Genomic DNA, 57,671 nt, shown 5'->3' with positions numbered 1-57,671 from the left:
TTCAGCTACCATTAATGCAAACGGAACAAAAAAGGTTATTCCTGAAAAAATGTACCAAGGAATAGCTGCATAACCCATCTTGTAAAATGATCTTGGAATATTGTTAAATCCATAAACAGATGTAAAAATCATTAATATCAAAGGTACCAAGGTTAATTTTTTTGTTGATTTTACGCTTGACTTCATTTTTTTCCTCCTTATTTTAAATTTGTTAAATATTTTCTTTCATATTTTCTAAACTGTTGTTTTATTTCAATTACAACAACAATACTTTTTCCATATTACATTATTTTTATGTATCAACTCTAATAACTAAATTGCACCACATAGAATTCATATAACTAAGAAGAAAAATCTCTCAATATTATTATATAATGTAAATACATTATTTTTTATTGACTTATTTATAATTTTACGCCATAATTATGTATGAATTAAAAAGTAAATAACTTAGATAGAGGCGCGAAATTTAATAGTAGTATTATGGAGGTAAGCTCAATGAAGTAATACGAAAGGAACTTTCGCCGAAGTAAATAGTTGATTGCTTTCATGCTATTTACTGGTCTTATGTAAAATATATATAAGACTGTCACAAATTATTTTGTGGAGAGCTATTTTCAATGGAAATTTACGATATTGTAATATTTATTTAAATATACAACTTTCGTATTTATGTCATGAGTATATGCTCATGGCATTTTTTATTGTTTAAAGCACATAAAAAAATCGCCAAGGCCACTGTGGAAACGTCGATTTTTTAGCCATGCACCCTTTCCAAACGCAGTGCAGGAATAATGGTGCGGCATTGGTCTATTATTTTTTCATGTGCCTAAATCTTTATATTATCTTAGTTACTTACTTATGGAAATTTAAACCATAAGGAGGATAAAAAAATGAGTGAAGAAAAAAATGAATTAAAAAGAAGTTTAAAAGCAAGACACTTAAACATGATAGCAATAGGTGGTTCTATTGGTACTGGTATATTTCTTGCAATGGGTGATACCTTACATGTAGCTGGACCCGGCGGTGCATTGGTAGCTTATGGATTAGTTGGCATCATGGTATACTTTTTAATAACTAGCTTGGGAGAAATGGCAACTTATATGCCAATTGCTGGCTCTTTTAGTTCCTATGCTAATAAATTTATTGATCCAGCACTTGGATTTGCCCTTGGATGGAACTATTGGTACAACTGGGCTATAACAATAGCAGCAGAAATGGTTGCCGGTTCTTTAATTATGAAGTATTGGTTTCCAAATGTAAATGCATTATTCTGGAGTATATTATTTTTAACAATAATAGTAGGTTTAAACATTTTATCATCAAAAGCATATGGTGAATCAGAATTTTGGTTTGCTGGAGTTAAAGTAGTTACAGTTCTTATATTTTTAGTAATAGGTGTTTTAATGATTTTAGGTATAATGGGTGGAAATGAAATAGGATTTCATAACTATACTATAGCTGATGGTCCATTTCATGGAGGTATTAAGTCTATATTTTCTATATTCTTAATTGCAGGTTTTTCTTTTCAAGGAACTGAACTTATAGGAGTTGCTGCTGGTGAAAGTGAAAATCCTGAAAAAACTATACCCAAAGCTATACATTCAATATTTTGGAGAATATTAATATTTTACTTAGGAACAATAATTGTCTTAGGTGCTATAATACCATTTACTAGTGCAGGACTTGATACAAGTCCCTTTACAATGGTATTTGAAAGAGCTGGTATAGCAGGAGCAGCTTCCTTAATGAATGCAGTTATATTAACTTCTGTATTATCTGCTGGTAACTCTGGCATGTATGCATCAAGTAGAATGCTTTTTTCCATGGCTAAAGAGGGTATGGCCCCTAAAATATTTGCTAAAACCAATAAAAAAGGAGTACCTGTAAATGCTGTACTTTTAACTACATTAATTGCTTCAGCTTGTTTTTTAACTGGTATATTTGCTGAAAGTACCGTTTATGTTTGGCTTGTTGCTGCATCTGGTCTTGCTGGATTTATAGCTTGGGTAGGTATAGCCATATGTCACTATAGATTTAGAAAAGCATTTATTCACCAAGGTAAGGATTTAAAAAGTTTAAAATACAAAGCTATATTATATCCATTTGGACCTATATTAGCTTTAATAATGTGTACAATCATAATGTTGGGACAAGGCTACTCATGTATAAAACCCGATGGAATTGATTGGCAAGGTTTAATTGCATCTTATATAGGAATTCCCCTATTTCTTGCATTGTATATAGGTTATAAAATTAAACATAAAACTAAAGTTATTTCTTTAGATGATGTTAATTTAAATTTCTCTGAAAATAATAATGATTTAGAGGAAGTTAAATTCAAAACATCAGAATCAGTATAATTGACATAATAAAATTTAAATGTAAAAACCCACGGCTAAGTTTAATGAACTGCACCCTTTATAAAAACAGTTTTATTATTTTAACTGTCTACTATAAAGGAAGCATATCATAATTAATCGTGGGTTTCTTGTTTGATGCCATCATGACCTTTAAAATCCATCACCAAATAAATCAATTGTATCTAATTCTATAAAATATCTGTTGAACTTTAATGAGTATGCACTCCTGTAAATCCATCTTCATGTATATGATCTATTCCAAGTCCTTTAATATGTTCATGTGTGTGCATAAATGATACTTGTAATTTTTTATTTACAGGGTTAACTCCCACATATGCGTTTACACCAAACACGTCTTTTAACATTTCAGAATTTATCACTTCTTCTACTGTTCCAAAATTCTTTATCCTTCCATCTTTCATTACAATTAAATAATCACAATACATAGATGCTAGATTCATATCATGTATAGCTGCTAACGTAGTTATATTAAGACTTTTAACTAAGTCCATAATTTGTATCTGATATCCTATATCTAAATGATTTGTTGGTTCATCTAATATTAAAAATTTAGTATTTTGAACTAAAGCCCTTGCTATTAATGTTCTTTGTTTCTCTCCACCTGATAAATGAGAAAAACTCCTCTTACTATAGCTTTCTAAGCCTACCTTTTTTAGCATTTCTCGAACCATCTGTAAATCATCTTTAGAGTAATCTTCAAAAACAGATTTATATGGATATCTTCCCATCTTTACTATTTGCTCAACAGTAAAATCAAAGTGAGTATTACTTTCTTGAGCTAAAACTGCAATTTCTTTTGCACAATCTTTATGTTTCATCTTATCTAATTCTTTATTATCTAATAATACACTTCCACTTGATGGTTTATAGAGTCTGTATATATTTTTAAGTACTGTAGATTTTCCTGAACCATTAGGACCTATAATTCCTACAAATGAACCTTTTTTAATCTCAAAAGATATGTCTTTTAATATTTCTTTTTTCTCTATATTAAACCTTAAATTTCTAACCTGTACTTTAAACATTACTCTTTTCCTCCAAACGAATAGTTTTTCTTAGAAATTAAGTATAAGAAAAATGGACCTCCAACTAATGAAGTTATTATTCCTATAGGTATTTCTATTGGTGGGAAAAGCCCTCTAGCTATAATATCTACTGTTATTAAAAATATAGCACCTATTAATGATGAAAGTATTATAAGTTTTTTATGATCACTTCCTACTATAGTTCTACATATATGCGGCACTACAAGTCCTATAAATCCTATTGCTCCAGTTATAGAAACTAATGATGATGTAAGCAGTGTCGCTAATATTAAAATTATAGATTTTATAAGCTTTATATTTATTCCAAGTATTATTGCACTGTCATCACCAAGAAGTAATATATCTAGTGATTTAGATATCATTAACGCTATTATCATAACTACAACTAAAATAATAAATGGGAATAATAACACATCCCACTTCGCTCCCCCTAAGCTACCAACAGTCCAAAATAAAGCACTCTTTGCTTGATTTGAATTTTCTGCTGAATATATAATTAAGTTAGTAAGTGCCGAGAAAATTGTTGATATTGCCATCCCTGATAATACTAATCTTGTTGTAGATGTTGCTTTTCCCATTTGAGTGCCTATAGCAAAAACTAACATTCCTGATATAAGAGAACCTAAAAAGGCTCCTGCTCTAATACTATTTATTCCAAGTAATGACATACCACCTAAAACTATAACAAAAACAGCACCACAAGATGCCCCTGATGATATACCCAATATATATGGTTCAGCTATTGGATTTTTAGTGACACATTGCATAAGAACTCCACAAATTGCAAGTCCTGCTCCACATATAGCTCCAAGTAATACTCTAGGGAATCTTATTTCCCATATTATATTTTGTGTCATTATAGTTCCAATATCACTATAAACTATACCATTTGTTAATTTACTAAGCAGTACTTTATATACTTCTCCAGGTTCTATATATGTACTACCTATTGCTATTGCTCCAACTGCTGCACCTGCTAATATTGCAGTTAAAGCTATAACCCAAAATAAAAAACCTTTCTTTTTAGAAAGGCTTTTTTTATCTTCTAAAGCTACCTGCATTACTTATTTTGTCCAAAAAAATATCTGTACATTTGCTCGATAAGCTTCGGATTTCTAATACCTGGAGATAAATCAGCTAATCCTACAACATATATTTTATTATTTTTTATAGCAGGTACATCTTTAAGCGCAGGATGAGCTTTTAAGAAATCTATTTTCTCTTGTACTGGGTTTCCTGCCATGAAATCAGTTACTAATATAACTTCTGGATTCTCTGCAACTATGCTTTCCCACGAAACATTTATATAAGGCTTAGTCGCATTTTTAGAAAATACATTATTTCCACCTGCAAGTTCTATTAAGTTGTTAGCAAGACCTGATCCAACTACCATTGCATCATTTTCGCCAGAATCATATACCATCATTTTTACTCTATCTTCTTGTTTTATATCTCCTACTTTATCAGTTACAGCTTTTATATCACTTTTCATTTTAGCTATTACTTCTTTAGCTTTGTCTTGTACTCCAAATATTTTCCCCAATAGCTCAAAATCTTCATAAACAGTTTCTACTGTAGAATCTGCTCTATAAGACTTAGCCATAAATGGAGTTATATCTTTTGATATAAGTTCATCTGGTGATCCTGTAGTTTGTTCACTTATAGATGAATCCCATCCACTTACAAAGTCTGCACCTGTAGCCATAAATCCTTCTTTAGATACAGAATGACCTTCTCCAATTTTAAGTACTGGTATTTTATTATAGGCTTCTTCAAATTCAGGTAATATAGGATTATCTAAAAGTGCTGTCCCTATCATTTTATCCTCTAAACCTAATACTAATAACATTTCTGTCATAAATTGAGATAATGTAACTGCCTTTTGTCTTGGTGATTTTACTGTTACATCATAATCCTTAGCACCATCTGAATATACAAATTTTACTGCTTCAAAATCACTTGTATGAGCTTCAGTATTTGATTTTTCCACTTTATCTATTTGATTACTAGAGCACCCTATTCCACCTACTGCTAATGCAGATATAGTTAATGCAGCTATAATTCTTTTTAACTTCTTGTTCATTCCTATTTTCTCCATTTCTTTGTTTTATAAATAATTCCATAAATGTTAAGATGGTAAAGCAGTTTTAACAAGCGATGATTTCCTTAATCATAAACTCTTTTCCGCATAATAATTCCCAGTGTTTATCTCCACAGTTTGAGCATTCACCATTATTTTGAATAATATTAAAAACTGTATTACACTTTTTACACATACCATTACCTGGTAATATCTCAATTCTTAATTTTGTATTTTGTAATAAGGTACCATCAACTGCTGCTGGATAACAAGCTTCAATATATTTTGGAATCATAGATGAAAGTTCACCAATTTGAAGCACTACTGTTTCTATTTTGGTCAATCTATTTTTTTCTGCGAAATTTTTAACAGTCTTAACAACTTCAAACACCACTCCTAATTCATGCAACTAAAACCACCTCTACTTCCCTATATTAAAAATCTAAATGGAATTTTGTGTTCCCCACTGTATTTTTTTGTACAATGTTTTGCTATTCCACCTTACTTTTTTCTAATTAAGAATTTCTTTTGAGACTCTTTTTAATTCTTCTAGCTTTAATTACTAATTTACGCTTAATTACATTTTTAATAACTTTAGGTTTAAGCTCTTTAAGTGTTACGCTTTGTGCATCATATTTTCTGTAAAGTGTAATAGCATCAAATTTACATCTAGTTGTACATGCACCACAACCTATACATTGATATTCATCTACAGTTGTAGCTCCACAACCAAGACAACGTTCTGTTTCCTTCTTCACTTGCTCTTCTGTAAATGTAGGACGTAAATCTCTAAATGTTTCTTTTGATTTAGCACCTTCTATATGATCTATTTTTTGTCTCTTAATATGATCATAACCTTCTAAAGTTAAGTTTTCTTTATCCAATGCATGATACACTCTTCTATCACGTCCATAAACTAAGCTTTGTCCAGGATGAACATAACGGTGAATTGATATTGCACCTTCTTTACCTAAAGCAATAGCATCTATAGCAAATTTAGGGCCAGTCAAAGCATCTCCACCTGCAAATACATCTGGTTCTTTTGTTTGTAAAGTAAATGAATCTGCTTTAATTGTCCTGTTTGGATTTAATTCTACTTTACTATTTTCTAGCAAATTGCCCCAATCTATTCCTTGACCTACTGAAATCAGAACATGATTTGTGTTAACAATCTTTGTTTCATTTTCATCAAATACAGGACTAAATTTTCCACTCTTATCGAAAACTGAAAGACATTTTTTGAATTCTATTCCTATAACTTTTCCATTTTCTTTAATAATTCTTTTTGGACCCCAAGAATTGTTAACCTCGATATCTTCTTCCATTGCTTCTTCAATTTCTTCATCAAGTGCCGGCATTTCTTTTCTACTTTCTAGACAGAACATATTAACTTTTGAAGCACCAACTCTTGTAGCTGTCCTTGCAACGTCAATTGCAACATTTCCACCACCAATTACAACTACATTTCCTTCAAGTTTTACTTCATTGCCTAGATTTACATTACGTAAAAAATCAACACCTGTAATAACACCTTCTGAATCTTCGCCCTCAACACCAAGTTTTCTACCTGTCTGAGCACCGATTGCAAGATAGAATGCCTCGTATCCTTGGTCTCTTAAATATTTAAGACTTACATCTTTACCAACTTCAACACCAACTTTAAATTCCACTCCCAATTCTCTCAAAATTTCAATTTCTGCATTTATAACATCTTTTTCTAATCTATAAGATGGAATTCCAAGTGTCAACATACCACCAAGCGCTTTTTGCTTTTCAAATACAGTTACCTTGTAACCATCAAGTGCTAAGTAAAAAGCACAAGATAGACCCGACGGACCAGCGCCAACAATAGCAATTTTATTACCATATTCATGTCTTAATTTTGGCACATAACGATTTTCCATATTTAAATCTTGTTCAGCAATAAATTTCTTAATTTCATCAATAGCAACTGGCTCATCAATATCTCCTCTAGTACAATCAGATTCACATTTTCTTGGGCAAATACGTCCACATACTGCTGGAAATGGATTTTCATGTTTTATAAGTTCAAGTGCTTCTTTATATCTACCTTGAGACGCTAACTTAATATAACCTTGAACAGAAATATGAGCTGGACAATTTGTTTTACATGGACTTGTACCAGTCTCAACAACATTTTCTCTATTGATACGATAATCAACATTCCATTTGTCATCACCCCACTCTGTATTGTGAGCAAAATCTTCTCTCTTCTTCTCAACAATCGGTGTTTTAGTACATAATTTTTGACCCAATTTCAATGCATTAACTGGGCAAACTTGAACGCATTCTCCACAAGCAACACATTTATCTTTATCTATTCTCGAAACATAATTTGAACGCACCATATCATTATTTTGGAACATTCCAGCAATTCTTGTAGCGTAACATGAACATCCACAACAGTTACATATAGCATGAGTATGCCCTGGGCCATCTGCATTTGGTATTTGATGCATTAAACCGTTTTCTTCAGCTCTTTTAATAATCTCAAAAGCTTCTTCACGAGTAATTTTTCTACCTCTTCCTGTGCGTATATAATATTCCGCAGCATGTCCAAGTTGAATACACATATCTTCCTTTAAATGACCGCATCCTTCTCCCATAGCTTCTCTTGATGTACGACAAGAACAATCTGAAACAGAGAAAACAGTGTTTTCATTAAGATATTTAGAAATTTCTTCATATGATGCTCTTCTAGTCTCACCTTGAATAGCTGTTTCTATAGGAATAACACGCATAGGACCTGTTCCTACTGAAAAAACACCTGCTGTTATATAAGCTTTTTTTCTTCCATACCCTTCAAAAGCCTCTGCAATTTGCTTATAATTTTCAATACTTTCCCTACTAGGGTGGTTAACTATCATTTCCATTTGCCCTGGAACCCAAAGATCAAACCAAAATTTATCAACCCCATCTATTTCATTTACAAAGCAAGCACCTGCAAAAGCTAAATCTAATAATAGCTTTGCTGTTTCTTCTACAGATTTACCACACAAAGCAGCCACTTCTTCAGCACTCTTCTTTTTACGTAATTCAAGACAAAGTCCTACTTCTGCCATTTCATCCGTAACAACTGGTTCTAAAATTTTATATTCTGGGTCTTCTGGTGTAATTGCAGCTTTTGAACCTCTTTTTTTCATACTTATATGATTAGCAAAATCCAATACTTTTTGTTTTACCATATCTATTCCCCCATTTAAAATTTGCTATGCTTTAAGCGCCTGTTGATATTTTAGTATTCTTAAAGTAAATTCCTCTGTCCATGAGCTTTATACTACAATATCAACATGGTTTTAAAATATAGCTTAAAATTTATATCACATTATTTTTCGTTCCAAGTCTTAACTCCAGTACGTATCCATTCAGTCCATGTATCAATTCCTTCTCCAGTTTTAGCAGAAATAGGAATTATCTTAATATTTGGGTTCAATCTTGTAGCATACTCTTTAACTGCTTCTAAATTAAAATCAAAATAATCTATTGCATCTATCTTATTTATTAATAAAACATCAACAATAGAAAACATTAAAGGATATTTTAGAGGCTTATCATCCCCCTCTGGTACACTTAAAATCATTGCATTTTTTGATGCACCAGTATCAAATTCTGCTGGGCATACCAAATTTCCTACATTTTCTAATATTGCAAAATCAATTTCTTCTGTTCCTAGTCCATATAGACCTTGTTTTGTCATATCTGCATCCAAATGGCACATACCACCTGTATGCAATTGTATTACTTTAGTACCAGTTTTAGACACAGTACTTGCATCTACATCTGAATCAATATCTGCTTCTAAAATTCCTATTCTCATTTCATCTTTCAAAGCTTCAATAGTTCTTAAAACAGTTGTTGTTTTGCCAGAACCTGGTGAGGACATTAAATTTAATAAAAAAGTTTTACTTTTTTTTAATTCTTCTCTAAGCAAATCTGCTTGTCTATCATTATCTTCAAAAACACTTTTCTTAATATCAATGACTTTATACTTATCCATATAATTCTCGACCCCCATTTTTGTTAAATTCCATCCTTTTATTTTTTTATATTTGGCTATGTTTTAGCAAAGTGGGCTGAGTAAAATGCCACTTTACCTATTACATATATCAACACGCATTTAAAACAGAGCCTTACATTTAAATAATAAAAAGCATTACCTTTAGGAAAATTATATCATATAATCCATAATAAGGATTGATATTTTTCACATAATTTTCTTATTCTTATAACTGTATTCATAAATTGCTTTGATTTTTTCATACTATACTTGAACAAAATATAAAATCACTGTGTTTTTATATTAAATATAATATGAAACTATTAATATATGTTATGATATAATTTTTGACTTAAACTTAATACTTGCTAATTACAAAGATTAATACAAAAATCCACAATACTAATTTATTGTGGATTTTATGGTAGAGACGAGATATCTATATGCTCCATTAGCTCTTTCTCGCTATCGTTATAATTTTTTATTTATATTCTATTATTTATTAATGCTTATTACGTCTGTCTCATCTTTTGGTAAAATTAAATTTAAGGCTATAGCTACTAATGTAGTTACAACTATTGAAGATTTCCCAAAAATTGATATAAACCAAGCTGGGAATAAAGCTAATGCATCTGGAACTTGAACTATTCCTACACCTAAAGCAATTGATAAGCCTACAATAGCAGTATTTCTAGCTGTAAGTTTAATTGATGAAATCATCTTAATTCCAGTCATTGTAATAGTTGCAAATACTGATAGTGTAGCTCCTCCAAGTACACACTGTGGAATACTTGTTAATATTGATGCAAATTTAGGTACTATTCCTGATATTATAATAACTATTGAAGCAAATACAAATACGCTTCTATTTATAACTTTGTTCATGGTTACTATGCCAACATTTTGACTAAATGTTGCAGTAGGCATACCGCCAAAAAATGCACCAACAATGCTACTAATACCATTACCAATTATTCCACCTGAAAGCTCTTTGTCTGTAGGAACTCTATTCATTCCTCCCCCAGTAGTAGCTGAAAAATCACCTATTGCTTGAACAGAATTTACAATATGCATTATAACCATAGATATAATTGCTGTAGCATTAAAGCTCATTCCAAAATGCATAAATTTAGGTATTTGCATCCACCCTGCTGTTTGAACATCTGTAAAAGAAACCATTCCAAAACATAAAGCAACAATATAACCTACAATAATTCCTACTAATATAGATGCAAGCTTTAATGATCCTTTAGTAAAATAATTTAAAAATATTACTACACATAAAGTTATAAGTGCAATCCCCCAGTTTTTAGGTGAACCAAAAGTTGAACTTCCAGATCCACCAGCTATATATCTAATAGCAACTGAATATAATGATAAACCTATTGAGAATATAACAGTTCCTGTTACTATTAATGGAAATAATTTAATTAACTTTTTAACAAATATTCCAAAAATAACAGCTACTATTCCTCCAATTACTTGTGCTCCCAAAATTGTTGCAATATTAAATTCATCAGCTATGGCTATTAATGTTGGTACATAAGCAAAACTTGTTCCTACAATTATAGGCAATTTAGAACCAATTACTCTAAATATAGGGAAAAGTTGAATTAAAGTTGCTATCCCTGCAAAAAATAATGATGATTGAACAAGTAGAATTTTATCTTCTGGGCTTAATCCACATACACCTGCTACTATTATAGCTGGAGTAACGCACCCAATAATCATAGCTACAACATGTTGTAATCCTAACGGAACTATTTCTTTTAAATTTGGTCTACCTTCAAATTGAAAAAGTAAAGACTTCTCATTTAATCCCATAAAAAAACTCCCCCTTGTACTAAAGCCTTGTTATACGTTTACAATGATTTTTATAAATATTATTACGCAATACTTATGCCAATTAAATTTACTATTTTTACCCATTACTTAAGCTTATAATAATTAAATTCATTTTATATACAAAAAAAAATTAAATAATTATCACTTTGATAACTTTTTTCTCATTTTGATAACTTTTTTCTTTCTTAGTCCCCTGATTTCCACTTATTATACGTTATTTAATTTATCATTTTAATAAATTAAATTGGAAAGTGCTAATATTTGTTAAAAACTCAATACATAATTTATTATAAATTGACAACAAATATAAAATCATTAAAGATTGTTTTTAGACATTATCAACTTATGCTATATTATTTTTTCTAATCCTCACTAAGATCTCTCCGAAATCACAAATATAACTATTGGCATTCTAAATACAATAATAGGTAGATTTATGTAAAATAAATCTACCTATTATTAATTTAATTAGTTCTATATTTTTTCTAAAAGATATTTATATATATGATAACTTATATATTAAAAATCTATCTCTACTATCATTTTTAAAATTATCTAATCTTATTTCTTTCTTTATCATAAAAAATGCATATTGTTCTAAGAAAAATATATAATCATTTGAAGGATAAAAAAGTATAATTTCTATATTTCTTTTATTTTTATATACTGAACCTATAATATTATCTATTACCTTCATAAAAATTTCTATTGAAAAGGGATTAAAAAAATAAAACTTATTATCTTCTGGTTGAATCTGATATTTTTCTGCTAATGTACAAACAAATTTAATCTTACCTTCGTCACCGTTATGCTTTTCTAAATAACATTTTTTATTATTTAAAGCTTGTTTATAAAAATATTTACTCATTTCAATTCCAGTAACTTCACATTTGAATAAATAATTTAAGTAAAAATTAAGCCTGCCTTTTCCACATCCGAAATCAACTACTGAATCCGTATTATTTAATTTATATTCTTCACATAATTTATTTAAAGCTTCATAGGCTGTTGGTTCATATCTATTATAATGTATAGTTGCCTCTTCTAAATCTTGTTTTCCAGCTGTTTTAATATTTAATATATTTTCATAATATTGTTCTTCCATATAATATCCTCTTATTAAATGACTAATGTCCCTTATGTTTTTCTTTGCGTTTATCTTTCTTCATTTTATACTGTTTTCTTTCTTCTGCTTCCTTTTTTTCTTTGCTTCTCTTCCTACCTTCTATCTTATTAGCTTCATGTTGCTTTTTTAAGGCTATTTGTGCTTTCGTTCCAATCCCCTTGTTTTCTAACTGTTTTTTTATTAGTCGTTGTTCCCTCTTAGGATTCACACGCTTTATTAAAAACTTTTTCTCTTCAAATTCCTGTTTAATAAAACTCAATTTGTAATAATTGTTTAATACAAATTCAAAAACTTCTGCATCCTTTGGTTCTGCACCAAAAATTATTTTACTAACTTTGTAGTATTCCCCTTCTTGAATTTCAAAAATTCCTATCCAAAAAGGTTCGTTGAAAAAAACTGTTAGTTTAACTGATGTTAACATAAATTTCTCCTCCTGAAAATAAAAAATTCTCAAGAGAATGGACAACCCAGGAGGGCAGGTTACTGCTATATATTTATATAGGTTCTGACTACCAACAGAACTGTGTTTTTATCTCTCATTTAATATTATACCTAATTTATATAAAATGATAAACATTTTATATAATAAATAACTTTGACTAAAGACACTTTTTTATAAGTATATATTCTATATGTACCAATTTATTTCTACTTGATTCTTTTATAACAATTTTTCTATTGTGGTATTAAAATATATCTTAAAACAAATAGTGCTGCTAAGATATACATAAGAGGATGAACCTCTTTTCTTTTACCTGCAACCAACTTAACTATTGGATAAGTAATTATACCCCAAGCTATTCCATTAGCTATTGAGTAACTAAAAGGCATCATAACTATAGTAAAGAAAGCTGGTATAGCTTCATCTAGTGTTGAAAAATCAACCTTTGTTATTGTTTGAATCATTAAAATACCTATAAGAATTAAAACTGGTGCAGTAGCTTGTGCAGGTATTATCCCAACTAAACCAGAAAAGAATAAAGTTAAAGCTGTAAATATACTTACCACTACAGCTGTTAAACCTGACCTCCCTCCCTCTGCAATTCCAGCAGTTGATTCAATATACACTGAGATAGTAGGAAGTCCAAAACATGCACTAAGAGTGGTTGAAAAGGAATCTACTATAAGAGCTTTATTCATATTTTTAGGTGTTCCATTTTCATCTATCATATTTGCCTTCTGCGAAGTACCTACCAAAGTTCCTATAGTATCAAACATATCCACTAATGAAAATGTTAAAATAACCATTACCACAGCTGTTATTGCTCCTACAGCCCCAGCCCCATTATGAGATACAAGACCACTAAAGTCCATCTTCATAAATGTTGGTGCCAAAGATGGAGGAAGTGAGAATATTTTTACATTAGCTAAATTTGTTATACCCATAGGAATTCCAATAAGGGTAGTTGCAGCTATGCCTATAATCATATACCCCTTAATATTTTTTACCATTAAAATTACCATTATGAAAATTCCTATAATAGTAAGTAAAATTCCCTTTTGAGTAAAGTCTCCAAATTGCATTAAAGTTCCTGGATTTGCTATTACTATTCCCCCATTTTTAAGTCCTATTAAAGCTATGAATAGTCCTATACCGGAAGTCATTGCGATTTTTAAATTTTGAGGCAAGGAATTTACTATTAACTGTCTTAAAGATGTTACTGTACATATTATGAATACAATACCTGATATAAATACAGCTGCCACCGCTTGTTGCCAGGTAAATCCCATGGTTAAACATACTCCATAAGTGAAGAACGCTACAAGTCCCATACCTGGTCCTAGCACATATGGAAGGTTAGAATATAACCCCATAAATAATGTAGTTATTGTGAAAATAACACAAGTAGCTGTAAATATAGCACCTACTACAGGGTCATTTATTATACTTAAATTATTAGCTGCATCTCCTAAGGCTCCTTGAGAATTCATACCAGCTTCCTTAAGAATATTTGGAATAACTAATATGGCGTAGGCTATAGTTATAAAACTTGTTATTCCAGCTAAAATTTCTGTTTTAGTTGTTGTGCCATTTTCCTTTAACTTAAATAATTTTTCGAGAATTCCTTTATTATTCATACTCTCCTCCTAAAAATAAATATAAAAAAGCTACCATTGGATATAGGTAAATCCAATGGTAGCTACAGCTTCTAATTTTATATAGAATATTGTATAGCAAAAACGGATTAACCCATAGCTAAGAAGTTTACGGCTTCTTGTAGAAACTCTTTGCCCAATTGCAAAAATTATATGGATATCATTAAATTATAAATTTATTATAACAGAGAATTTTCTAAATGCAACGGTATTATTTCCCACGATTCAACAAATTTAGATTTCATTTTAAATGAAAAACCACCATTGAATATAGATAAATTCACTGGTGGCTACAATTCTACTTTATTTGTTTATACTACTGGTCTATTACATGATATTCACTAATCCTATTAAATAATTATTTTCTATCTTTATAATTTTCTTTAATATAAATCCGCTGTAGGTTTTTCCTTAACTTCACCAGTTTTCTTATTTCCTTCTATAAATACATTTATATCTTCCATATTACATTCTGATAGTTCTTCATCTCTAACCTTATTTATTTTTGATATAGTCTTTTCTAAATCAGTAGATTCCCCTACCAAATCTCCGATTTCCTTTATATATCTTATGAAAACCTTAAACTCTTCATTGGTATATTTAGAATGATGAGATGGTATATAATATTTCGATCCATAAGAAATAAGCTTATCTAAAAGTGGATATAGCTTTTCTCTTGAATAACTCCATGGCCCATTATACATATCTAAATACATCGCATCTCCCATAAATGTTACCTTTTCTTCTACTACATTTACTAAGCAGCAATCTTTTGAATGGTCAGCATTTATATATTCTACCATTACTGTTACTCCCCCTAAATCTATCCCTATGTTTCCATCAAATATAATATCTGCATTTGCTACTTCTATATTTCTATCATTATTTGGATGCTCTATTTTTATATGTTGTTCACAAAATTCTATTTCTTGTCCATTTTCTACTCTCTCCCTAATAGCCTTATCAGTCCATTCTAATCCTTTCATCCATTCTAATTTTTCATTAGACTTTTTATGTACTATATTAATTAAATTCATAGTTTTCATTCCCAAAACATGATCCCAATGCCAGTGAGTTAAAACTAAATATTTAACCTTTGGTATATCTAATTCCTGTACATAATTCAAAAACTTTTCTGCATGATCTTTTGAGTTACCACCATCAATCACTAATGAATACGAATCTCCTACTACTAATCCTAAAACTGGTCTATCCCCTTCTTGTTCAAAATCCATATAATAAACTCTATCTGTTAATTTATTAAACATCTTATTTCCTCCTTCTATATCCTTGTCTTTTTTACATTACTATCATAATTACATATATATGATAAGCTCAATTACAAAATCGTTTATAGCATTGTTTAAAAGGAACTAATGAAGATCATAGCATTAAATAGAGTTAAAAAAAAGCAATATTAGTATTAGTTATTTCAACGATAATAATATCCATAGAAAATAGATTTTTTCAATTTTCTTAAATAGTAATATTAAATCCTTTGATATTACTATTTAAGTTGACTAATCCATATAAGTTATTTTATACTTTTATTGGAATAATAAGTATCTGTAAATATATTATTGAAATTGTAACTAAATACAAAAGGAGATTATTTAATGGGTTTTATACGCAACTTATTCAAAGGAAAAAAAGACAAAAATCATATGGATTCAAATAATTTTTATAATACTCAAGAAAATGAAAATGCTTTAAATAATTCTGATTTAACAAATGAAGAAAAAGTACTTAATATACTGATTAATTCTGTTGAAAATAGTGTACTAGAATCTAATTCATTATTTATAACAGATATAAAGTTAAAAATAGAAGTACATGTTCCTCAAGCTACTGAAAATATGGCACAAGTTATATTTGTGTTAAAACATAATTTATTTAATGAAGAGTTTGTTGAATCATCAGCAGGTGTTGGAAATACTACAGATATAGCATTACAACAGGCAACTGCCAGCTTCTGTTTTTCTGCTTTATGTGGTATAACACATGCTTTAAAGGATGAATATGGACAAGACTTTGAAAGTAAATTTAACAAAAAGATAAGTAAATTCAAACTATATAAAAGCTGCATATCATCTCAAGGTAAAAAGAAAGTTCAACAAAATCCTATAGATTATTGGGAAGTTATTAATAATGAAATAAAAAATAGATTAGGCATCAAACCAGTATACTGGGTAAAAATATATCTTAGCAAAACTGCTAATTCAGTTAACTGTGAATGTCGAATAAATGGAATAGTAAGTAACAACATTACTAAAATATTAAATAAAATTGCAGAAGAATGGGATGTAGAAACTACTTTATATTCAGAAAAGCAATTCTTTGTTTTGATACAAGCTAAGGAAACCTACACTCAATACAAATTCAGCAAAGAACAAGTCATTCACAATACACTAAAAGCATTAGATTTGTTTAAATTATGTGATACAAACGAAAAATATGAAAATTTATATTATCAGTTCATAAAAATGTGTAATGATCCATCTTTAGCATGTGACTTATTTAACTTTATTCCAGAGATATTCTGTAAATTTATCTTTCCTGAAGTACAATATGCTGAGAATATGACACTATGTAGTAGCATCGAAAATGTTACTTTATTTAAAGATCAGCTTACTTCTTATAACTGGATATATCAAACTATTGATAATCAAATAAGAAGAGGTTGTTTTAATAATGATGAATTTAGAAATATTGTAACCTGCAGTGCTTCATTTAACGCTATAAACAAAGCTCTTAATGATGGAAGTAAAATAGAAGATTTACTTATGTGTCCTTTATCTTTTAATATTTGTGAAGATTACATTATTTCATAACTTATTTATTGTAAATTCCTGTACAACCTCAAACAGCAGATAGTTTCATGTCAAATCAAAACTATCTGCTGCTTTTATTTAATTACCTTAATATATATAACTTGCTTACAAGAAATTAAAATGTTCCAACATAAAATTATTTTTTATCTATCCTTATCTCTTCACCCTTTAATGCTTTTTCAAGTAATTCTGGAAGAAAATTGGGTGAACATGCAAAACTCGGTACTCCAAACTTAGCAAACTTATTTGCAAGATCCTTATTGTAATATGGTTCTCCATTATCACTTATTGCAAGAAGACACACAACAGTTACTCCACTTTCTTTAAGATATTTTATCTTATTTATTAGTGCACCCTGATTACCCCACTCTTCAAGATCTGATATGAGAAATAAAAGTGTTTTCTTTGGATCTCTTATAAACTGCTCACAATAAACTACTGATTTATGTATATCAGTACCTCCACCAAGCTGTATTCCAAAAAGCATATCAACAGGATCATCATATTTTTCAGTAAGGTCAACAATACTTGTATCAAATGCAACAACCCTTGTACTTACAGATGACATTTTTGCAAGAATACATCCCATTACTGTTGAATATAAAATTGATTCTCCCATTGATCCACTCTGATCAATATCAAGTATTATATTCCATCCATTTGCTTTATTCATATGCTCAAAAAAATACATTTTTTCAGGTATTATTTTATTTAAATCTTTATTGAAATTTTTTAAATTCCTTCTTATTGTATAGTTAAAATCAAGACTTGATGCTGTTCCTCTTGAAACATGATTCTTTTTGTTTAGTGCTGCAAGAACTGCTTTCTGCACATCATTATTTATTCTTTTATTTATATCCTCTACAATATTTTGTATATACTGACGTACACTTTCTTTTGAACGTTCTGGAACCTGGTTTTTGAGTGTTAATAATGTGCAAGCAAGATTTATATCTGGTGCCATTCCATTTAATACTTCTGGTTCAAGCAAAAGTTGTTTCATTCCTTTTCTTTCTATTGCATCATTTTGAATTACCTTAACTATATCCTTGTCAAATATTTTTCTTATGTCTCCAAGCCATTTTGAAATCTTAGGAGCAGAAAACCCGTTACCTGCACCGCCATATTTCTCAAGTTCATGATTGCTGTTGTCATAAATGGCATCTAATGCATTAGCCATTAGGAGTTCTTCTTTATCAAGTGCTATAATTCCTTTATCTCCAACTATGCTTTTAAATGATTCCTCACTTTCTTTTCCAAGAACCATTCTCCACTTTTTTATATTTTCAGTTTTCTCCAAACATTCTACCCCCTAAAAATCATCAAAATTGAAATTATCAAGATCTTCTAATATTTTTTCTTCATCTTCTGATAATTCTTCATTTAAATATTCACTTAAATCATCTGCACTTATTCCCCATAAGTTTGCAAGATTTTCTGCTACCATATATTTTTCTTTTCCATTAAAGGTACTGAATGTTCTGTGAAGAAATACTACTGCACTTTTGAATTCTTCCTTATCAAGATTCATAATATATTCATCAAGCTTTTCCCATATAGTGAGATTTCCTAAAATAACATATCTGTTTCTACATGCCAGCCCTTCAAACCATCCTGCTCCTATATCTGGTGGAATTCCTGGAAGAAGTCTTCTTCCAATTTCACTGCTAAGCATTTCCTTATCAATAAGTCCTCTTTCTATAAGAATTGAACATGCTATTCCTGAAAGTTTTGAATTTCTGTCATCTCTGTTTGAAAGCTCTATGAGTTCTCTTATATAAATTTCAGTATTAACTACATCCTCATGGTATTGTGCTATTACATCAAGCTGTTCAATTGATTTGCTTAATAATTTTGCTGCAGCATCATCACAGTTTGAACATTCAACCATTATAAGCGCTGCCCTTAAAAACAGTTCTGATAAAATTGGCTTTAATATTTCTGTGTCTATCTTTCTTATTGTTCCAAATCTAATTATATATGATAAATTAAATGCAACTTCTGAAATTTCATCTAAAGCATTTATATCCACTGCAAGTTTCTGAAGTATATTAATTGAATATGATGCCATTTTATCCATACCACACTCATAACATTTTGAAATCATCTCTGAAACTTCTTTTATCTTACTTGCTTTATCAAGCCTATCTTTCAGTACATACGCTGCTGCTATCTCTATTGTATCCCCCATTAGTGATGCTTCAACTATTTCAATTTCAGTTTCAGGCCTCCATGCTAATGTCCATGCTTCCTTCCAGTTATTATCTCCATTTAATCTTCTCTGAATTTTACCAAAAGAAATATTTAATACCTCAAGCTGATGTAAAAATGATGAACGATTTAAATCCATAAAAGCTGATTTCTCACTTTTTACTCTTCGGTTTTCCCTCAAATCCAAAGTTACATCAGTAGCAACTAAAGTTTTATATGAAGTAAGCTTTAAATCCTTTATCATAAAATTAAAATTATTTTGCAAAGATGTATTACACATTCCTTCTGGAAGATGCCCTATTTTAGTACCTATTTCAACTTCAGCAGCTGCTGTCACAATTTTACTGAACGTTCCTTCTCCAAGACATGTTTTTGCCCCGTCCCTTAAGTCCTGAAGAATAGGAATATTCCCTCCATGCATATTTGAAAGTGCTTTTGCAAGTCTTACGGCTTCTATAACTTCTGCTGATGACTTTATATGACCTTCTTTTCTCATACTTCTTACTATTACAGTAAGATATCTTTGTGGAAGTTCATCAAGTTTATTTTCATTTAATAATTTCCACATCATTTCAAAATAATTTGGTGCCTTATTTCCTGCCCCATAGCCACTTCTATCACTTAACCTGTAATATGAATAAGGCATAAGAGTAAGCTTTGAAGATTTTCTAGGAAGTTTTTTTATTTCTTCTTCACTAAGTGGTAAAGTCTTTTCACTCATAAGGCTTAATGTATGATATGCACCAGTGACTATTACCATTTTATTTTCTCTGTAACCGTCTTTTACAGCCCTTTCAATTTCACTTTTCATAAAAGCTTCTCTTAAAATATTTCTCGCATCATCTTTTTGTCTGCTTTCCTGTATCTGCCTTAAATTGCTTCCAAATTCCATCATGGCCTGTCTATAATAATTATAGTCAAGATGTTCAAAGTTCCTTTCCCAGAATGCATCATAGTCAAATTCATCACATGATCTATATAATGTTTCATATATATCTGTATAAATTTCATCTTCATTACTGATCTGTTTATCATTAAGTTCCAGATCCTTTTTTATATTGGAATCATCAGATCTTTCTGTATTTTCTTCGTCTTCACAAAGCATATTTTCCATTGCCAAAAACACATCTGATGGCAAATCAATAAAACGTACTTCCTTGTTATTAGATTTTGCCCATTTTATTGCAACATACTCTGGTGAATATGATGCAAGAGGATAAAGAATTGTTTTAACAGGCATTTCATCCGTATAAGCCAATATTGCAATTGGAGGCACAACATGTCTATTTACTATATTATCAAGTTCATTATTGGCATCACTTGGCCCTTCTACAAGTACAATATCGGGATTTATCTTATCTAAGTATTTTTTTAAAGCATATGCTCCATTAGGGGAAAGATGTCTTACAGGGAAGAAGCTGGCTGCATAATTTTTTTCATGGATATTTACTTCTTTATTGCTTCCACTCATACTTTTTTCTCACTTTCCTTAAAACTTTTTTCAATTAATAGTCTAAGAATTCATCTCATTGCATGCTGTATAAAGCTCACGCCACTCTTGTCCTCTTTTTTTCAATATATTGTTTAGATATTCCTTCCATGCCAGAACATCTTTTTCATCATCTTTTATAACTGCCCCCTGAAGTGAAGAAGCAAGATCATAATCGCTTATATCACCATTTCCAAATCCGGCTGCAAGTGCCATACTATTTGCAAGAAGTGAAATAGCTTCTGCTGTAGATAATACACCTGAAACAGGCTTTATTTTTTGTTTTCCATCAATTGTTACACCATTTCTTAATTCTCTAAATATAGTAACTACCTTTTCTATGATTTTTTCTGATGGAAGTGGTGAATTAAGTTGAAGATTTTCTGAAAGTTGTGAAACCCTTTTTGTTACAATATTAACTTCTGTCTGCATATCATCAGGAGCTGGAAGAACAACTATATTAAATCTTCTTTTAAGTGCTGCTGACATTTCATTTACACCTTTATCTCTTGTATTAGCTGTAGCAATAATAGAGAAACCTCTTGTTGCTGGAACTTCTTCTCCAAGTTCAGGAACTGAAATCCTCTTTTCTGAAAGAAGTGATATAAGTGCATCCTGAACTTCAGATGGACATCTCGAAATTTCTTCAATACGCGCTATTCCCCCTTCTTCCATTGCACTATAAACTGGACTTTTTATAAGAGCTTCTGAAGTTGGACCATTAGCAAGAAGCATTGCATAATTCCATGAATAACGAATCTGTTCTTCTGTTGTACCTGCTGTGCCTTGTACAACTTTTGTGGAATTTCCATAAATAGCAGCAGTCAAATGTTCTGAAAGCCATGATTTTGCAGTTCCTGGTTCACCAACTAATAAAAGTGCTCTATCTGTAAGAAGTGTTGCAATACATATTTCAACAAGCCTCTTGTTTCCTATATATTTAGGAGTTATTTTCTTGCCATCAACTTCACCGCCTATAATATATGTAAGAACTGCTTTAGGAGACATTTGCCATCCTGATGGTATTGAATTTTTATCACTTTTCTTTAAAATATCAATTTCTTTTTTATAAAGAACTTCTGCTGGATGTCTTAATATATCTTTTTTCTTTTTCATTCTACATTTATCCTTCCCGCTTCTAATTTTTATCATTTAATTTTTCAAATGTTATTTATAATTCCACTAAAACAAATATGTTTATCTACCTAAAGCTAAAATGTCTATAAGATAATCAATTCTCTTTAATACAGCATCATCATAAAGTACATATTCTGATACTTCATTTTTAAGATTTTCTAAAAATGTAATATCATCAGCATTCATATATACTTGATAAGCAGGTGTTAAATATCTGAAATATTTTGAAAAATATAAAACATTATTCATGGCTTCTTCTTTGGCTCCAATTTTAAATAATATTGTCATTATACTTCTTATTCTGTTTCCATCACATATATTTTTACTATGGTTTGTGTCAAGATAATATACTTTCTTGCCTTTTGATTCAGGTTCATTTTTCATATTTTCAATATAATTTAAACAGAACTTTTTTACCCTGCTTTTTTCTTGATCATTTAGATCTTTGCTTACAAATTCATATGCATAATCAATAAGGTTTTTATCATTCATTGCAGTATATACCCATCTTTCGTCCCACGACTTAAAATTTATTATATTTACAGGTATACGATCAGATGCTCCTACAACATAACCTGACATATAATAATAATTAAACATAATTTTTATTGAATTTGAAAGAGTTGATTCATTTGGTGAAAACTTCTTATTTATAATTTTTGAAAATTCTTCAAATATCTCTTCTTTTGAATATATCTTTTGTGCAGCTGCAAAACTTATTCCAATATAAAATTCACTCTTTTTCTTAAGATCAAAAAGATATTTATATACCGCCTCATCGTCCTGATAAAAAAGGTTTACTGCTGCATTTCTCTTATAATCTCCTAAATTAAATTCAAAATCAACAGCCTTCTTTAAGACTTCTATAATCCTTTTGGATTTAAAATTCTTTGATGCATCAAGCATTTCATAAAAAAACTCATAGTCCTTAGTATTTTTTTCTCCAAATTCCTTTGTCATGCTTTCTTCAATAAGTTCAATAATTTCATCTTCTTTAATAAATAGTCTTTCATTTAAAACTTCATTTAAAAATTTTATATTTTTTAAGCAATATTTTTTAACTTCTTCATCTGCCTTTTCAGTATCCATACATGCTAGCGCTAATATTCTTGCTTCTTTTAATGCTTTCTTTTTTAATTTTAAATCCAAAAGAAATTGTTCATTATTTCTATCATCTTTTAATGCTTTGATTGCTACAGCTATTACATTATCAGCATCCTCTTCAAGAACACACTTTTTATAAAAATTATTATATTTTTCTTTTCCAACATTAGATATTATTTTTACAATATTGCATTTTGCAACTTTATCACTTTTTTCAAATTTCTCCATTAATATATGTACAATATCCTCATTATATTGTGAAAGAATAGTTACAATACTAAAATCATACTCATATACATATGAATTAGATAATTCGCCTAATAAATCATTTAATAGCCTGTAATCAAAAAGTTTATTTTCCTTAAATGCTTTTTTTAATGAAGCCCATTTTGTAGTAGTTCCACCTTTTAAAATTTCTTTTATATTTCTTATTTCTGAATATCTTAAGACTGAAGTTCCTTTTATATTTTCATCAATTTCAAATTTTTCTTCTTTTTCAATGCTTTGGGAATTTCCCTGTGTATATAAAACTGCATTAATTAAATTCACAAGCTCACACATTATAATATAAGCATTTTCACTACTTTCATTTAAAAGACCTTCAAGCATTGAATATATTTTAGAAAAAACTTGCGCTTTACCGCTTAATAACTTTATTTTCTCAGATATTTTCTTAAGTCTGAAATCATCACTTAAAGACTTTGTTCCCAAAACAGCAGCTTGTCCTAAGGAATGTTTTAACTGTATTAATAATTCGTTCATAATATCACCTTTTACTATCCTAATATTCTTATAATTTGATCATCTGTAACAACACTTATAGGCTGCATTGTAAGTTTTCCTGTATTTAAATCATGTTCAAATATACCAAGCATTACATTCTCTTTTAAATCTTTACTACCAAGCATAAACTTTAAATTTTCAAGTGTTGAAGGCATTGAGGTATCTTTTGTATTTTTAAGCATAATTGTTTCTCCATGGTCATCCTTTATTGCTAACTCCTCTCCAAACTTAACTAGCTCATTATAATGCATTAAGAAAATTGGATGTTTATCATATAATGTATTTTTAAGCTGAATCTTTACTTCTTTTAAAGCTTCTTTATAATTTGTCTTAGCAGATTTTCTTATTTCTTTTATATCTTCTTTTGAAACTTTTCTCATAACTCCGCCTTCAAATCTTATACGTGGATTATTCTGACCTGGATAAATATAAAATTCAGGTACCTCAAAAACTTCAAATATCGTATCTTCTTCCTTAATTTTGTTACTTATTCGATAAGGTCTGTAATTCATCGTCTTATAGATCTTATCTTCACTAAGATTTATGTAAAATCCTGTATCAATATAGGTTTTTCTTAAGTCATCTTCTTCACAATAAAAACCAAGCTGCAATAACTTTCCATTTTCACTGTAAAAGCCAAGATTTCTGAGTTCACTAAGTTTCCATATATAACCGAGCTTTGTAAATATATCAGCACTCTCTTCATCTATAAATTTCTTTTCTTTAATATGCTTATTTAAAACAGTTCTAGCTTTTACATTAAGATTTTGAATATATCCTAATGAATCCAATGTTTTTTCATAATATATTTCATCCTCTATATCTTTATCTTCCTTAATAATTCTTAAATTTTCTAAAATATCCCCTATTATTACTGAATGTTCTGGAAGATAATAATTACTGTTTAAAGATTTTATTAGCTCTTTGTTGTATATCTTTATCTGTGATAATGTAATAGATGCAAGTCCAACTGAAAGCGTGTCATTTATAAATTTATCTACAATTTCTAAACCTTCAAGCTGTGTTTTCATTTTCTTTATAAATGCACTTACATTAACCTTCTTAGGCTTTATTATCTCTTCTTTTTTCTTTTCTTCCTTCTTTTCTATTTTTTCTCTTTTCCTTAAAACATCCTCAGGAATTTCCCCTGTTTCAAACTTACTGCTATCTTCAAAATATTGATATAAAAGTGCAGTTGCATGTTTGCATGGAATCTGTCTGCTTGGACAGCTACATCTGAAAACAGGTTCATTTTCATTAATAAAGTCTACTGATACTATATAATTCTTTTTTCCACTCCCCATACACTCCCCATAAATGAGAGTCTTATCTCCTATAATATGTGTTTTTATAATTTGATTTTTGCTTACAAGCTTTTTTGCATTATTAAATGAACTTGCATTATAAGCAGTTGATTCAACATATTCTTTGGTTAATTTCAAAATAACGTCACCTAACCTTATAACAATTTTTTAGTTTTTATGTAATAAATAGTATTATACAATCAGTTTATCATATTTATGTAATATACTTAATATTTTTATATAAATTTAATAACATAAAATATATATTATGTTATTAAATTGAAACTAAATTAATTGTATATTATGGTTAATCTAAAGTATAAAAATAAAAAATGCTAAAAATCCACGAAAATGAACTGCTCCCTGTCAAGTAGACAGAGAGCAGTTCAAAATCCAATATTCAGATTTTCATAGTTTTCCTTATACTCCTATTATATTTAATACTTAAATTTATATATCATCTTAAATAAATATTAAAAAACAAAGTCTTTTAACATATTATTTAATTTTTCAAAAATTCTCAACACAAACTTTAATATATAAGGTAAGAAGAATGATGCTAATAATACTGAAGTAGCCAAAATCAGTATATTATAATTTATAACTTGTCCTAAATTAACCTGATATAGGTGTATAGCTCCTATTGATATAGATCCAACTATTAATACTTTAGATGCTATCCATGAAACTACATTTATGATCTGACATAATAATATTATTATTGATAATACAGCTATTAATGGTAAAGCTAATATCTTAAATGGTAACATAAACAAATCAAATATTTGCTTAGTATTACTTTTGGGACTTTTTTCAACCATTTTTTGTTTTCTAAGTTTTTCTTCTCTATTATCATTCCTATTATTTTTCTTATCTTTATTTTCTGAAAATCCTCTTTTACCATCGTCTTTCTTTTTTGTGCTAGTATTTCTAACTTTGCTTTTTGATCTATTTCTAGAAACTGAATTTCTATTTTTATTATTAACTTCCAATTCCTTTTCTATTTCTTGCGGCTGCATAATTAGCGTTTCATTTTTATCCATTAGTGGACTTTCTTCTAACCTATTTAAAGCTTCATATGCCTCATTAAATAACTTCAAAAATTCATTAAGTCGTTTTTCATTAACTACTTCCTTTTTAATTTTTTCTACTTGCTTTTCATACGCTTCTCTTATTTCTTTTTTTGATGCATTTTTTTCTACACCTAATATTTTATGATAATCCATCATTTATCATCTCCATTTAAATATGCTATTCCTGCTACCAGTGCTGCTTCTATCCCCTTTAATCCATTTGTATTTGGTACAATAATACTTTTTACATTTTTAATAATGTTACTGCTTACCTCAATTTTACATTTTTCAGGAACTCCACCTAAAACCTCTCTAGTCTTAGCTCCTCCATAAGCTATTGCAATTGGTTCTGTGCATCCCATTGCTGGAACTAGTTCTTCCTTCAATATTTGAACATAAGCATTATAGATTCTATCATTTTTTTCATACTAAATTACTCCCTTACATAGCATTTACCAGTTTGTAAGTAGTTTATTTAAATTTTCACCTTATTATTACTTAAAATATTATACTGAAAATTAAAGTTAATTTAAAGTACTATCGTTCATCAAGAAACGTTTAGAGATTTTAAAAGTAGTGGATTTAATATAGACGATACTAGGGATAATTGGCTAAATAAAAATAAAAGAGTTGTATAAAAACATAATTTTACACAACTCTTTTATAATTATATACTTCTTGCTACTTCATATGCATCCCATATAGCATACATGATATTCTTTACTTGTTTTGCATCTCCTAATATATATAAATCTTCTATTTCCATTTTCAACTCATCATATAAATTTTTATTTGATCTATATCCTATAGACATTATTACTGTATCTGCCTCTAATATTTCTTCTATACCATCACTGTTTTTAACTATTGCTCCCTCATCATTAGCTGCTGCTATAGATGTTGATGTTATTATTTTAACATTTTCATATTTTAATAAATTTTTAAGCATATCATAGTTCATAAACGGTAAATTGTGAGGTCCTCCTAAAATTTCCTTACTTGCCTCTACAATTGTTACTTCTCTTCCTTTTTGAGCTAACCATAACGCAGTTTCGCATCCAACTAAACCAGCTCCAACTACAACTACCTTTTGCCCTGCTGATTCTGGATTTAATAAAATTTTATCAGCTGTTACAACCTTCCCATTATCAAATCCTGGAAGATTTAACATTATAGGATTTGAACCTGTAGCTACCACAACTACATCGAACTTGCTTTCTTTAATTTTTTCAGCAGTCATCTCAGATTCCATAAATACCTTAACCCCTGCATCTTTAACTGCTTTTGTATACCAATTAACTAAATGATAATCATCTTTTTTGAAGTTTGGTGCTCCCCCTGGTATTATATTTCCGCCTAGTTTATTTGATTTTTCGTGTAGTTCTACTTCATGCCCTCTAAGAGCACTAACTCTTGCAAATTCAAGCCCTGAAATACCCCCACCTATTACTAATACTTTCTTAGCTTCATCAGCTTTACTTATTCCATAAGTAGCTTCTCTTCCGCAGGCTGGATTTACTGCACAAGATAATCCTGATGCCTTTTCTATTCTTCCCATACAACCTTCATGACAGGATAAGCATGGTCTTACATCATCAATTTTTCCAACCCTAATTTTTTTAGGTAAATATGGATCTGCAAGTAAAGGTCTTCCTAATCCTATTATGTCAGCTTCACCATTTTCTAATGAAGTTAAAGCTATATCCGGGTTATCCATTCTACCTGCTAATATTACTGGTACGTCTACAACTTCTTTTACCATCTTTCCAAATGATCTATACATACCATCTTCAAAATACATTGGTGGATGATTCCAGTACCAAGAATCATATGTTCCTACATCTACATTTAATGCATCATATCCAGCTTCAACTAATATTTTAGCTGCCTGCAATCCTTCTTCATAATCACGACCCACTTCCACAAATTCTTCTCCTGGAAGTGCACCTTCTCTTAGTCCCTTCATCATACTTTTTAATGAATATCTTAAAGAAACTGGAAAATCTTCTCCACAAACTGCTTTTATAGATTTAACTATTTCCGTTGCAAATCTTAATCTATTCTCTAAGCTTCCACCAAATTCATCAGTACGCTTATTATAAAAAGATATTGCAAACTGGTCTAATAAATACCCTTCATGAACTGCATGTATTTCTACACCATCAAAACCTGATTTTTTTGCTATTGCTGCAGACATTGCAAATTTTTGTATGTAGGTTTTAACTTCTTCAGTTGCTAACTCTCTATGTTTTATATTTGCATCCCATCTATTTTCTTGTGCTGATGGTGCTACACATTTACCTTTCAAGAAACTTGGTATTCCTGAACGTCCTAATCCTGCAGTTAACTGCAAAAATATCTTAGCTCCATATGCATGAACTCTTTCTGTTAATATTTTTCCACTTTGTACAAAGTGTAGTGGACTCTTTGTAACACAAGGTATGCTTGGATTTTGTAAAGGCTCTATATCATTTTCCACATTACAAATACCAGTAATTATAAGTCCAGTTCCACCCTTTGCTCTTTCTACGTAATAATCAATTCCAGCTTTATTAAATGCTCCTTGTTCACTAGTAAATCCAACTGGTCCCATTGGTGCCATTGAATAACGATTTGGTATTTCTACTTTACCTATTTTAATAGGTTCAAATAATTTACTATACTTTTTGTTCATGTAATACTTCCTCCATTTGCTTACTATTCTATATACTTCATTGAATATATTCATCGAATATATTCAATGAATATATTTTAACATTATCACATTGATAATTTATTGTCAATATTTTGATTCGTAATTTTCTAAACTCATTTCACTGATAATATAATGAAATTTATTATATAGATCTTTATTTGTTTAAAAAAAAATTCAATTATAAAATATATCCCATTTTAGCTTTACTATGATATACTATGAAATGCATGAGATTAGATAATAATAGTCAAGTAAAATATATATGCTTCGCATCGAAAGATGCTAAACGGAATAATAAAATAGGACTAATGAAAAGATAATGCTATATAATGTTCGTTAGAATGATATTAAGTTTTCTATGAAATTTTATAACTACATCATACAAGGAGGGATTTTATTTGGATACGAAATTAACCAACAGGCAATATCAAGCTCTTAAAACTAAAGAAAATATACTTCATTGTGCATTACAATTAGTTAAAGAAATAGGCTTTGAAAAAGTTACTATATCCTCTATTTGCAAAAAGGCCAATGTATCAATCGGTTCCTTTTACCACTATTTTAAATCACTAGATTTTATAATAATTGAAACTTATAAATACTTCGATGAAATACTTACAAATTTAGACGAACAAGGGCATTTTAATGGAAATACTATAAATAGAATTATGCTAATTGTAAAAGAACAGCTAAGATATGCAGAAATTGAAGGAGTTGAAATTTTTACACAATTTTACAAAAGCCAAATTACAGTTGGAAATGAATATTTTTTATCCTTTGATAGACATCTATCAAAACTAATTTTAGATGCTGCAAAAGATGGTCAAAAATTAGGCATTTTAGACACTACCATTGATGCCTTAGAAATTACAAATGATATATTAACTATTTCTAGAGGTGTAATTTATGATTGGTGCTTAAAACATGGAAATTTCAACTTAATAGAGAAGGGTTGCAAACTAACTAAAGTTTATTTAGATTCCTATTTAGTTAATAGTTGTCCTTAGATTTTGAATTTATAATACCAATTATTATTGCAATTAAATTATTTAATCTTTTCGAAGATAAAAGTATAATTTTTCCAGTGTTTTTCAAATGTATTCTTGATTATTAATCATAAAAAACCACCTTTTCTTAGTAAATTTATTTGTTGCAAATAAATTTCACACTAGAATTGGTGGTTTTTTTATTATTTTCAGATTAATTTTTTTCTTAGAATGAATTTTGGAAATTATCTAGTTATTAGTTGTCCGTAGCCTCCATAATCTACATCTATTCTTATATCAATTTTTCTAAATTAATCACCAATTCACTAATAACTCTAACATACCTACGAATAATTACATTTAGTGTTTACTTTGTACTGTTTATGTACTCCCTGTAAGTTAAATGAACTGTAAATCCTGTATCGTCAAATTTATAGCTTGTATTTTCAAGAGGAGGATTGCCAGATGCTAAATTTATTCCAATAGAATAAAGAGCTTCAGCAAGATCGTGAGGATCTAAAGCAACAGTACCTGTCATAAAACCTTTTTGTATTAAATCTTTGGCAGCTGGCATTCCATCAATACCTAAAACTGGAATTGTTTCTGATTTATTTCCTTTATTATATCCATACTTCTGTAAAGCCTCAACAGCACCTACTGCCATAGCATCATTATTAGAAATTATAGCTTCAATTTTATTACCATATTTAAGAAACAGAGCTTCAATAGAACTTTTAGCGCAATCTTGCATCCATTCACAGTTAGAGGATGTAATCTCTTCTGTTTTTATTCCAGCCTCTTTAAGTGCTAAAATAGAGTATTTTGTTCTTAAATATGTTAACGGGCTACCAATTCTGCCTTTTAACATAACATACTGCAATACATCATCATGATTTTTATCTATGAACTCTTTATTAGAATTCCATTCATTAACAAGTATTTTTCCTTCCATAGTACCCGATTGCTCAAAATCTGCTCCAATAACAACAAATCGCTTATACGGTTTAATAAAGTTTATTATTTCTTCAGTGGGGTCTGGATTTAAAATTAAAGGAATATTTTTTCTCATGATTTTAATTAAAGTACTTTTTACATCGTCTAAGTTATGAGTAATTAAATTTATAATAAAAAGGTCATATTCTTCTGTAAGGGCTTTTTCTATACTTTCATTTTGTAAACTTTGATTATCTTTTGCATCAAAGAATGTAAATTTAACTTTATCTTTATTTTCTTTTTCAATACGTTCCAAATTTTGTTTAAGTAAAGAAACATACATAGCATTAGAATTGTCTAAGAATACACCTATCTTAACTGGAGTTTCTTTACTAAAATTTGAATTAGCAAATACATTATTTTTCAAAACTCCTATTAGGATAATTGGAATCATAATAAATATTAATATTTTTTTTAAAATGCTCATTTAAATCCTCCAAGATATCTCTTTAATTATAATAATTAATTTTAGCATTTGTATTAATAATAAAAAATATTCTAATTCAATATACTTTTCCTTAATTATATTTTCATTACATGATTTACCTTCTACAATACATTTTATATTAAACATATTGCTTTATTTAATTGCATTAATCAATTCATCTAATCTTCTTTTGCTTTATCCATTTATGAACACTTTATTTTTTAACTAAATAATATTTTATTTAGTTCCACTTAAAGTGTCCACTATTTTATACTAACACCAGTATAAAATTTACTTTAAGTCAAATAATAACTGTATATTATTAAGATTAGGAGGTAAAGAAAATTGAATGAAGGATTAGTAGTTTTTGTGCGTTCTATTATCGGATTTTTTTCCTTACTTATTTTTGCTAAAATATTAGGTAAACAACAAATAAGTCAATTAAGTTTTTTCGATTATGTCCTTGGAATAACAATTGGATCTATTGCTGCAACTCTTACAACAGACTTATCTAGTAGAGCTTGGCCTCATTTTATAGGTCTTTTTGTTTGGGCTCTACTAGGATATACAATGGAATATATTACATTAAAATGGAGATATGCTTCAAAATACATAGATGGAGAACCTACAATTATAATTATGAATGGTAAAATAATGGAGAATGCATTACGCAAAATGAAATACAAAGTCTCTGATATCATGGCACTATTAAGAAATAAAGATGTTTTTGATTTGTCACAAGTGGATTTTGCAATTATTGAACCAAATGGACAATTATCTGTACTTAAAAAACCACAATATGAACCTCTAACACCTAAAGATATGAATATTACTAAAGCGCCAACAGGCATAAGTACAGAACTTATTTACGATGGAATACTTATACATCAAAATTTAAAACAACTTAATAAAACTGAAAAATGGCTTATGGATCAGCTAAAAATGTACCAAATCAAGGATGTTTCAGAGGTATTTCTTGCAACACTGACTCCTTCTGGTTCCTTGTATATAGATAAATATGATGATCACACTGTAAAAATAACTGATGTTGGTGATTATAAGGGCCCATATTAAGGAGGAAAACTATCATGAGAAAATTTTTAGTCATAACTACACCTATAGTAGCATTAATTCTTTTTGTAGTAATTATGCTTAGTAGTACTATTTTAAAAAAATCATTAGGAAAAAATGATAATATTCCTGAGTCAATACAATTAATTATTCAAGATGTAGAATCAGAAAACTGGGAAGATGCTAGTGATAAAACAAAAAATTTGTCAAATGTTTGGAAAAGAGTAGTTAAAAGAATTCAGTTTAGTTCAGAAAGAGATGAAATAAATTCTTTTCAAGAGAGTATGGCACGTCTTAATGGTGCCATAATGGCAAAAGATAAATCTGCTTCACTTATTGAATTAAATGAAGCTTATGAGCATTGGGATGGATTAGGTAAATAAACTCTAAATGTGTTATAAAAAGCATAGTTATAATATGCTTTTTAACAATTATTTTTATATTGAAATTTTATTTATGTAATTAATTTATAGTTTAATAATTCCAGTAAGAACTCAAAATTATATTACATATTAATATACTCCCATATCTATAAAATATAAATTTAACTAGATATGAGAGTATATCAATTATTAATTAACTATTTATTATATTGAGGTTCTTCTTGTTTTACAAAATCAAGTCTTGATTGAATTGTTTGTTCTACATTTTCCATTGTATTTGCAAGTTGATTAAACATTTGTTTTGCTTCTTGATTATCTGTATCTAAAGAAAATGTCTTCATATCAGCACCTAATCCCTTAGCACTAGCTAATGCTGTTTCAAGTTTTGTTCCTGTTGGCATAACAACTCCTCCTTTGTATTTTTTATTACAACTATATTTTGTTCATAATTAATTTAAATATTCAATTTATTCATAATGAAATATATTCCTTTTTAAATCTAGTTTATATTTATTAATCCTTAACAATTTGTCTTTAATAATTTAAATAAATATATATATTAAAAATGAATTAAAACTAAGATTATTGGTTAAAGTAACCTAGAAAACAACTTAATAAATATAAAGGAGACTTTTATATGACTGCGATTTCAAAGGTAAAAGAAACATTAGCTACACTAAAGGGGTCTGAGGCCACCTTAAGAATGTATTCATTGCAAGAACGTGATAAAGAAGCTAGCGCTATTTATAATCAGGCATATAAAGAAATAAATGAAATTAAAACAGACTTAGAAAAAAGAATAGGCTTTATGGAGTTTGAGGAACCCCAATATAAAGGCAACTAAGTGAGGTGGCATATGGATTCTTGGTTAATACTATTATTTAATTCGATAATTTTATTTTTTTTAACATTAGTTATAACAAAATATATGAAAAAAAAGACCTTATCTAAGGCTACACCCTTTGATTTTATTTCTTATGCCGTCATTGCTATTATAATTACTTTAATTTCTTTAAATATAGTTAATAATATTTACTTCGGATTAATTACACTGTCTGTTTGGGCACTGATGCCTATTATCTTAGATTATGCTTCCATGAGAAGTAAATGGATTTATAACCTAATGCACGGTAAAGAACGGGTTCTTGTTAAAAACGGTAAAGTTATGGAAGATAACTTATCCAAAGAAAGAATTACAGGGCAAGAATTCCTACAACAAATGCGTTTAAAAAAAGTATTTAACTTAGCCGATGTTGAATTTGCTGTAATGGAAACAACTGGAGATATAAATGTTAGTTTAAAAGCTGATAAAAAGCCCATTACCCCATATGATTTAGGAGAAAAAGTAGCACCTAAGACTGAACCACAAACAGTTATTTTAGATGGAAACATATTAAATGAAGGTCTTACTAATGCTGGATTAAATCGAGGCTGGCTTACAACTCAGCTAGAAATCAAAGGGGTTATCCTTGAAAATGTTTTTCTTGGTCAAGTAGATTCTTCTGGCGACTTATATATAGATCTTTTTGATGATATGATACAAGTCCCTAAAACACAAATTAAAGAAATGCTCTATGCTAGTATTCAAAAAAGTCAAGCAGATCTTATTTCATTTTCTTTAGACTGTGACAATGAAGATGCAAAAACTATGTACTCACAAAGTGCTAAAAAATTAGAAAAAACCATAAAAAAATTAGAACCATATTTATTACGTTAGAAGGTGAAATAAATGTCAAATATGAAAAAGAAAAAAATGACCTCAGCTCAGCAGCAATATGATACATTAGTAAATAGTATAGAACCTAAAAGACCCATTTTAACTAATTGTATTAGAGCCTTTCTCGTAGGTGGCACAATATGTACAATTGGTCAAGGACTACAGTGGATTTTTATTAACTACTTTAATTTTGATGAAAAAACCTCAGTAGGTCCTACGTCCCTAGTTTTAATATTTTTTGCAGCTTTATTTACTGGCCTTGGAATTTACGATCATCTTAGTCAGTGGGCTGGATGTGGATCTGCTGTTCCTATTACAGGCTTTGCCAATTCTATAGCTTCTGCTTCAATTGAACATAAAACTGAAGGATTTGTACTTGGAGTAGCTGGAAATATGTTCAGTCTTGCAGGCGCAGTTATTGTTTATGGAGTTTTTGCTTCTTTTGTAATTGCTACAATAAAAATAACAATAACATGGTTGGGGGCGATGTAAATGCTTAAAGGACATCAATCCTGGATTTTTAATTCTAAACCTACAATATTAGCTTCTGCCGCCGTTGGTGGTCCTTTTGAAGGTAATGGTGCTTTAGCTGATGACTTTGATATACTTTATGATGATTTATGGCTTGGGCAAGATAGCTATGAAAAAGCAGAAAAGGCTCTACTTGAGCATGCTTGTGAAAGAGCAATACAAAAATCAAAGATACAAAAAGAAAATATTAACTTTTTCTTAAGTGGAGATTTAATGAATCAAATCATTTCTAGTAGCTTTACTGCAAGAACTTTAGGAATACCTTATTTAGGAATATTTGGTGCTTGCTCTAGCTCCATGGAAGGTTTAGCATTAGCTGCTCAATTAATAGAAAGTAAAGCAGCTAAATATGTTATAGCAGCTGCAAGTAGTCATAATGCAGCTGCTGAAAAACAATTTAGATATCCTACAGAATATGGTGTGCAAAGACCACCTACTGCTCAATGGACAGTAACTGGAGCTGGAGCTGCAGTCCTTGGACAAAATGGAAACGGACCTAAAATAACTTCTGCGACCATAGGAAGAGTAGTAGATATGGGTATTTCAGATCCATATAACGTTGGTGCAGCCATGGCACCAGCAGCTGTAGATACCATTGAAGCGCATTTTAGAGATTTAAATATTGATGCTTCTCATTATGATCTTATTGCCACTGGTGATTTAGGAAAAGTTGGCCATGAACTTGCTAATGCTTTATTAAAAAAACATGAAATAAATATGCCAACGGATATATTTACAGATTGTGGTCTTTTAATATATAAAGAAGACCAACCAAGCTTTTCTGGTGGAAGTGGCTGTGGTTGTTCTGCTACTGTAACTTATGGACATTTACTTAATCGTATGCGAAAAGGGGAATTAAAGAAAATATTGATTGTTGCAACAGGTGCCTTAATGTCTCCTATCTCCTTCCAACAAAAGGAAAGCATACCTAGTGTTGCCCATGCTGTTTCTATAGAAATGTAAAAAAGAAGGTGTGAGTTAAGTTATGGAAAAATTTATTTTTGCATTTATAATAGGTGGATTAATTTGTGTTATTGGGCAACTTATAATGGATACTTTAAAGATTACCCCTGCACATACAACTTGTACACTAGTTGTAATTGGTGCAATTTTAGGTGGATTTGGTCTATATGATCCTTTGGTGAAATTCGCAGGTGCTGGAGCATTTGTACCTATAAGTAGCTTTGGAAATACCCTTGTAACAGCTGCTATAACTGAGGCTGAGCAAACGGGTTTTATAGGAATATTTACTGGTGTTTTAAAGACAGTAAGTGTAGGTGTTTCCTCCGCAATAATATTTGGATTTATTTCTGCCATGATATTTAAACCAAAAGGTTAGGCATATGAAAAAATTCTTTTCAAAATAACCCACGTGAACACTTACATTGAACTGTTTCCTGTCTACTTTACAGGGGGCAGTTCACATTCATATTATCGTGGATTTCATAGTTGAGACAAGACGCGACCTTTAAAATCCACCAATAATATAAAATTATTTTATTATCTTCTCTTGTTCTTCTTAATCATACTTATTTAATAAAATATAGCCATATTTAATTTTAATTATTAAATAATCCTGCTCCTTCTATGATTTCCTGCTCCATAAATAAACTTGAAACTGCTTCATTATAATCACTTAACTTTTGTGACTTCTTTATTTTTTTAGCATATTTTTTATTATCTGAAAACATGTAAATCATATATCCCCATAGTTCTTTCATTCTAAAGATTGCATTTCTATCTTCATTAAATAATTCTATATATTTATTAAAAATTTCACTATGAAAATCTTTTAATACTTCTTTATCTATAAAAGTATTATTTTTAATCTGATTCATTAACCCTGGATTTGCTAGTATACCTCTTCCTAGCATTACTTTGTTTACTTCTGGAAAAGCTTTTATTAATTTATTATGATCATCAACATTAAAAATATCACCATTATAGCATACTTGATTGGTGCTTAAAGATAATGCATCTTTAAATACCTCTAAATTAGGTTTATTTCCATAAAAATCTTTTTGTGTTCTAGGATGAATAATTAATTCTTCTATAGGATATTTATTGTAAATTTTTATTAGTTCATAAAATTCTTCTGGACTCTCCTTTCCTATTCTAGTTTTTATAGAAATTTTCATATCATCTATTTTAAATATTTTATCTAAAAACATATCAAGTTCTTCTCTTTTGGCTAGAAATCCTGATCCTCTATTTTTTGAAACAACCGTTCCAGCAGGGCAGCCTAAATTTAAATTAACCTCATTATAACCTAATTGTTGTAATTTTCTAGAAGTATTAATAAAACCTTCTGAATCATTGGTAAGTATTTGAGGTACAATATTCATCCCTTTATTATTTTCAGGTAAAACATCCCTTAACTCTTTAGTTTTAAGACTTCTGCTTTTATTTGTAACAATAAAAGGGGTAAAATATTTATCAATATTATGAAAAAATTTTTCATAAGCATTTCTATATATATATCCTGTAATTCCTTCCATTGGTGCTAAATAATATTTCATTTAATGACTCCTCATAATCTAAGTTATATTTGCTTATAAAAGTAGTATTTAATTTCCCACACTATTATTCTTTTATAAACTTTCCAAAAAACATTATATCAGGATGAACTTTTCTTATCTACTTAATTTATTTATTATAATAATCTATATCCCAACTTTTAGGCAGCCTTATAAATAAATTACCTACATAATATTCATTCCTTGGTTTCTCTATTTCTCTATTACAATTAGCATCTTTATCATTTTTTTTAGATCTAATATTATTAAAGACCCCCTTCAAACTAAGCATTCCATATCCCCACTGAGGATTAGGATATACGTCTCCTGGTCTTTGCTGAGCACCTCTTATCAAATATGTTTTTAATTTGTCAGCATACATTGTAGTATCATTACCATCAATAATTCCCCATTGAAATAGTAATGCACAGGATCCTGCTACAACAGCACCTGCCACACTTGAACCACTAATAATTGCAGTGGTTCCATCTACCGAAGTGGTCTTAGCATTAACTCCTCCAGCTGCAATATCAGGCTTTATCATATCATTTCTTGTAAACCCTCTTCCTGATTCTGGTACGATCGAATTATTATTTTGATTATAGTATGCTGCAGTTATAACACTGCTAGATGTTCCTGGAAGAGTCAATGTAATATATGGGTTAGGTCTAAGAAATCTTGTATCAGGTGCTATAAGTTCTCTCTGTAATATCCATGCATCATATCTTCCTACTAAAATTAATTCTCCTATAAGCTTAAATTGCCATATACCTACTCTAATATCTCTTGCCACAATAACTATTTTTTGATCTCCACTTATTTCCTCTGGTATAAAATATTCTATTGTCATTTTAGTTTCTTCATATACAAAAGTAACATCTACAATTTCCTTAAGCTTTGGAGGTATTCTTTTAATAACCTCACCAGTTGGAGATGTTATTGATAGTGCTACTTTATCTGGCTTTGAAATCCATATTTCAATACGTATATCTTTCTGTTTTTCTCCTATTTTAAGTTCTATAATGCCAATATCTCCTGCACTCTTTATTGTTCCTGAAGTATGAGTTGCAGTATTTCCTTGATTACCAGTTGGAGCAACTACTGCAACTCCAATATTTTTACAAATTTCTTCTGAATATCTTTCAACTAAGGACTCTCCAGTATGAGCACCCATATTTGTTCCTAATGGAATATACATTATAATAGGCTTATTTAATTTAGATGCTAAATCTAATAAATATCTCATACCTAAAAATACTGAAGTATTTTTATATGAAATTTCATTTCCATAAAGTGCATAAGCTTGTCTGAAAGCCTTATTACCTGATCTAAGCTTTACAACTGCTAAGCTACACTTCGGAGCTACTCCTATAAGTTCTGGATTAGCGCCTTTTGCTGCTATAATACCTGCTATTTTTGTTCCATGACCTATTTCATCCTTAGATGGTACAATTTTATATGGATCACTACCATTTCGATTTGCTTGTATTGCCTTATTAATATCATCTTGCGTGTATATAGTCCCCGCTATAATTTCTGGTTGTAGAGTATCGTTTTCAATATTTTGATCATAAATTGATATAATCCTAGAAGTTCCATCTTTATTTATAAATTCATCATTTAAATAATCTATTCCAGTATCAACGATGCCAACAATAACCCCCGAACCATCTAATGATAAGTATTCGCTATTGTGAAATAGTGTTGCTTCTGATGCTATTACAGGTGATATATCACATAGTGTAAGAGCTGAACCTGGATCTGCAAAAATTATTTCTTTAGTTGTCTTTAATACCTTGCTATTTATTTCATATGGCAATGTTATAAACGCTCGTTTTTCATCTATTATATATACATCTGAATCTTGAAACTTCTTTATTGCATTAACTATATCTCCTCTATATTCAACTACTGTATTTAAATTATTTTCTTTTAAAAAATAATTTATTTTTTTATTTATTGATATTTCTCTGTTTTTCTCTTTTTCAAGTCCTCTAATATTATCAAAAACCCCTTTTACATCTAGCATACCATAACCCCACTGAGGATTAGGATAAACGTCTCCTTGTCTTTTATTTGCTCCTCTTATTAAATATGTTTTTAATTTTATAGCAAACATTGGACTGTCATTTCCCTCAACAATCCCCCACTCAAGCAATAGTGCGCATGCCCCCGCTGTAACAGCACCTGCCACACTTGAACCACTAATAATTTGAGTTCCTCCACCTACAGAAGTTGTTATAGTATTAATTCCACCTGCTGCAATATCTGGCTTAACCATATTATTCCTAGTATAACCCTTACCTGACTCAAGTACAATTGAGTTGTTATTTTGATTGTAATATGCTATAGTTATTGCCCCCTTGGAGGTTCCTGGCGTAGTTAATGTAGTATTGGGAATAGGATTAAGAAATTTTGTATCTGGCGCTAAAATCTCTCTTTGTAATATCCATGCATCATATTTTCCAACTACGATTAACTCACCTATAAGTTTAAATTTCCATATGCCTTCTCTAATATTTCTTGCAATGATAAGTATTTTTTGCTCTCCTGTTAATTCCTCAGGTATAAAATATTCTATTGTCATTTTAGTTTCTTCATACAGAAAATTAATATCTGTCACTGTTTTAAGCTTTGGAGATATTTTACTAATAGCTTCACCTGTAGGAGATATTATTGATAATGCTACCTTATCTGGCTTGGACATCCATATTTGGATACGTATATCATGCTGATTTTTTCCTATCTGAATTTCTATAGTTGCCTCTTCTCCTTTATTTTTTATTACTCCTGAAGTATGAGTATCCGTATTTCCTTGATTACCACTAGGAACAACAACTGCTACACCATTATAATTAGAAATTTCAGTTATATATTTTTCAATAAATGCTTCTCCATTATGAGGTCCAGTATTGGTGCCTAATGGAATATATATTACAATAGGCTTCTTTAACTCAACTGATAAATCATACAAATATTTTATGCCAAGTAATATGTCTGAATTTTGGTATACAGGCTCATTTCCATAAACTTGATAATACTCTCTAAAAGACTTAAATGCTGGTCTAAGTTTTACTATTGCTAAATTGCACCTAGGCGCTGCACCAATTATCCCAGGTGTAGCACCTCTTGCAGCTATTATCCCTGCCATATTTGTTCCGTGACCTATTTCATCCTTAGATGGTACAATTTCATATGGATCTTGCCCATTTTTTTTAGCTTGTATTGCCTTATTTATATCCTCTTGTTTATATACAGCACATTTAAGCTTAGATGAGTTATCTGGAATACTTCTATCCATGATTTCTAAAATTCTAGTGGTTCCATCCTCATTTATAAATTCTTCATTTAAATAGTCTATTCCTGTATCAATTATCCCTACAATTACACCTAAACCACTTAGTTGTAAATAAACATTATTATGAAACACAGTAGCTCCAGATGCTTCTACTGGTGAAATATCGCAAGTTGTATATGCATCGCCTAAATCTACATATACTATTTCATGTGTTGATTTTACCATATCATCATAAATTTCATATGGTGTTGCAATTAATGCACGTTTTTCGTCTACTATATATACTGACGTATTTTTAAAATTCTTCAATGCATTAACTATATCACCTTTATATTCAACCAAAAAAATCATATTATTTATATCAAAAAAATTATTTGGAGGTTCCGCCATCTCTCTGCTATTTTGTTCTTTTAATCCTCTAATGTTATCAAAAACGCCCTTCATATTGATGATTCCATAACCCCACTGTGGATTAGGATACTCATCACCTTCCCTTTTGGATGTTCCTCTTATTAAATATGTTTTAAGTTTTATTGAATACATAGATCTATCTTTACCCTGAACAATTCCCCACTGGAATATAAGTGCACAACATCCTGCAACTACAGCTGCTGCCACACTGGATCCACTGATAATTTTGTCGCTATTATTTCCGTAAATTGCTAATGCATTAACTCCACCAGCTACTATATCTGGTTTTATTCTATCATCCCTTGTATAACCTCTACCAGAATCTACTTCAATTGCATTGTTAGTTTGATTATAATACCCAACAGATATGGCATGTCTTGATGTTGATGGAATCATTAATGTTCCATCTGGATTTGGACTTAAAAATTTTGTATTTGGTGCAATTATTGACTTCTGTGGTAAATAAGCATTATATTTACCTACTGACACCATTTCTCCTAAAAGCTTAAAATCCCATATACCTTCAGCTATATTTATGGCTGTAATATTAATTTTTTCATCACCACTTATTTCCTCTGGTTTAAGATACTGAATAAACATCTTAGTTTTTTCATATATAAAATTAATTTCTGTAATCTTTTTGTTTATGGGCGCTATTCTATCAACTATTTCTCCAGAAGGAGATGTAATTGATAATGTTACTTTATCTGGTTTAGAAATCCATATTTCAAATTTTAAATTTTTTTGTTTCTCATCTACTATAAGCTCAATATTAGCAACATCACCATCTTTAACTATTACTCCTGAAGTATGAGTATCTGCATCTGCTTCATTTCCTGTTGGTACAACAACAGCTACTCCTCTAATTCTTGAAATCTCATCTATATATCTTTCATTAAGAGCTAATCCATTGTGAGCCCCCATATTATAGCCTAGTGGTATCAATATTACAATCGGTTTCTTTAGATTCATAGAAAGCTCATATAGATAGCTTATTCCACTAAACACTGCAATATTTGAATAGATAGGTGCATTTCCATATACATAACCTTCCTCTTTTAATTTTTTACTTGCAGGTAATAGTTTTACAATAGCTAAATCACATTTAGGTGCTGCTCCTGCAAGTGATGGTTTTGCGCCTCTACCAGCAGCAATTCCTGCCATATTTGTACCATGACCTATTTCATCCTTTGAAGGTACTATTGCATACGGATCTTTACCTTCTCTTTTAGCTTTAATTGCATTATTTATATCCTCTATTGTATACTCAGTTCCTAGAGCTTGACCACTAGGTCTTTTTCCTGTATTAATTGTTTGATCAAAGATAGCTAAAATCCTTGAGGTACCATCTACATTTATAAATTCTTCATTTAAATAATCTATTCCCGTATCAATTATTCCTAATATAACACCTGATCCATCTAATGGTAAGTACTCATTGTTATGAAACTGCGCAGCTCCAGATGCTTCCACTGGTGAAACAGCACATAATGTATATATGGCTACAGGATTTCTATAAGTAATTACATTAGATAGTTTACTGACTATCTCCTCTATATCTTCATCTATAACTGATAGTAATGCAGTATTTTCATTAATTACAAATACCTTAGCATTTGTAAATTTATTTACAGCACTAACAATATCTCCACTGTAGTCTACTAGTGCATATGTTACATTGTCTCCTGTAAAAACATCATCTGAATCCTTTCTATGATCTTTTTTATAAATCTTACTCTTTTTTATACTAATCCCCCCTTTTGACTATCTATGCACTAATATAAAAATTGAGACTAGAGAAGTAATAATGAATTATAAAACTCCTCAGAAAATTCATAATTCATTCTCAACTCCTAACTCTCAATTAAATATTCTTTAGGTAATCTTATAAATAAATTACCAACATAATACTCGTTTTTATATATTGTTTTTTTTGTAACTATATTTTTCTCTTCTATACTATTGTTAATTTTAAATCTAATATTATCAAAGACTCCCTTCATATTAACCATACCATATCCCCACTGTGGATTAGGATATACATCACCTTCCCGTTTTGATGTGCCTGCAATAAGATAAGTTTTAACTTTTGTTGCATATAAATTTATATCATTTCCATTAACAATTCCCCACTGAAATATCAGCGCTGAACATCCTGCTACCACAGCTGCTGCCACACTAGATCCACTAACAAGTTGCGTTCCAGCATCTCCAGCCTTAGATACTAAAGCATTTATTCCACCTGCTACTACATCTGGTTTAACTCTACCATCTCTTGTATATCCTCTTCCTGACTCTCTTACATTAGAATTATTATTTTGATTATAATAGCCAGTGGATATAGCATATGCTGATGTTGATGGAACAGTTAAAGTTATATATGGATCTGGATTTAAAAATTTTGTACCTGGTGCTAACAATTCTCTCTGAATTAAATATGCATCACATTTCCCAGTTACAACCAATTCTCCTGTAAGTTTAAATATCCAGATTCCTTCCCTTATATTTCTAGCTTTAATTGTAATCCTTTCCTCACCAGTTAATGTTTCTGGTATAGAGTATTCTACATATATTATGGTACTTTCATATAAAAATTTAATTTCTGTTATTTTATTAAGAGCAGGTGGTATTCTGCTAATTACTTCTCCAGAAGGAGAAATAATTGATAATGAAAATTTATCTGGTTTAGACATCCAAATTTCAAATTTTATATTTTTTTGACTTTTATCTATTTTAAGCTGAATACTCTGAGTATCACCTGTTTCAACTATAGTTCCAGATGTATGAATATCTGAATCTCCTTGATTTCCATTTGCCACAACCACAGTTATTCCTTTAACCCTTGAAATCTCATCTATATATCTCTCAATAAAGGATAGTCCATTATGAGGACCACTATTTGTACCTAAAGGTACAAGTATTACCATAGGTATTTTTAACCTACGAGATAAATCATATAAATACTTAATACCTGCAAATACAACTGAAGTTGAAAAAGCAGGTATATCTCCGTATACCCCAAAGTCATCTCTTAATGATAATACTGCAGGACTTAATTTTACAACAGCAAAATTGCATTTCGGTGCTACGCCTCTAACTTCTGGATTTGCACCTCTAGCTCCTATAATTTCTGCCATACTAGTACCATGACCAGTTGAATCCTTTGCTGGTACTATTTTATAAGGATCCTCACCACTTCTCTTAGCCTTAATTGCTTTATTTATTTCTTCTCTAGTATACTCACTACCTCCGTACTGGCCCTCAGGTGGTTTCCCAGTAGAAATATTTTGATCCCAAATAGCTAAAATTCTTGATGTGTCATCTTCATTAATAAACTCCTCATTTAAATAATCTATACCCGTATCAATTATACCTATAGTAACGCCACGACCATCTAGTGGTAAGTAAATACTGTTATGAAATACAGTTGCTCCCGATGATTCTACTGGTGAAATATCACATAATGTATGCAATACAGTAGGAACTGCATAAATAATTACATCAAAAAGTTTATTAATTACTTCATTTAAATCTCCTTGTACCGCTAATATTGCATAATTTTTATCAGCAATAAAAATACGAGCATTGGTGATTTTTTTTACAGCACCAACAATATCCCCCTGATATTCTATAGTTGCAAAGATAGTGTCTTGTAATGTAAAAAACTCCTCATCTGTAATATTATCCATGTTATTTTTTGATGTATTTTCACCTCTAACATTCGCTAATTTTAGTAAATTTAAAGAATCATAAGCACATACAATGCCATAACCCCAGTTAGGATCTGGATAAAGTACCTCTGTCCTGTCTCTTTTAGCACCTTTTGAAAGATAATACTTAAGCCTATCTCCATAAAGAAATGGATCGTTGCCCTTAACTATTCCCCACTGTAAAAGTAATGCGCATATTCCTGCTACATGAGGTGCAGCCATTGAAGTTCCACTTTTAGTATCAAACCCATTATCTGATACTGTAGATAATATTTGTTCTCCTGGAGCTACTATATCTGGTTTTGTAAATGAAGTTTTATAAAATTTTCCCCTACCTGAAAAAGATGAAAAAGTATTTGTTCTATTGTTATAGCTACCCACTGATATTACACTCTCTACTGTAGCTGGAATTCCTAAGGTATTATATACATCTGGCTTAAGAAACCTTGTTTTTGGATTAAGAGCTTCTGTAATAGGAAGCCATATATCATATACTCCCCTATATTTATTAAGAACTTTTAAAATTAATTTCCATTCACCACTTGGTAAAGATTCTGAACTTGGCAAAATACTTATAGATATTTCTCCATTTATATCAAAAGGCTTAGGTCCTGTATTATAAATAATACATTTATCAACGCCTATATTAATTTCTCTATATCCATCACGAAGGACTATTTCTCCACTTTTTTCACCTAATGAATTCTCTATCTCAATAGAAACATCAACTAAAAGTGGTTTATATAATTGTAGATTTATTGCTACTTCAGAATCTGCTACACCAAATGGAATTACATTCACATCGCTTAATTCACCACCAACATGATGAGCTGCCTCTCCTTCATTTCCTGATGCAATAACCATTGCTACTCTTTCAAGCTTACATATAGTGTCTATATATTGTTCTAAAAGACTAGTACCATTATGGGCCCCATCATTAGTACTTAAACTAATATTTATAGCAAGTGGTTTATTAATTTCATTTGCCTTATCTACAAGAAACTTTATTCCTCTCATAATCTGAGTACTTAACGCAAAATTTAAAAAACCATATCTAGTAATTTTCACCATAGCAATTGAGCTTTTAAAAGCTACACCATAATTTTGTTTTGGTATTTTACCTCCTGCACAAGCTATTCCTGCCACATGTGTTCCATGATTTATATGATCTCTTACATCTACAATTGCATATGGATCTGTTGATTTTAAGGCTTCATTTATTTGAACTTTATCATAAACTTTTTTATTCTCTCCTAAATCATAAATAAAATCAATTCTCGTGTTGCCATCTTCATCTATAAAAGCAGGATGAGTATAATCTATACCAGTATCAATAAATCCAACTAGTACACCCTCTCCAGTTAAGCCATACCTATCCCAAACATTTGGAACACAACAAGCCTTATTGCTTTCAAAATCAGAAGTAAATAAAACTTTTGGTAACTCTACATATTGCACACCTTCTATCTGAGATACTTTGCGTATGTCTTCTGACTTTAAAGTAACAATACCAAAACCAAAACCTAAATTTTCAAATATACCACCTATCTGCTCCACAGACTTCGTTACTTTATCCAAATTATTTCCAAACAAAACTACTATTTCTATATTTCCTTTATTAATTTTTTCATTTTGTGCTAAAGATGTTACCTTATATAGTAACTGTTCTGGTATTCTATTCAATAAGTTTAATTTAGAATCAAACTTGCTAATTTCTATGTTAATCTCCTCCTGAAAATATAGCTATCTATAATAGATTATTCAAATATTCCTTAATAAAAAACCATTTAGCATTTATATTTTTAACTTCAATTGTAAACTCTAAATTAACTAATAGATAAATTCCTTGGGAACTTCATCAATCATTTTTAACTAATTACTTTCTGGGTAATCTTATAAATAAATTACCAACATAATACTCATTTTCACCTATTGTTTTTTCAATAACTATATCATTATTGCCTATAAACTCATTAACGTTTAATCTAATATTATCAAAGACCCCCTTCATATTAACCATGCCATATCCCCATTGTGGATTAGGATATACGTCACCTTCTCGCTTTGATGTGCCTGCAATAAGATAAGTTTTAACTTTTGTGGCATATAAATTTTTGTCATTTTCATTGATAATTCCCCACTGAAATATAAGTGCTGAGCATCCTGCTACGACCGCTGCTGCTACACTAGATCCGCTGATAGCTTGTGTTGCACCACCTACAGCAGTTACTAAAGTATTTACTCCACCTGCTACTATCTCTGGTTTAACTCTCCCATCTCTTGTATATCCTCTACCGGATTCTGTTACATTTGAATTATTATTTTGATCATAATACCCAACAGATATGGCATATGATGATGTTGATGGAATAGTTAATGTTATATATGGATCTGGATTTAAAAATTTCGTACCTGGAGCCAATAATTCTCTTTGCAGCAGATATGCATCATACTGACCACTTATAACCAATTCTCCTATAAGCTGAAATGTCCAAATTCCTTCCCTTATATTTCTAGCATTAATTGTAATTTTTTCCTCACCAGTTAGTACTTCTGGTATAGAGTATTCTATATATATTATAGTACTTTCATATAGGAATTTAATTTCTGTTATTTTATTAAGACTAGGTGGCATTCTACTAATTATTTCTCCAGAAGGAGAAACAATTGATAATGCAAATTTATCAGGTTTAGAAACCCATATTTCAAAATTTATATTTTTTTGATTTTTATCTACTTTAATCTGAACACTTTTAGTATCACCTTTTTTATTTATCTTTCCAGAAGCATGGTTACCTGCATCTCCTTGATTTCCAGTTGGTACAACTACAGCTATTCCTCTTACTCTTGAAATTTCATCTATATATCTCTCAGTAATAGATAATCCATTATGGGCACCTCTAATTCCACTTAAAGGTAAAAGTATTACAATAGGTTTTTTTAACTTATAAGATAAATCGTATAAATACTTCATACTTAAAAATAAAACTGAAGTTGAAAAAGTTGGTGCATTACCATACACGCCAAAAGCTTCCCTTAATAATTCAGGAGCAGTTCCCAATTTTACAATAGCAAAATCGCATCTTGGTGCAGCTCCTATAATTGCTGGATTTACACCTCTAGCTCCCACAACTGATGCCATGTTTGTGCCATGACCATTTTCATCTTTTGAAGGCACTATAGCATAGGGATCTTGTCCATCTCTTTTAGCCTTAATAGCCTTATTTATTTCTTCCCTAGTATACTCACTACCTACAAACTGTCCTTCTGGATTTTTTCCCGCAGTTATGTTTTGATCCCAAATAGTTAAAATTCTTGAAGTATCATCTTCATTAATAAACTCCTCATTTAAATAATCTATACCAGTATCAACTATACCTACAATAACCCCTGACCCATTTAGTGGTAAGTAAGCACTGTTATAAAAGCTAGTTGCTCCCGATGCTTCTACTGGTGAAATATCACACAATGTATACAGTGAACTAGGATTAACATAAACAATTACTTCAAAAAGTTCATCAACTACTTCCTGTACATCTCCTATAACTGCTAATATTGCACGATTTTTATCAACAATAGCAACACGAGCATTAGGAATTTTTTTCACCATACTCACAATATCACCTTTATATTCTATAAGTATATATACAGTATCTAATAGTGCAAAAAAAAGTTCATTTGGCATATTTCCTATATCTTCTTCTAATCTAACATCTTCTTTATCCTTAAATAAGTCTAATCCATCTATATTAATCTCCTCCTTGTATATTCTTTGCTAGACTCATTTACATTTTAATTATTGTATTGAAATAGGTAACTGATATAGAATATGCTAATGATAGCTAAATAATTAATACTAGGTAAAACTCTTTAATTCTAAAAATCTCTAACAGCATATCATAGAAGTATTTCATGCTTTAAAAATTCTACAAATTTCCAAATAATAAAAAAAGATGTTACTATAAAGCTATTAAAAAATTATTTTATAGCAACATCTTTTTTATTATATTTGTACTCTTCTTTATATGTTAATCTATACTATTCCTACACTCATTTGCAGACGCAATAATTATTTTTCACATAGTTAAACGTTATATTTTTAAAAATTAATAATTTACATAAAAAATATAACTAGAAAATAAATTTCCAGTTATATTTAAATATTTAATTTATAGACTGCAGCTAACTAAAAGATATCATATACCATATTAATTAACATTATACCTACTATTTTGAACATGAACAAAATCTTTCAAGATTCATTAAAGATGCTGCTCCTGCAAGTGTTGTACCAAAAAAAATAGTAGGTTTATCGATTAAAAAATTTGTTATTGTTTTATTTGCTATTGTGCTGCCTGTAGCAACTACTATATCACACCAATTCAACAAATCATCTATAGATTTATTTCCATCTTCAACTAACACACCGTATTTAATCTTACCTACTGTATCACAAGCTAAATCTACAATTCTAAGTGAAAATTTTTTAGAAAGGTTGTCTAATATTGCAGGTTGATACCCTATCATCGCTATTTTAGGATCATCATATTTCTCTTTAATATAATAAGCAAATTTCTCTGCACATACTTCTGGTTCTCCATCTTTGCAATGAATAGTTTTATCTGTTAATTTTAAATATCTACATACAGCATTTAAAGTTGCAATATATACCGCTGTATCAAAATTAGTTTTTAAAGGCATTTCAATAATTTGTTTTAAAGTTCCTTCAAAATTATTAGGCATATCCGTAAAAGCTTGACCTTTTTGGCCTCTAAAATCTGCTTCAAGCAGTTTTTCCTTTCCCTTTATAATAGGAAAATCTTTTCTATCTGGATTTCCTATAGCTTCCTCTGGCTTTAAAGCCTTTCCTTTTACCTTAACCTCATCATTTAAAAAATTATTATCATTAACTATATTCATAAATTTATTAAATAAACTATTATAAAATTCTGCTTCATTCATATTATTGCCTCCATAATTCTATTATAAAATTTGTATATCACTATCTTTAATTCCCACATACACTTCTTTCCCTGGATTTAGCTTTAAATCTTCAATGCATTTTTCTGTTACAAATGAGTTTAATTCAATACCTATATCAACTATAACTTTTTTTATAAAACCTTGATTAATAATTTCAACAATTCTACCTTTGAATTTATTCTCAAAGCTTTGAGTTCTAGGGTCTAAGAACAGAAAAATATTTTCACCACGTACTGCAGCTATGGCCTCATTAAGTACACTGTTATTTTTAACAACAAATTTCACATCATTTGATAAAATCGCTCTTCTATCACTTACCTTACATTTAAATAGATTACTAAATCCTGTGAATTTAGCTATAAATTCTGATGAAGGATGTTCAAATATTTCCTCTGGACTTCCAATTTCAAGAATTTCTCCATTATTCATAACTGCTATTCTGTCTGCTAAATACAAAGCCTCATTAAAATCATGAGTAACATGAATAGTTGTAGTATTTAGATTTTTATGCATTTTTTTTAGGTTTTGTTGAAAAATTTCTTTAGTACAAGGATCAAGTGCACTGCTGACTTCATCCAATAATAGTATTTGTGGTGAAGTAATAATAGCTCTTGCGAAAGCAATACGCTGTTGTTCTCCTCCACTTAACATAGATATATTTCTATTCAATAAATGCTCTATATTAAGCATTTTACATATACTAAATAAAGCTTGCTCTGAACTACTTTTAGACATGCTTTTTACTTTAGAACTAAAGAGTATATTTTCTCTTACAGATAAATGAGGAAACAACAAATAATCTTGATATACAAATCCTATATTTCTATGCTCTGGTGGAACATTACTCAAATTTCTATTATTTATATATATACTACCTTTATCCAGATTATAAATTCCTGCTATTATTTCTAAAATTATAGTCTTACCTGCTCCTGTAGGTCCTAATATAACAAAATATTCCCCTTCTTTTACTTCAAAACTTATATCTTTAAGTGTAAAGTTACCTAGTTTTTTATAAATATGCTCTAATTTAAGCATGAAATAACTCCTTTTTAGTATTATTTTATATTTTCTGTATTTCTCTTTTCAAGCAATTGAAAAATAGACAAACATACTATAGACATAATTATTAATATTGTTGCTGCTGCTAACGCTTTATCCAGTTCCCCACCAGCTAAATTTAAAAATATTGCTGCTGGTAATGTCTCTGTTTTCATACGAATAGCTCCTGCAAGCATAAGAGCAGTACCAAATTCGCCCAATGCACTAGTCCATACAATTATAACTCCTGAAATTACTCCATTTCTTGCTAACGGAAGCGTTACCTTAAAAAATGATTCACAACTGCTATAACCAAGTGTTCTAGCAACAAATTCTAACTTAGGATTAATACTTTCAAAAGTTACTTTTAAAATTCTTATCATATATGGAGTATTAATAAAAAAATGAGCTACTATTATTCCATATACAGAAAAAACAGGATCTATTCCTAATTTAATAACAATATTTTCTATAGGCTTTGTAGTAAATAGTAATAAAAGAGCTATTCCTGATGCAATTGGTGGAATTGAAATTGGCATTTGTACTATTGCATTTATAATTTTTTTACCCCAAAAGTTAAACCTAACTAATCCATATGATATAGGTATAGAAAACATCAAACAAATTATTGTTGATATGGTTGATGTAAAAAAGCTTAACTTAATTGCAAACTGAATTTCTTTATCCAAGAGACTTTCTATTAAATTAGGAATGCCTCTTAGTAATACCCCAAATATTGCAAAAATTATAAATAATATGAAAACCAAAAGAAATATACATATAGATGTTTTAAAAAAAATGTCTTTTAAATTTTTATTAAATTTCATTAGTTAGCCTCTCAATACTACTTTAAAGTAAACATTTACATATTATTCAATAGGTTTTAAATTATTTTTTGTAAATATAGCCTTTCCTTCATCTGAATTAGTAAAATCAATAAACTTTTGACTTAACTCCTTATCTTCACAACTTTTCAGAGTACTTATATTTACCTTTTCAACTGAATTTTGTTCATTTGGAATTTGAATGCAATCTATATCTTTAGCTGCATTAAGAGCATTATCTTCCCAAACAATTGAAGCATCTGCTTTTTTCATAGAAAGATAGGTTACTATCTCATTTACAGTAGAAACTGTTGAAACAATATTAGGTTTTACCTCATCTTGAATGCCTGCTTTAGTAAATAATTTCATAGCCAATTTCCCCAATGGTGATGTTTCAGGGTCTCCTAAGATAACTCTGACTTCAGACTTTGAAAAATCTTGTAAGTTTTTTATATCAAGTGGATTTCCTTTAGGCACAGCAATTACAGGTGTATGATATGTTAAATCCTTTTTATCTAGCGTTAATTCTTTTTTATTTGCCGTTTCATAATCTTTATTTGAAGGTAATACACAAATATCTCCTTTATGTGAAATCTCCATTTGACCTATAAGATCTGATGCATTAGCATAAGTAAATTCAGCTTTAACACCATTTTGTTTTTCGAATTTTTCCCCTATTTCATCCATTGGCTTTTTTAAACCTGCAGCACAATAAATTAATAAAGATTTGTCTTTTTCATTATTTGCAGTAGTAGGTTTTGATGCTTGTCCGCATCCCCCTAACATAATAGCAACTATTAACAATGTTGAAATTAAAATCAGTGAATTCCTTTTCTTCACAAAAATCATCCTCTCTTCTAGTAATTCATTTTAGCCCCTTTCACTCTAATGTTACCATCTTCTTTCGTATTCTATACAAATAGAATACCACTCCATTATTTCCCAGTCAATAAATTCCATATCTATTTTTTCATTTTTCAACATATTAACTATTTCTATGACTGTTTATTTAAATTTATTATAATTTTCTATTATAAATATTTTATCTAAAAACATATTAAGTTCTTCTTTATTTTCCACAAATTAAAATAACCCACAACAATAAACTGCCCTCTGTCAAGTAGACATTGGGCAGTTTAGAAATGTATTGCATTTTTATCTTCATTTAAGTACCACAATAAGTCTTATATGCACAACTTGTTGATTTTGGTAATGTAGAATAATATTCATTGATATTTGAATAATCATAAGGATTTTTAAGAACATCTACAAGACGTTGCATAACACCATAATCATTATATTTAACTGCTGCATCTAAGGCCTCTTCTACTCTATTATTACGTGGTATCACTGTTGGATTATTTTGTTCCATTAGATTCTTTAATTCTTCACTTGATTCATCTTGCCTTGTTAATCTTTCTTGCCATAATTCATACCACATCTTAAATTCTTCACTTTTAAACATATCTATATCATTTAGATTTCCTAATGTTAAATTACGAAAAGTGTTTGTATAATCTGCCTTAAATCTTTTCATCATAATTAAAAGAGATTGTATTAACTTTTTATCTTCTTCTTCTTCATTAAATATTCCAAGCTTTGCTCTCATTCCCACGTACCAATATTTATTATATAAATCACTATACTTAGATATTGAATTTTCAGCTATCTTGGTCGCCCTTTCTAAATCTTCATCTAATAATGGTAACAATGTTTCTGCAAATCTAGCTAAGTTCCAAGCTCCTATTTTAGGTTGATTCCCATAAGCATACCTCCCATTAATGTCAATAGAGCTAAATACAGTATTAGGGTCATAGACATCCATAAATGCACAAGGACCATAATCAATCGTTTCTCCTGCAATAGATATGTTATCAGTATTCATAACTCCATGAATAAATCCCACTAACTGCCATTTTGAAATAAGCTTCGCTTGACTCTTTATAACTTCATTAAGTAAATATAAATAAGGATTACATTCATATTCTGCCTTTTTGAAATGTCTATTTAAAGTGTAATCAGCTAATGCTTTAAGTTCTTCAAATGTTCCCCAATTTGCAGCAAATTGAAATGTACCAACGCGTATATGACTTTTTGCTATACGTGTTAAAATTGCTCCTGGTAAAATTTGTTCTCTTATTACATCTTCCCCTGTTGAAACTACTGCTAAACTACGAGTTGTCGGAATTCCTAACCCATACATGCCCTCACTTATTATGTATTCTCTAAGCATTGGCCCTAAAGTGGCTTTTCCATCTCCACCTCTTGAATATGGCGTTCTACCTGTGCCTTTAAGTTGAATATCAAATCTTTCTCCATTTTTTGATATAAATTCACCTAAAAGAACGGCTCTACCATCCCCTAACATTGTAAAATGTCCAAATTGATGACCTGCATAAGCTTGTGCAATTGGAACTGTACCTTCTAAAATTTTATTTCCAGCAAAAAAATTTACTTCATCATCACTTTGCAAAAACTCTTCATTTAACCCTAGATTCTTTGCTAGTGATCTATTAAATGCTACTAGCTTCGCACTTGGTACTTTGTTTGGATTTTGTTTTGAAAATAATTTTTTAGGAAGTTTAATATACGTATTTTCTAAATTCAAATGAGCATTAGTAATTACTTCTTTATTATTCATTTTATCTCCTTTAATATTTATATTTGTAATAAAGTACTAGATATTCTTATAATTACATATTTATAGCTAAATTATAAAAATAGCTATAGTTTACTTCATTAGTTTATACATAAATTTTTTTCTTATTAATCTTTATTGCTATAATTTACACTATTATTTCATCAATAATATTAACTTGTATATATATTTATAATGAGAACTTTTTCTTCATAAGTAGATGATTCATAATAATTAGATGATTCATAGAATTTATAATAAAGGCTTCACTTAAGCTTTTAAATAATTTGTCTTGTTCTCAATTAGTTTTATCATAAAATAAAGAAAAGCCCTTAATTCAAAGGACTTTCCATTGTATCACGCATTCTATTATCATTTAACTAATAAGGAGTATCTACTCCCTGATTGAATATATATTTATATCATTTTCTCTAAATTACTCACTAATTCACCAATTGCTCCAACATAGCAATTAACTATTCTATTAGCAATATCGCTTACTAACTCTTCATTATAAATATGGGATGTTTTATTTCTATCTTCTAATAAGTTAATCCATACTTGATCATCTGAAATTAGATTATTAACATATGCTTTTTTATAAATGGTTCTAGGAAATGAATTTTCTAATGTCACCCCTGAATAAGTTAAAAATTCTTTTAGTGTTTTATGTGTCAATTCATAAGTAAATTCAAACCTTTGTATTAAACTATCTCTTATGATTTCATCTTTACCATCATATAATTTACTTACTTCCATTAATTTATTATATGCTTTTTTTAAATTCATATATTTAAAATCTATATTTCTCATATATAATGACACCATCCTTATTAATCTGCTCTTTAAAAAATTCATCCTTTATATTTTTCATATCAGAGAAATCAAATTCTAGTAATGTTCTAGTATTTAATTCAATATCCTCGATATATTCTCCTAAATCCTTATCTGAGTATATAGCCAAATCTATATCACTTTTTAAACTATTATCTTCTCTAGCCCTTGATCCAAAAAGAACTACCTTATTTATATAATCATATTTTTTACTTATATTTATTATTTCTTCTAATATATTTTTATCTAAATTCAAATTAATCACCTTTAATTTTTTTAATATAATTATAACATAAGCAAATTATAAATATACTTATTATTTTATTTCAAGAATTATAGAAAATATAATTGTTTTTAAATAAATTATAAATCTATTCATCTTTTGCTTTAAATAAAAATCTATCTTTAATTCCATCAACAGCTAAAATAATAAATAACCAACTTATTATATAACCATATCTATTTTGATTTTCAGTAATTAAATAAGCAGCTATATATCCTAGAAATATTAGATAAAATAAATTTAATTTTGAGTTTGAATTCATAACACTTCTCTTCTTTAATCCTAAAAAAATAAAAATCAATATTATAATATAAAATATTTGAAAAGGTGCTGAACTAAAAATTCCTATCTTAAATATTATTTTTTCTTTTGGAACATCTTTTTGAGTCCAAAGAGATCCTGCAAAATCTCCTATACACCATTGTGATCCTAATTTTCCTAAATAAAAAATCAACACTTTAATAGTAGGCGCAGTTGTAAACCTATCATGTATTACTTCTTTACATTTTAGTTTAAGTTCATCATAGTTATTTATATTTTCTTCTACCAATTTTGCATCTTCAACGTTCCACATACCTAAGCTGTTAAAATTAGTTCCTTTTAATACATTTGTTATTTTAGGTTCGCTTCCTCTCCATAATGGATTTTCTGTAATATTTACCTTTTGAAGAATGCTACTAACTAAAACTATAATTAAAAAATATGGAACAATAACAAAAACTATATTTATTAACTTTTTAAATATTCTATCTTTATAATAAATTAAAATATATAAAGTATATGCAATTAAAATTATAATAGCAACCATTCTAAATAAATTTCCGAAAGCTAAACATATGCTACTGAGACAAAATAATCGAAATTTATATTTATCAGATTCAATACCTCTTAAAAATAAGTAGATACTTAATAAATAAAAAGGCATTGCTAAATTTTCACTACAAAATACTGAAGTATACGTTATAAAAGGTGGAAATACACTTGCTATTAATAATGATAATAATGCTTTTTCTTTGCTTTTAAACAATTCTAGTGTTATTAAATATACAATTAACACTACTGTTGTTCCTAAAAACAAGCTTATAATCTTCATAATTAACAAATTATTTGCTGGAGATAAATATTGTATTGCTGCCATATATAAAACATGTATAGTTAAATGTGGGAATCTTCCTATATAGCCTATTCCTTTAAAACAACTTAAATCTCCTGATATGAAATTTTTACCACATTCATACATGACTTTAAAATCAGAATTTGGTGTATTATCTGCATTTAAAATCCACAAAATTTTGATAAAAATTGATATTAATATTAATGAAAATATTTTTTGTTTATAGCTAATATTAGAATTTATTATTTTATATTCAAATAATATAGAAATTATTATAACTAATAAAAATACTATTGTCCCAACATTGCTATCTATAAGTATAGGAAATAAAATACAAATGCTCGCTATAATTATAATTGATAATATAATTTTTAGCATTGTATTCATAACCTTAGTAAATAAGTTATCTAATTTATTCATTTTTACTCCTTTAACTTTCAAACATATAAAATTTATCAAACAATTCAAGATTAAGTGCTTGTCTAGATTTTACCTTCTACTAAACAAACATTTCACTTTATAAGTTTACCATTTTTGCTTTTATATGTCTATTTTGCTGCATTTAATCATATTTTATATAACAAAAAGAAGTTACATTTGAAAAAGTCAAAAATCTTTTTCAAATGTAACTTCCATTAATAAAGGTTTCTTCAATAATTTAAAAATTATTTTAGCAGGGTGTTGATAT

43 protein-coding genes, 1 pseudogene and 2 riboswitches (1 of these 46 running past the window's edge) are annotated in these 57,671 nt (G+C 29.3%); of the genes and pseudogenes, 10 read left to right on the top strand and 34 right to left on the bottom strand.

From position 1 onward, the window contains the following. A protein-coding gene (gene yjeM, locus NG918_RS12470; protein WP_252214306.1) for a glutamate/gamma-aminobutyrate family transporter YjeM crosses the window boundary here: on the bottom strand, positions 1-186 show its 5' portion. It extends 1,326 nt beyond the left edge of the window; 186 of the gene's 1,512 nt are visible here — the first part of the coding sequence; it begins with the start codon at positions 184-186; its stop codon lies off the left edge, out of view. Between the two features lie 261 nt (positions 187-447). Continuing rightward, a riboswitch (Lysine riboswitch) is annotated at positions 448-622 on the top strand. A gap of 271 nt (positions 623-893) precedes the next feature. Between yjeM and NG918_RS12465 the strand changes: the two genes are divergently transcribed. Next, complete coding sequence (locus NG918_RS12465; protein WP_252214308.1) at positions 894-2,363, top strand: amino acid permease; 1,470 nt, start codon at positions 894-896, stop codon at positions 2,361-2,363. A 209-nt stretch (positions 2,364-2,572) separates the two neighbouring features. On the opposite strand, the gene NG918_RS12460 is transcribed toward NG918_RS12465, so the two are convergent. From NG918_RS12460 to NG918_RS12410, 11 genes are all read right to left on the bottom strand, one after another. Continuing rightward, positions 2,573-3,409, bottom strand: coding sequence for an ABC transporter ATP-binding protein (locus tag NG918_RS12460; RefSeq protein ID WP_252214310.1), 837 nt, complete (start codon positions 3,407-3,409; stop codon positions 2,573-2,575). Further along, positions 3,409-4,491, bottom strand: a complete 1,083-nt coding sequence (locus NG918_RS12455; protein ID WP_252214312.1) for a FecCD family ABC transporter permease — start codon at positions 4,489-4,491, stop codon at positions 3,409-3,411. The genes NG918_RS12460 and NG918_RS12455 overlap by 1 nt, the downstream gene beginning before the upstream one ends. Continuing rightward, the gene (locus NG918_RS12450; RefSeq protein WP_252214314.1) at positions 4,491-5,513 is read right to left on the bottom strand and encodes an ABC transporter substrate-binding protein; all 1,023 of its coding nucleotides are present in this window, start codon (positions 5,511-5,513) and stop codon (positions 4,491-4,493) included. The genes NG918_RS12455 and NG918_RS12450 overlap by 1 nt, the downstream gene beginning before the upstream one ends. Before the next feature lie 64 nt (positions 5,514-5,577). After that, a complete protein-coding gene (locus NG918_RS12445) occupies positions 5,578-5,919 on the bottom strand; it encodes a hydrogenase maturation nickel metallochaperone HypA (protein ID WP_252214316.1) in 342 nt (113 codons plus the stop codon). Between the two features lie 106 nt (positions 5,920-6,025). Continuing rightward, positions 6,026-8,716 carry an FAD-dependent oxidoreductase gene (locus NG918_RS12440; RefSeq protein WP_252214318.1) on the bottom strand — a complete coding sequence of 897 codons (2,691 nt, stop codon included), beginning with the start codon at positions 8,714-8,716 and terminating at the stop codon, positions 6,026-6,028. Between the two features lie 140 nt (positions 8,717-8,856). Further along, complete coding sequence (hypB, locus tag NG918_RS12435; RefSeq protein WP_252226450.1) at positions 8,857-9,528, bottom strand: hydrogenase nickel incorporation protein HypB; 672 nt, start codon at positions 9,526-9,528, stop codon at positions 8,857-8,859. 495 nt (positions 9,529-10,023) lie between these two features. Then, positions 10,024-11,352, bottom strand: coding sequence for a uracil-xanthine permease family protein (locus NG918_RS12430; RefSeq protein WP_252214322.1), 1,329 nt, complete (start codon positions 11,350-11,352; stop codon positions 10,024-10,026). Between the two features lie 517 nt (positions 11,353-11,869). Further along, positions 11,870-12,478 (bottom strand): methyltransferase, encoded by a 609-nt coding sequence (locus NG918_RS12425; RefSeq protein WP_252226448.1) that lies wholly within the window; start codon positions 12,476-12,478, stop codon positions 11,870-11,872. A gap of 22 nt (positions 12,479-12,500) precedes the next feature. Further along, the gene (locus tag NG918_RS12420; protein ID WP_252226446.1) at positions 12,501-12,920 is read right to left on the bottom strand and encodes a YjdF family protein; all 420 of its coding nucleotides are present in this window, start codon (positions 12,918-12,920) and stop codon (positions 12,501-12,503) included. Between the two features lie 254 nt (positions 12,921-13,174). Then, entirely contained in the window at positions 13,175-14,578 is a 1,404-nt protein-coding gene (locus NG918_RS12415) for an NCS2 family permease (RefSeq protein WP_252226444.1), read from the bottom strand. A gap of 95 nt (positions 14,579-14,673) precedes the next feature. Beyond that, positions 14,674-14,773: riboswitch (purine riboswitch) on the bottom strand. A gap of 206 nt (positions 14,774-14,979) precedes the next feature. Next, complete coding sequence (locus NG918_RS12410) at positions 14,980-15,864, bottom strand: MBL fold metallo-hydrolase (RefSeq protein ID WP_252226442.1); 885 nt, start codon at positions 15,862-15,864, stop codon at positions 14,980-14,982. A gap of 348 nt (positions 15,865-16,212) precedes the next feature. Between NG918_RS12410 and NG918_RS12405 the strand changes: the two genes are divergently transcribed. Next, on the top strand, positions 16,213-17,427 hold the full coding sequence (locus tag NG918_RS12405; protein WP_252226440.1) for a DUF6348 family protein: 1,215 nt from the start codon (positions 16,213-16,215) through the stop codon (positions 17,425-17,427). A gap of 136 nt (positions 17,428-17,563) precedes the next feature. On the opposite strand, the gene NG918_RS12400 is transcribed toward NG918_RS12405, so the two are convergent. The 8 genes and pseudogenes from NG918_RS12400 to NG918_RS12365 form a co-directional block, all read right to left on the bottom strand. Beyond that, on the bottom strand, positions 17,564-18,727 hold the full coding sequence (locus tag NG918_RS12400; protein WP_252226438.1) for a VWA domain-containing protein: 1,164 nt from the start codon (positions 18,725-18,727) through the stop codon (positions 17,564-17,566). 12 nt (positions 18,728-18,739) lie between these two features. Further along, complete coding sequence (locus NG918_RS12395) at positions 18,740-21,109, bottom strand: DUF5682 family protein (RefSeq protein ID WP_252214336.1); 2,370 nt, start codon at positions 21,107-21,109, stop codon at positions 18,740-18,742. A gap of 42 nt (positions 21,110-21,151) precedes the next feature. Further along, the gene (locus tag NG918_RS12390; protein ID WP_252226436.1) at positions 21,152-22,243 is read right to left on the bottom strand and encodes an ATP-binding protein; all 1,092 of its coding nucleotides are present in this window, start codon (positions 22,241-22,243) and stop codon (positions 21,152-21,154) included. An 81-nt stretch (positions 22,244-22,324) separates the two neighbouring features. Next, a complete protein-coding gene (locus NG918_RS12385) occupies positions 22,325-24,130 on the bottom strand; it encodes a hypothetical protein (protein WP_252226434.1) in 1,806 nt (601 codons plus the stop codon). Positions 24,131-24,144: 14 nt separating this feature from the next. Next, positions 24,145-25,593 (bottom strand): SWIM zinc finger family protein, encoded by a 1,449-nt coding sequence (locus NG918_RS12380; protein ID WP_252226432.1) that lies wholly within the window; start codon positions 25,591-25,593, stop codon positions 24,145-24,147. A gap of 335 nt (positions 25,594-25,928) precedes the next feature. After that, positions 25,929-26,684 (bottom strand): J domain-containing protein, encoded by a 756-nt coding sequence (locus NG918_RS12375; protein ID WP_252214344.1) that lies wholly within the window; start codon positions 26,682-26,684, stop codon positions 25,929-25,931. A 23-nt stretch (positions 26,685-26,707) separates the two neighbouring features. Further along, positions 26,708-26,938, bottom strand: a pseudogene (locus tag NG918_RS12370) (serine dehydratase subunit alpha family protein); the annotation flags it as partial. A 257-nt stretch (positions 26,939-27,195) separates the two neighbouring features. Beyond that, positions 27,196-29,202 (bottom strand): FAD-dependent oxidoreductase, encoded by a 2,007-nt coding sequence (locus NG918_RS12365; protein ID WP_252214346.1) that lies wholly within the window; start codon positions 29,200-29,202, stop codon positions 27,196-27,198. Positions 29,203-29,621: 419 nt separating this feature from the next. Here NG918_RS12365 and NG918_RS12360 point away from each other — a divergent pair, with 419 nt between their 5' ends. After that, on the top strand, positions 29,622-30,230 hold the full coding sequence (locus tag NG918_RS12360; protein ID WP_252226429.1) for a TetR/AcrR family transcriptional regulator: 609 nt from the start codon (positions 29,622-29,624) through the stop codon (positions 30,228-30,230). A 346-nt stretch (positions 30,231-30,576) separates the two neighbouring features. Here the strand turns inward: NG918_RS12360 and NG918_RS12355 are convergent, their stop codons facing one another. Next, the gene (locus NG918_RS12355) at positions 30,577-31,629 is read right to left on the bottom strand and encodes a galactose ABC transporter substrate-binding protein (protein ID WP_252214350.1); all 1,053 of its coding nucleotides are present in this window, start codon (positions 31,627-31,629) and stop codon (positions 30,577-30,579) included. Positions 31,630-31,974: 345 nt separating this feature from the next. Between NG918_RS12355 and NG918_RS12350 the strand changes: the two genes are divergently transcribed. Continuing rightward, positions 31,975-32,703: a DUF421 domain-containing protein gene (locus NG918_RS12350; protein WP_252214352.1), complete on the top strand. Its 729-nt coding sequence runs from the start codon at positions 31,975-31,977 to the stop codon at positions 32,701-32,703. Between the two features lie 14 nt (positions 32,704-32,717). Next, complete coding sequence (locus NG918_RS12345; RefSeq protein WP_252214354.1) at positions 32,718-33,083, top strand: DUF4363 family protein; 366 nt, start codon at positions 32,718-32,720, stop codon at positions 33,081-33,083. A 197-nt stretch (positions 33,084-33,280) separates the two neighbouring features. On the opposite strand, the gene NG918_RS12340 is transcribed toward NG918_RS12345, so the two are convergent. Beyond that, positions 33,281-33,484, bottom strand: coding sequence for a DUF1657 domain-containing protein (locus NG918_RS12340; RefSeq protein WP_252214356.1), 204 nt, complete (start codon positions 33,482-33,484; stop codon positions 33,281-33,283). 236 nt (positions 33,485-33,720) lie between these two features. Between NG918_RS12340 and NG918_RS12335 the strand changes: the two genes are divergently transcribed. From NG918_RS12335 to spoVAE, 5 genes are read left to right on the top strand one after another with little or no spacing between them, the layout of a single operon-like run. Further along, on the top strand, positions 33,721-33,927 hold the full coding sequence (locus NG918_RS12335; RefSeq protein ID WP_252214358.1) for a DUF1657 domain-containing protein: 207 nt from the start codon (positions 33,721-33,723) through the stop codon (positions 33,925-33,927). Between the two features lie 12 nt (positions 33,928-33,939). Continuing rightward, positions 33,940-34,800, top strand: a complete 861-nt coding sequence (locus NG918_RS12330) for a DUF421 domain-containing protein (RefSeq protein ID WP_252214360.1) — start codon at positions 33,940-33,942, stop codon at positions 34,798-34,800. A 12-nt stretch (positions 34,801-34,812) separates the two neighbouring features. Further along, positions 34,813-35,292 (top strand): stage V sporulation protein AC, encoded by a 480-nt coding sequence (spoVAC, locus tag NG918_RS12325; protein ID WP_252214362.1) that lies wholly within the window; start codon positions 34,813-34,815, stop codon positions 35,290-35,292. After that, on the top strand, positions 35,293-36,294 hold the full coding sequence (spoVAD, locus tag NG918_RS12320) for a stage V sporulation protein AD (protein ID WP_252214364.1): 1,002 nt from the start codon (positions 35,293-35,295) through the stop codon (positions 36,292-36,294). Positions 36,295-36,316: 22 nt separating this feature from the next. Continuing rightward, complete coding sequence (gene spoVAE, locus NG918_RS12315; RefSeq protein WP_252214366.1) at positions 36,317-36,670, top strand: stage V sporulation protein AE; 354 nt, start codon at positions 36,317-36,319, stop codon at positions 36,668-36,670. Positions 36,671-36,890: 220 nt separating this feature from the next. Here the strand turns inward: spoVAE and NG918_RS12310 are convergent, their stop codons facing one another. The 12 genes from NG918_RS12310 to NG918_RS12255 form a co-directional block, all read right to left on the bottom strand. Next, positions 36,891-37,850: a tRNA dihydrouridine synthase gene (locus tag NG918_RS12310; RefSeq protein ID WP_252214368.1), complete on the bottom strand. Its 960-nt coding sequence runs from the start codon at positions 37,848-37,850 to the stop codon at positions 36,891-36,893. Positions 37,851-37,977: 127 nt separating this feature from the next. After that, complete coding sequence (locus NG918_RS12305) at positions 37,978-43,029, bottom strand: S8 family peptidase (protein WP_252226425.1); 5,052 nt, start codon at positions 43,027-43,029, stop codon at positions 37,978-37,980. A gap of 380 nt (positions 43,030-43,409) precedes the next feature. After that, entirely contained in the window at positions 43,410-46,979 is a 3,570-nt protein-coding gene (locus NG918_RS12300) for a S8 family serine peptidase (protein WP_502801312.1), read from the bottom strand. Positions 46,980-47,142: 163 nt separating this feature from the next. Beyond that, positions 47,143-48,951 (bottom strand): S8 family peptidase, encoded by a 1,809-nt coding sequence (locus NG918_RS12295; RefSeq protein ID WP_252214372.1) that lies wholly within the window; start codon positions 48,949-48,951, stop codon positions 47,143-47,145. A gap of 542 nt (positions 48,952-49,493) precedes the next feature. Beyond that, entirely contained in the window at positions 49,494-50,228 is a 735-nt protein-coding gene (locus NG918_RS12290) for a Rossmann-like domain-containing protein (RefSeq protein WP_252226424.1), read from the bottom strand. Positions 50,229-50,249: 21 nt separating this feature from the next. Continuing rightward, positions 50,250-51,287 (bottom strand): ABC transporter ATP-binding protein, encoded by a 1,038-nt coding sequence (locus NG918_RS12285; RefSeq protein ID WP_252226423.1) that lies wholly within the window; start codon positions 51,285-51,287, stop codon positions 50,250-50,252. Positions 51,288-51,307: 20 nt separating this feature from the next. Next, positions 51,308-52,117 carry an ABC transporter permease gene (locus NG918_RS12280; RefSeq protein WP_252226422.1) on the bottom strand — a complete coding sequence of 270 codons (810 nt, stop codon included), beginning with the start codon at positions 52,115-52,117 and terminating at the stop codon, positions 51,308-51,310. 42 nt (positions 52,118-52,159) lie between these two features. After that, entirely contained in the window at positions 52,160-52,954 is a 795-nt protein-coding gene (modA, locus tag NG918_RS12275; protein ID WP_502801311.1) for a molybdate ABC transporter substrate-binding protein, read from the bottom strand. A 325-nt stretch (positions 52,955-53,279) separates the two neighbouring features. Continuing rightward, on the bottom strand, positions 53,280-54,755 hold the full coding sequence (locus tag NG918_RS12270) for a protein adenylyltransferase SelO (protein WP_252214376.1): 1,476 nt from the start codon (positions 54,753-54,755) through the stop codon (positions 53,280-53,282). Positions 54,756-55,169: 414 nt separating this feature from the next. Further along, positions 55,170-55,565 (bottom strand): HI0074 family nucleotidyltransferase substrate-binding subunit, encoded by a 396-nt coding sequence (locus NG918_RS12265; RefSeq protein ID WP_252214377.1) that lies wholly within the window; start codon positions 55,563-55,565, stop codon positions 55,170-55,172. Further along, positions 55,546-55,851 carry a nucleotidyltransferase domain-containing protein gene (locus NG918_RS12260; RefSeq protein WP_252214378.1) on the bottom strand — a complete coding sequence of 102 codons (306 nt, stop codon included), beginning with the start codon at positions 55,849-55,851 and terminating at the stop codon, positions 55,546-55,548. The genes NG918_RS12265 and NG918_RS12260 overlap by 20 nt, the downstream gene beginning before the upstream one ends. Positions 55,852-55,957: 106 nt before the next feature. Continuing rightward, complete coding sequence (locus NG918_RS12255) at positions 55,958-57,403, bottom strand: glycosyltransferase family 39 protein (RefSeq protein WP_252226420.1); 1,446 nt, start codon at positions 57,401-57,403, stop codon at positions 55,958-55,960. Positions 57,404-57,671: the final 268 nt, after the last annotated feature.

It is taken from the genome of Clostridium sp. ZBS2 (assembly GCF_023845855.1).
Lineage (GTDB): Bacteria > Bacillota > Clostridia > Clostridiales > Clostridiaceae > Clostridium > Clostridium aquiflavi.
This window is presented reverse-complemented; position numbering and strand designations above follow the sequence as displayed.

Excerpts from the sequence above, each read along its gene's own strand:
- NG918_RS12465 (WP_252214308.1), top strand. The coding sequence starts at position 894 with ATGAGTGAAGAAAAAAATGAATTAAAAAGAAGTTTAAAAGCAAGACAC.
- NG918_RS12460 (WP_252214310.1), bottom strand. The coding sequence starts at position 3,409 with ATGTTTAAAGTACAGGTTAGAAATTTAAGGTTTAATATAGAGAAAAAA.
- NG918_RS12455 (WP_252214312.1), bottom strand. The coding sequence starts at position 4,491 with ATGCAGGTAGCTTTAGAAGATAAAAAAAGCCTTTCTAAAAAGAAAGGT.
- NG918_RS12450 (WP_252214314.1), bottom strand. The coding sequence starts at position 5,513 with ATGAACAAGAAGTTAAAAAGAATTATAGCTGCATTAACTATATCTGCA.
- NG918_RS12440 (WP_252214318.1), bottom strand. The coding sequence starts at position 8,716 with ATGGTAAAACAAAAAGTATTGGATTTTGCTAATCATATAAGTATGAAA.
- hypB (WP_252226450.1), bottom strand. The coding sequence starts at position 9,528 with ATGGATAAGTATAAAGTCATTGATATTAAGAAAAGTGTTTTTGAAGAT.
- NG918_RS12430 (WP_252214322.1), bottom strand. The coding sequence starts at position 11,352 with ATGGGATTAAATGAGAAGTCTTTACTTTTTCAATTTGAAGGTAGACCA.
- NG918_RS12425 (WP_252226448.1), bottom strand. The coding sequence starts at position 12,478 with ATGGAAGAACAATATTATGAAAATATATTAAATATTAAAACAGCTGGA.
- NG918_RS12420 (WP_252226446.1), bottom strand. The coding sequence starts at position 12,920 with ATGTTAACATCAGTTAAACTAACAGTTTTTTTCAACGAACCTTTTTGG.
- NG918_RS12415 (WP_252226444.1), bottom strand. The coding sequence starts at position 14,578 with ATGAATAATAAAGGAATTCTCGAAAAATTATTTAAGTTAAAGGAAAAT.
- NG918_RS12410 (WP_252226442.1), bottom strand. The coding sequence starts at position 15,864 with ATGTTTAATAAATTAACAGATAGAGTTTATTATATGGATTTTGAACAA.
- NG918_RS12405 (WP_252226440.1), top strand. The coding sequence starts at position 16,213 with ATGGGTTTTATACGCAACTTATTCAAAGGAAAAAAAGACAAAAATCAT.
- NG918_RS12395 (WP_252214336.1), bottom strand. The coding sequence starts at position 21,109 with ATGAGTGGAAGCAATAAAGAAGTAAATATCCATGAAAAAAATTATGCA.
- NG918_RS12390 (WP_252226436.1), bottom strand. The coding sequence starts at position 22,243 with ATGAAAAAGAAAAAAGATATATTAAGACATCCAGCAGAAGTTCTTTAT.
- NG918_RS12385 (WP_252226434.1), bottom strand. The coding sequence starts at position 24,130 with ATGAACGAATTATTAATACAGTTAAAACATTCCTTAGGACAAGCTGCT.
- NG918_RS12375 (WP_252214344.1), bottom strand. The coding sequence starts at position 26,684 with ATGATGGATTATCATAAAATATTAGGTGTAGAAAAAAATGCATCAAAA.
- NG918_RS12365 (WP_252214346.1), bottom strand. The coding sequence starts at position 29,202 with ATGAACAAAAAGTATAGTAAATTATTTGAACCTATTAAAATAGGTAAA.
- NG918_RS12355 (WP_252214350.1), bottom strand. The coding sequence starts at position 31,629 with ATGAGCATTTTAAAAAAAATATTAATATTTATTATGATTCCAATTATC.
- NG918_RS12345 (WP_252214354.1), top strand. The coding sequence starts at position 32,718 with ATGAGAAAATTTTTAGTCATAACTACACCTATAGTAGCATTAATTCTT.
- NG918_RS12340 (WP_252214356.1), bottom strand. The coding sequence starts at position 33,484 with ATGCCAACAGGAACAAAACTTGAAACAGCATTAGCTAGTGCTAAGGGA.
- NG918_RS12335 (WP_252214358.1), top strand. The coding sequence starts at position 33,721 with ATGACTGCGATTTCAAAGGTAAAAGAAACATTAGCTACACTAAAGGGG.
- NG918_RS12330 (WP_252214360.1), top strand. The coding sequence starts at position 33,940 with ATGGATTCTTGGTTAATACTATTATTTAATTCGATAATTTTATTTTTT.
- spoVAC (WP_252214362.1), top strand. The coding sequence starts at position 34,813 with ATGTCAAATATGAAAAAGAAAAAAATGACCTCAGCTCAGCAGCAATAT.
- spoVAD (WP_252214364.1), top strand. The coding sequence starts at position 35,293 with ATGCTTAAAGGACATCAATCCTGGATTTTTAATTCTAAACCTACAATA.
- spoVAE (WP_252214366.1), top strand. The coding sequence starts at position 36,317 with ATGGAAAAATTTATTTTTGCATTTATAATAGGTGGATTAATTTGTGTT.
- NG918_RS12310 (WP_252214368.1), bottom strand. The coding sequence starts at position 37,850 with ATGAAATATTATTTAGCACCAATGGAAGGAATTACAGGATATATATAT.
- NG918_RS12295 (WP_252214372.1), bottom strand. The coding sequence starts at position 48,951 with ATGCCAAATGAACTTTTTTTTGCACTATTAGATACTGTATATATACTT.
- NG918_RS12290 (WP_252226424.1), bottom strand. The coding sequence starts at position 50,228 with ATGAATGAAGCAGAATTTTATAATAGTTTATTTAATAAATTTATGAAT.
- NG918_RS12285 (WP_252226423.1), bottom strand. The coding sequence starts at position 51,287 with ATGCTTAAATTAGAGCATATTTATAAAAAACTAGGTAACTTTACACTT.
- NG918_RS12280 (WP_252226422.1), bottom strand. The coding sequence starts at position 52,117 with ATGAAATTTAATAAAAATTTAAAAGACATTTTTTTTAAAACATCTATA.
- NG918_RS12270 (WP_252214376.1), bottom strand. The coding sequence starts at position 54,755 with ATGAATAATAAAGAAGTAATTACTAATGCTCATTTGAATTTAGAAAAT.
- NG918_RS12265 (WP_252214377.1), bottom strand. The coding sequence starts at position 55,565 with ATGAGAAATATAGATTTTAAATATATGAATTTAAAAAAAGCATATAAT.
- NG918_RS12255 (WP_252226420.1), bottom strand. The coding sequence starts at position 57,403 with ATGAATAAATTAGATAACTTATTTACTAAGGTTATGAATACAATGCTA.